This window comes from Bradyrhizobium sp. Rc2d (assembly GCF_900099855.1).
In the GTDB taxonomy this organism is placed as follows: Bacteria; Pseudomonadota; Alphaproteobacteria; order Rhizobiales; family Xanthobacteraceae; genus Bradyrhizobium.
Genome location: NZ_FNCU01000020.1, coordinates 1 through 57,671, shown reverse-complemented (window position 1 = coordinate 57,671; position 57,671 = coordinate 1). Strand labels below are relative to the sequence as shown.

Sequence of the window (57,671 nt, the reverse complement as noted above, 5' to 3'; positions counted from 1 at the left end):
GCATCGACGCCTATTCCGCCAAGGCATTGGCACGGGTCTGGAAAGCCGTGCGCTTCTCCTGGTGGATGACCTCGATGCTGCACAAATTCCCCGACACCGGCACCATCGGCGCCCGCATCCAGCTCGCCGAGCTCGATTACGTGACGCAGTCGCAGGCCGCGATGACCTCGCTGTCGGAGAATTACGTCGGGCTGCCGTTTTAGGAAGAAGACATCGGTGCCGTAGGGTGGGCAAAGCGCAGCGTGCCCACCGCATCGCCTTCGCTGCGAGATGGTGGGCACAGCGCTGCGCGCCTTTGCCCACCCTACGGCACTGAGTTTTGACCACAGGCGTCATGCCCCGCGCAGGCGGGGCATCCAGTACGCCGCGGCCTCTCGGTTTAATCACAACCGCCTCTGGAATACTGGATCACCCGCCATCGCGGGTGATGACAGTGTAGTTGGGGCGACGGCGAGGCCGTTTCAAACACCTCGGCAAATCCCGTTTAAAACTTTGTAGGCGGTGAAACTGTCATCCACATCGCGTTCAATGGCAACGATCAGCAACGCGAGAGAGCAATGACCGCCACCGACATCCCCGCCGGCTTCGAGCCGCATTTCCGCAAGGCCCCGCTCACCGATCCCTGGGAGCCGCTCTATTCGAAGAAGACCGAGAAGGGCGTCACGGTGGGACTGCGCCTGGCGCAGCCGCACACCAATGCACGCGGGCTGATCCATGGCGGGCTGATCGCGGCGCTGGCCGATGCCGCCATGGGCTATAGCTGCGCCCAGGCGACGGGCTGGACCACGTCGTTCGTCACGATCTCGCTGTCGGTCGACTATGTCGGCGCCGCCGAGATCGGCCAATGGCTCGCGGTCGAGGGCGAGGCGATCAAGACCGGCTCTACGATCTGCTTCGCGCAATGCCTGGTGAAGGCCGATGATGCCGTGATCGCGCGCGCCAGCGGCACGTTTCGCGTCGTGCCGAAGAAGTAGTTCTCGCGTGCCCCGGACGCAGCGCCCTCTTCGGCGATGCGCTGCTGAGCCGGGGCCCATCCATCTGCTGGGTCCCAGCTCTGCGCCGCTCCGCGGCGCGTCCGGGACACGCGCCTAGCCAAACCTCCATTCCGCCGTCTCCACCACGAGATCGACGAACGCGCGCACCTTGGCCGAGAGCAGGCGCGAGGTCGGGTAGACGATGTGGATCGGCAGCGCCGGCTGCTCGTATGCCGCGAGCACGATCTTCAAGCGCCCGCGCTTCAGCCCTTCGGCGGCCTGATAGGCCAGCACCCGCGTCACGCCGCCGCCGGCCTCGGCATATTGCAGCGCCGCGTCGGCGCTGTTGCTGATGAAGCGAGGCGCTGGCGTCACCTCGATGTCGCGGCCGTCGCGCAGGAAGCGCCATGCGGACGCCGGGCCGAACTGGATGGTCTGGTGTGCGGCGAGCGCTTCCGGCGTCTTCGGCTCGCCACGGCGCTTCAAATAGTCCGGTGCGGCCACCACGATCCGCCGCATCTCGCCGACCTGGCGCGCGACCAGCGAGGAATCGGCGAGATGGCCGATGCGGACGGCAGCGTCGACCGCGTCCTCCACGAGATTGACGAGATGGTCGGACAGCCGCAATTCGGCGGCGACCTCGGGATAGCGCTTGAGGTAAGCGGTCATGACCGGCCCGACATGGAGCCGGCCGAAACCGACCGGCGCCGACACCACGAGGCGACCGCTCGGCCGGTTGCGCTCCTGCCGCGCCGAGCCGTCAGCCTCCTCGACATCGGCGAGGATGCGGCGGGCGCGTTCGAGATAGCGCGTGCCGACATCGGTCAGCGTCACCTGTCGCGTGGTCCGCTGCAACAGTCGCGCGCCGAGATGCTCTTCCAGCGCCGCGATCAACCGCGTCACCGCCGAGGGCGACAGGCGCAGCTTGCGCGCCGCCGGCGCAAAGCCGCGCAAATCGGCGACGGTGACGAAGACGTTCATGGCTTCGAGCCGGTCCATGGCATTATTGCATATATTGCAATGATGAAGTGTCAAGCGGCCAGATTGTTCTGGCGGCGGGCAAGTCCATCTTAGCTGGCGAAAGACGCAAGCATGCGCCGGAATTCCAGGAGACGTTCCGATGACGAGAGCAGCCCACGCCTATGCCAGCGACGTCGCCTTCTCGCCGGCGGTGAAGGCGATCCAGGCGCGCAAGGGTTCGCGCGAGGCCTATGCGCGCAGCGAGCAGCGCGGCTGGCGCACCGAGGTCGACGACAACCTCGCGGCCTTCCTGACCGAAGCGAGCAGCTTCTATTTCGCCACCGCATCAGTGGACGGCCAGCCCTACATCCAGCACCGCGGCGGCCCGAAGGGATTTCTCAAGGTGCTGGACAAGCAGACGCTCGCCTTCGCCGACTATGCCGGCAACCAGCAGTTCATCACCCAGGGCAATCTCTCGGAGAATCCCAAGGCCTACATCTTCGTGATGGACTACGCCCATCGCCGCCGGGTGAAGATCTGGGGCGAGGCGCGCGTTGTCGAGGACGACGAGGCGCTGACCACGTCGCTGATGCCGAAGGGCTATCGCGCCCGGCCGGAGCAGGTGATCCTGTTCAAGATCGCAGCGTGGGACACCAACTGCCCGCAGCACATCCCGCAGAAGTTCGATGCGGGCGATGTTGCCGCGGCACTGGCGGCAAGGGATGCGAGGATCGCGGAGCTGGAAGCGGAGGTGGCGGGGTTGAAGGGGGAGAAGGCGGCAGGTTGAGCGGCTCTTCGCCTCTCCCCACATCCTCTAATGTCATGCCCCGCGAAGGCGGGGCATCCAGTACGCCGCGGCACTTCGGTTCAAGCAGAGCCGTCTCTGGAATACTGGATCGTCCGCCTTCGCGGACGATGACAGCTGAATCTAAGGAGACGTCTGAGAGCTAAATCGCACTCTCACCTTCATGCTGGAAGCCGAGATAGCTCGCCGCCACGCGCTCGTTCGCGGCGATGTCGCTGGCCTTGCCGCTGAGCATGAACTCGCCGAGCTCCATGACATAGGCATGGTCCGCGATCTTCAGCGCGGCCTGCGCGTTCTGCTCGACCAGTAGCACGGAGACGCCGCTGGCGCGCAGCTCGGTGACGATGCGGAAGATGTCGGCGACGATGATCGGCGCGAGGCCGAGGCTCGGCTCGTCCAGCATCAGCAGTTTCGGCTCGCCCATCAGCGCACGGCCCATCGCGAGCATCTGCTGCTCGCCGCCGGAGAGCGTGCCGGCGAGCTGCTTGCGCCGTTCCTTCAGCCGCGGAAACAGGGTATAGACCCGCTCGATCGAGGACTTCGCCCGGCTTCGCTCGATGCGGAAGGCGCCGAGTTCGAGATTGTCCTCGACATTCATGGTCACGAACAATTCGCGGTGCTCGGGAACGAGGCCGAGCCCCATCGCGACGCGATCCTCGATGTCGAGCCGGGCGAGATCCTGGCCGGCAAAGGCGACGCGGCCCTTCAGCGGCAAAATGCCCATGATGGCCGAGAGCAGCGTAGTCTTGCCGGCACCGTTGGCGCCGACGATGGTGACGATCTCATTGGTGCCGACCTCGAGCGAGACTGAACGGACGGCCTCGACCTTGCCGTAAGCAACGTGCGCGTCGGTGACGGACAACAGCGTGCTCATGCCGCCACTCCGAGATAGGCCTTGATCACTTCGGGATTGGTCTTGATCGTGGCGGGGGTGCCTTCCGCGATCTTGGTGCCGAAATCGAGCACCACGATGCGGTCGGCGAGGTTCATCACGAAGCCCATGTCGTGCTCGACCAGGAGCACGCTCATGCCGCCGTCGCGCAGCTCGCGCAGCAGCGTCGCGAGCCGCTGCTTCTCCATGTGGCGCAGGCCGGCGGCCGGCTCGTCGAGCAGCAGCAGCATCGGGTCCACGCAGAGCGCGCGCGCGATCTCGACGATGCGCTGCTGGCCGAGCGACAACGAGCCTGCGAGCTGATGCATCTGCTCGGCAAGGCCGACGCGCTCGATCTGGCGCGCGGCTTCCGCGAGCAGCTTGGCCTCATCGGCGCGGTCGAGCCGCAGCATCGAGGAGATCGGCCCGGAATGGCCGCGCAGATGGGCGCCGATCGCGACGTTCTCCAACACGGTCATGTCAGGCACCAGCTTGACGTGCTGGAAGGTGCGGGAGATGCCGAGCTTGACGATCTCTTGCGGCGGCGCCTTGTCGACCTTCTTGCCGAGCACCGAGATCGAGCCTGCGGTCGCCGACAGCACGCCGGTGATCAGGTTGAACGTCGTGCTCTTGCCGGCGCCGTTCGGTCCGATCAGCGCGACGATCTCGCGGGCCTGGACGTCGAAGGAGACGTTGTTGACCGCGACCACGCCGCCGAACTGCTTTCGCGCCTTATCGACCTGGAGCAGGATGCTGGACTCGCCGGGCGCGCGGGGGCGATGCTCCAGCTTCAGCGAGGTATCGGGCTTTCTGCCACTGGTGCGCTCGGGCAGGAACGACATCAGCCAGGGCCAGAGGCCGCCGGGCGCGAGTTGCAGCAGCGCGACCAGCATGATGCCGAAAACGATGGTCTCGACCTGGCCGGAGCCGGGCAGGATCAGCGGCAGATAGCTTTGCAGCACCTCTTTCAGCACCACCACGATCGCCGCGCCCAGCACGCCGCCCCAGACATAGCCGGCGCCGCCGACCACCGCGATGAAGAGATATTCGATGCCGGCCTGGGCGCCGAACGGCGTCGGGTTCACCGCGCGCTGGAGATGCGCGTAGAGCCAGCCGGAGAGGCCGGCGAGCACCGCGGCATGGATGAACACCAGCAGCTTGGCGCGCGGCGTGTGCACGCCGAAGGCTTCCGCCGCGACATGGCCGCGCCTGAGTGCGCGGATGGCGCGGCCGGTGCGGGAGTCCAGCAGGTTTATCGTCAGCAGGGCCGAGACGATGACGGCGACCCAGATCGCGTAATAGATCGAGCCGGGCGAGAGCATCTTGAACGCGCCGATCGACAGCGGCGGGATCGCCGAGATGCCGTCGTTGCGGCCCAGAAACTCCAGCTTGCTGAACAGATAGAACAGGCCCAGTCCCCAGGCGAGCGTGCCAAGCGGCAGATAATGGCCGGACAGGCGGACGGTGATCAGCCCGAGCAGCACCGCCAGCGATCCGCTGACGACGAGCGACAGCGGCAGGGTCAGCCAGGGCGACAGGCCATAGGCCGTCGACAGCACCGCGGTGGTGTAGGCGCCGAAGCCCACGAAAGCGGCTTGTCCGAAAGAAGTCAGGCCGCCGACGCCGGTGAGGAGCACGAGGCCCATCGCGACGAGGGCGGCAAGGCCGATATTGTCGAGCAGCACGATCCAGAACGGCGGCATCCCGGGAACGAACGGGATCGCCGCCATGACAAGCGCGAAGACGAGGATGGGAAGCCGGCTCTGCATCGCGCGTCAGTCCTTCTCTTCCTCGACCGCCGGCGCGGCGAGCGAGCGCAGCAGCAGCACGGGGATCAGCAGCATGAAAACGATCACCTCCTTGTAGTTGGAGGCATAGAAGGACGAGAACGCCTCGACGATGCCGACGACCAGCGCCGCGACGGCGGTGAGGGGGTAACTGATCAGGCCGCCGATGATCGCGGCGACAAAGCCCTTCAGGCCGATCAGGAAGCCGGAGTCATAATAGAGCGTCGTGATCGGCACGATCAGGATGCCCGATAGCGCGCCGATCACGGAGGCCAGCAGGAAGGCGGTCTGCCCCGACAGCGTGGTGCGGATGCCGGCGAGCCGCGCCCCTAGCCGGTTCACCGCGGTCGCGCGCAGCGCCTTGCCGTAGAGTGTCAGCCCGAAGAAAAGCCAGAGCCCGACGATGAAGGCAACGGTGATGGCGTAGACGGTGATGCTCTGGCCGGTGAAGCGCAGCGCGCCGGCGGTGAAGGCGCCGGACAGCACCGCCGGTCCGCGCTGGCCTTCGGCGCCGAAGAACAGCAAGCCCAGCCCCTGCAGCGCGAGATGCACGCCGACTGATGCGATCAGCAGCACCAGCACGGAGGTGTGCGCCAGCGGCTGGAATGCGATCCGGTAGAGGTACAGGCCGATCATCGCGACGATCACCAGCGACAGCGCGATGCAGATCGCGACCGGCAGCTTCTGGGCGGCGAAGTACAGGGTCAGCGCCAGCACGATGGCCGGCAGCACGATGTTGGTGAGGATGCTGCGCAGGACCAGCCGCCCGTGCAGCGCCTTGCGCGCGACGAAGAGATCGAAGGCGAAGGCGCCGATGCCCAGCGCCAGTGCGAGCTTTGCCGTGCCCGGCATCTGGCCCGCCGCCAGCGAGGCATAGGTCAGCGCGCCATAGGTGACGAATTCGCCCTGGGGAATGAGGATGACGCGGGTGACGGCGAACACCAGCACCAGCGCCAGGCCGAGCAGCGCATAGATCGCGCCATTGGTGATGCCGTCCTGCACCAGGAACAGCATGATGGTGGTATTCAAGACCGGACGCTCCCCCTAAAGATAAGGACCGGTCCTCCCGATTGCGGTGGACGGTCCGCTCACAGCCATTGAAAAACGTTGGCGATATTTGATATGGTCCATAACAATTATCAAATATAACATCAAGGGTGGGGAACGACCCGTCCCGAACTTAGCGGGATTACGAGCACGAGGCGATGACCGTTTCCAAAACCGCTGAAAAGTCCTCCGAAAAGCCTGCCGATACGGCCAAGGGTCGCAAGGATGCGTCCGAGCCGCAGGCCGAAGCGCTCCAGCTCGGCGAGCTCTCCGAGCAGCTCGGCTATGTGCTGAAGCGGGCCCAGCTCAAGGTGTTCGAGAACTTTTTGCGCTGCATGGCCTCGCTCCAGCTCACGCCGGCGCAATTCTCGGTGCTGCTGCTGGTCGAGAAGAATCCGGGCCGGAACCAGACCGAGATCGCCTCCACGCTCGGCATCCTCCGGCCGAACTTCGTGGCGATGCTCGACAATCTCGAAAGCCGCGACCTATGCGCGCGAATCCGCTCCACCAACGACCGCCGCTCGCACATCCTGGTGCTGACCGACAAGGGCAAGGCCGTGCTGACCCGCGCCAAGAAGCTCGTCGCCACCAAGCACGAGGCCCGGCTGAACGACCTGCTCGGGCAGAGCAACCGCGAGGCCTTGATCGGGATGCTCGCGAAGATCGCCAACGAGTTTTGAGGCGGACAGTCATTCCCGGATGCGCGCGAGCGCGCCCCGGAATCTCACGCCGCATTTATGCGGTCGTCGAGCGGAATGATGCGTTGCATCTAGAAAATGATGCTTGAAACGTCATTTTGTGCGTCCTAAACTTCGTAAATCAAGCGCTGTAACCGCCACGGACATTCTGCCCCGTGATCACCGCCGCGCAGCTTCGAGCCGCCCGTGCCTTGCTCAGGATCGACCAGCGCGAACTCGCGCAGCGCTGTTCGCTGTCGCTGCCGACGATCCAGCGCATGGAAGCCTCCGAAGGGGTGATCCGCGGCAATGTCGATTCCCTGGTGAAGCTGGTCGACGCGCTGTCGGTTGCCGGCATCGAGCTGATCGCCGAGGGGGCAACGTCGAGCGCCGGTGGGCGCGGTGTGCGGCTGAAGTCTCCACCCCCGAGCGCAGGTGGCCAATAGCGATGATTACGCGCGCGCAAATCACGATCCAGGAGCGGCTATGATCGCCGTGGCGCTATGGTCAGTGGCGGCCCTGCTGGCGCTGGCGCCTGCGGGAGTCGTGCTGTCGACGCGCCCGCGCGGCTCGATCATCCTCTACGGCGGATGTCTGATCGCCACGTCGACGCTATGTGTCACGGCGCTGTCAGATCTGCTCTATTTCCCTCATCTGACGCCGAGCGCGACACTGCCGATCGGCCTGCCCTGGCTCGGTGCCCATTTCCGGCTCGATGCGCTGTCCGCCTTCTTCCTCGTCGTCGTCAATCTCGGCGGCGCCGCCGCGAGCCTGTTCGCGCTGGGCTACGGCCGGCACGAGGACTCCCCCGGCCGCGTGCTGCCGTTCTATCCTGCCTATCTCGCAGGGATGAACGTCGTCGTGCTGGCAAACGATGCCTTCAGCTTTCTGGTCGCCTGGGAATTCATGTCGCTGACCTCCTGGGCGATGGTGGTGTCGCATCACCGGGAGGCCGAGAATGTCCGCGCTGGCTATGTCTATCTTTTGATGGCAAGTTTCGGCACGCTGGCGCTGCTGCTCGCTTTCGGCCTGCTCGCGAGCGGTGCTGGTTACGATTTCGATGCGATCCGAGCCTCGCATCCTTCCGCTACGCTGAGCGGCGTGGTGGTGATCCTCATGCTGCTGGGCGCCGGCTCCAAGGCTGGCCTGGTGCCGCTACATGCTTGGCTGCCGCTCGCCCATCCCGCCGCACCCAGCCACGTCTCTGGCCTCATGAGCGGCGTCATGACCAAGGTCGCCGTCTACGGCTTCGTGCGCATCGTCTTTGATCTTCTGCCCGAACCGGTGTGGTGGTGGAGCATGGTGGTGCTGCTGGTCGGCGGTCCGTCGGCGACGCTGGGCGTGCTCTATGCGCTGATGCAGCGCGATATCAAGCGCGTGCTCGCCTATTCAACGATTGAGAATATCGGCATCATCTTCACCGGCCTCGGGCTGGCGCTGGCTTTCAAGGCGGAAGGGCTCGACTGGGTGGCGGCGCTCGCTTTCACCGCGGCGATGCTGCATGTATTCAATCATGCGCTGTTCAAGAGCCTGTTGTTCTTCGGCGCCGGGGCGGTGCTGGGAGCAACCGGCGAGCGCGACATGGAGAAACTCGGCGGGCTGATCCATCGCATGCCGAAGACGGCGTTCGCGGCGCTGGTCGGCTGCGTCGCGATCTCGGCATTGCCGCCATTCAACGGCTTCGTTTCGGAATGGCTAACCTTCCAGGCGATCCTGCTCTCACCCCAGCTGCCCTCCTGGGGCCTCAAGCTGATCATTCCGGCGGTCGGCGGTTTGCTGGCGCTCGCGGCCGCCTTTGCCGCGGCCTGCTTCGTCAAGCTCTATGGCATCAGCTTCCTCGGCCGGCCACGTTCGGATGTCGCGGCGTCGGCACATGAGACCGACCGCTTCTCGCTGACCGCGATGCTCGTGCTTGCCGCTTTCTGCCTCGTTGCCGGCATCCTGCCCGGGTTGTTCATCGATGCGCTGGCGCCGGTGAGCAAGAAAATGGTCGGCAACATTATGCCGCATCAGGTCGGATTGCAGTGGCTCACCATCGTGCCGATCGCGGAAAGTCGCAGCTCCTATAACGGCCTTCTGGTGTTCCTGTTCGCGGCACTCTGCGGCACGACGGCGGCGACAGCCATTCACCGTTTCGCCTCCGACCGCTTACGCCGCGCGCCGGCCTGGGATTGCGGCTATCCCGATCCGAACCCAGCGATCCAGTACTCGGCCTCCAGCTTCTCGCAGCCGATCCGCCGCGTGTTCGGCAGCGTCATCTTTGCCGCACGCGAGATCGGCGAGATGCCGCCGCCGTCCTCGCCGGTTCCTGCGCGGCTCCGGGTCGAACTGCACGATCTGATCTGGGATGTGCTGTACGCGCCGATTGCGAAGCTCATCGGCTTTGCGACGGACCGCATCAATATCTTGCAGTTCCTCACCATCCGCCGCTACCTGACGCTGGTCTTCGTGGCGCTAATCGTGCTGCTACTGGTGGTGGCACTATGAACGCGCTGAGCGACATCCTCTCCCAGGGCGCCCAGATGTCGCTGGTGCTGGGGGGCGCGCCGCTACTGACGGGTTTCGTGCGGAAGGTGAAGGCTCGGCTGCTACGCCGGCGCGGGCCGCCGCTGCTCCAACCCTATCGCGACCTCATTCGCCTGATGCGCAAGGACGTCGTGCTCGCGGACAACGCATCCTGGCTGTTCCGCGTCATTCCCTATCTGATCTTCGCGGGCACCTGGGTCGCCGCCTCGCTGGTGCCGACTTTCGGCAATGGCCTGTTGTTCTCCTGGACCGCCGATCTCATCGCCATCATTGCGCTGCTCGGCAGCGCCCGTTTCTTCCAGGCGCTCGCCGGCATGGACGTCGGCACCGCCTTCGGCGGCATCGGCTCCAGCCGCGAGGTCATGATCGCCTCCCTCGCCGAGCCCGCGATGCTGATCACAGTGTTCTCGGTTGCGATGATCGCTGGCTCGACGCAGCTCCCCAACGTGGCAGAGTTCATGGGCTCGGACGCGGTCGGCCTGCGTGTGTCCCTGGGCATGGCGTTTGTGGCACTGACCATCGTAGCGCTGGCGGAGAATGCCCGTATCCCGGTCGATAACCCCGCCACCCATCTCGAGCTGACCATGGTGCACGAGGCCATGGTGCTGGAATATTCGGGGCGGCATCTCGCGCTGATCGATCTGTCGTCGCATCTCAAGCTTCTGCTCTATGTCTCGCTGATCGCCTGCGTGTTCCTGCCATGGGGCACGGCGACTGTGGACGCGGGCGTTGGGAGGCTCGTCTTTGGCGCGCTACTCTATTTCGGCAAGCTGGCGGTACTTGGCTTCTTGCTCGCCGTGTTCGAGACGTCGATCGCCAAGATGCGCGTGTTCCGGATTCCGGAGTTCTTGGGCGCGGCGCTGATGCTGGCATTGCTTGCCACCCTGTTGCGCTTCGTGTCGGGGAGCCTCTAAGAGATGAGCAGCCTGCAATTCGACATCGCCCATCTGCTCGCCGGCTGCCTCGTGCTGGCGAGCTTCATGATGCTCTATCAGGACCGGCTCTATGCGCTGCTCAATGTCTATGCGCTGCATGCCAGCGTGCTGGCGCTATCGGTAGCCTGGCAGGCCTATGTGCAGCAAGCGCCGCATCTCTATGTCACGGCGCTGATCGCGCTGGTCTTTAAGGCCATCATCATCCCGGTGGCGCTGCACCGGATCATCAAGCGGCTCGGTATCCACCGCGAGATCGAGAATGTGATCGGCATCGGGCTGACCATGATGGCTGGCATCGGCCTCGTCGCGCTGTCGATGGTGGTGATGCTGCGGGTGACGCCGAGCGCCGATGCGCTCGCGCGCGAGGACCTTGCCTTCGCGCTGTCGGTGGTGCTGTTGGGGCTCCTGATCATGGTTACGCGACGCAACGCCGTGAGCCAGGTCGTCGGATTCATGTCGCTGGAGAACGGCCTGGTGCTGGCGGCAACCGGCGCCAAGGGCATGCCGCTGGTGGTCGAGATCAGTGTCGCCTTCTCGGTGCTGATCGCCTTCATCGTGATCGGCGTCTTCCTGTTCCGCATCCGCGAGCGTTTTGACAGCGTGGACGTGCAGGAGCTTGATCGTTTTCGCGGAGAGCGGCGATGAGCATCGACGCCCTCAGCGCCATCCTCTTGATTCCGGCCCTCTCGGCGGCGGTGCTGGCAATTTTGCCCGGCTACCGACTGACGGCGAAGCTGAACGTAGTGGCAGCGCTCGCGACCTTCCTTACCTCGCTCTCGCTGTTCGTGGTCGAGCCAGTATCGGGGCAGTATCTGCTGATGGACGACCTCAACAAGGTCTTCATCGTGTTGACCACCTTCGTCAGCCTCACCACATCGGTGTTCAGCGCAAGCTACATCCAGCACGAGATCGAGATCGGGCGCCTGGCGCCGGCGTTCCTGCGCTTCTATCACGCGATGTATCAGACGCTGATGTTCGCGATGAACCTCGCGCTCGTCGCCAACAATATCGGCCTGATGTGGGTCGCGGTTGAGGTGGCGACGCTGACGACCGTCCTGATGGTCGGCATCTACCGCACCCATGAGGCGCTGGAGGCAGCTTGGAAATATTTCATCCTCGGTAGCGTCGGCATCGCGCTCGCGCTGTTCGGCACGATCCTGGTCTATATGGCGGCGCGCCCCGTGGTGGGCGAGGGGCTGGACGGCATGGTGTGGACGGTGCTGGTGAAGCACGCCGCACAGTTCGACCCGGCGTTGCTCAACGTCGCCTTCGCCTTCCTCCTGCTCGGCTACGGCACCAAGGTCGGTCTCGCACCGCTGCATGCTTGGCTGCCGGATGCGCATGCCGAGGGCCCGACGCCGATCTCGGCGGTGCTGTCCGGCCTGTTGCTCAATGTCGCGCTCTATGCGCTGCTGCGCTTCAAGATGATGCTCGCCGTCAACTCCGCGGCGATCGCGCCGGGTCCGTTGATGGTGACCATGGGCCTGATCTCGGTGATCTTCGCCGCGCTGATGCTGTACCGGCGCCGCGACATCAAGCGGATGTTCGCATATTCCTCGATCGAGCATATGGGCATCATCGTCTTTGCCTTCGGCATGGGCGGGCCGCTCGCGAATTTCGCAGGGCTGTTGCATATGACCATGCATTCGCTGACCAAGTCGGCGATCTTCTTCGCGGTCGGCCATATCGCACAGGTCAAGGGCACACAGAAGATCGCCGATATCGGCGGGCTCACGGTGACCAACCCCGCGCTCGGCTGGGGCCTGATGCTCGGTGTCATCGCCATCGTCGGGCTGCCGCCGCTCGGCATCTTCATGAGCGAGTTTCTAGTGGTGAGCTCGACTTTCGCCCGCGCGCCCTGGCTGACGGTAATCCTGGTGCTCGGCATCATCATCGCGCTCGGCGGGCTTTGGTTGCGGATCGGCGCGGTGATGTTCGGCGAGCCCAAAGGCAAGACCGCGCCCGCGGAAGCCTCCTACGTGCCGATGTTCACGCACCTCGGATTGGTGCTGATGGCCGGCATCTATCTGCCGCCGGTGCTGGTCACCGGCTTCCAGAACGTCGCGAAGCTCCTGGGGTAAGCCATGGGCATCCTCGACAGCATCTCCCATGTCCATACGGTGTCGTCGCATCGGCCCTGGCCGCGCGCGGTCGTGACGGAGGCGGGCTGGCAGGCGGCGATCGATCGACTGGTCGAGGGAAGCCTCACACTGCTTGGCTTCTGGGGCGAGCCGACCGCGGTGCATATGGCGATGCTCGATGGCGGCTCGGCCGAGATCGCGGTCGTGACCTACGAGTGTACGGCCGGCACATTTCCAAGCGTCGCCGGCCGTCATCCGCCGGCGCTTCGGCTGGAGCGCAGCATTCATGATCTGTTCGGGCTTATTCCAGGCGTCGCTGACGATCTGCGGCCATGGCTCGATCACTATGTCTGGGGAAAATCCTATCCGCTCTCAGGCCGCAACGCATCGCGCGACGTGCGGCCATACCAGTTCCTACCGGCCGAGGGCGAGGCGTTGCACCAGGTGGCGGTCGGCCCCGTCCATGCCGGGACCATCGAGCCCGGCCATTTCCGCTTCACCGCCAATGGCGAGCATGTGGTGCGGCTGGAGCAGTGGCTCGGCTACACCCACAAGGGTATCGAGTCGCTGATGCAGGGCGCGAGCCTCGAGGCCGCAGCAAAGCTCGCCAACCGCACCTCCGGCGACAGCGCCGTCGCCTATGCCTTCGCCTTTGCGTGTGCCGTGGAAGCGGCGCTGCAGATCGAGGCGCCTCGGCAAGCGACGCTTTTGCGGGCGCTGATGGCGGAACTGGAGCGCCTCGCCAATCATTTGGGCGACATCGGGGCCATCTGCAACGACGCTTCGTTCGCGCTGATGCATGCCCAGACCGGCATTTTGCGTGAGCGCTGCTTGCGCGCTGCGAATGTCGCGTTCGGCCATCGCCTGATGATGGACGTCATCGTGCCCGGTGGTGTGACGCGTGACATCGCGCCGGACGGCGTTGCCGCGCTGCGCGCGCTGCTCGCGGAGCTACGAAAGGTCTTTCCGCGCTTGATCGAGCTCTATGACAACACGGCGTCCTTGCAGGACCGCACCGTCACCACGGGTATCGTGAAGGCGGAATATGCGCGCCAGTTTGGCGCCGGCGGTCATGTCGGCCGCGCCTCGGGCCGCGATTTCGATGCGCGGCGGGCGATGGCCTACGCGCCTTACGACGCGTTATCGTTCGAGGTGCCGGTACTACAGGCCGGTGACGTGAACGCGCGGGTCTGGATCCGAATCCGCGAGGTCGAGCAGAGCATCGAGTTGATCGAGCAGATCCTCGACCGACTTGGGCCGGGAGAGCTCGCAACCGCGCTGCCTCCCAGGATCGGCCACGGTGCCTGTGAAGGCATGGCGCTCACCGAGGCCTTCCGCGGCGACGTTCTGGTGTGGCTGCGGCTCGATGACGAGTTGCGCGTCGAACGCTGCCACCTGCGCGACGCATCGTGGTTCCAGTGGCCGCTGCTGGAAACCGCGATCGAGGGCAACATCATTGCCGACTTTCCGCTCTGCAATAAGTCGTTCAACTGTTCCTATTCGGGCGCGGACCTCTAAGCCATGCGCAAGACCCTGCTCGAAAGCCTCACTCATGGTTCGCTGACGGAGCCCGCGCCGGCGCCGGACGAGTCGGCGCTGGCGGAGCTTGCAACGAAAGTTGACCGCGCCGCCCAGGCCAGGCTCGGCCGTTCTCTTGCCATTCGCGAGATCGATGCCGGGTCCTGCAACGGCTGCGAGCTGGAAATCCACGCGCTGTCCAACGCCTTCTACGACATCGAACGTTTCGGCCTGCGCTTCGTCGCCTCGCCGCGCCACGCCGACGTGCTGCTGGTCACGGGGCCGGTGACGAAGAACATGCGACAGGCGCTGGAGCGGACCTACAACGCGACGCCCGATCCGAAATGGGTCGTCGCGGTCGGCGGCTGCGCGATCGATGGCGGCATTTTCAGAGGCAGCTACGCCTGCATTGGCGGCGTGTCCGAGACCATTCCGGTGGATTTGCACATCAAGGGCTGCCCGCCGTCGCCGACGGACTTGTTGAAGGGCCTGCTCGCGCTGTTGGAGCACGTCAACCGCAAGCGCTAAGCCGCACCCACACACTCCTCAAGGCCGTCATGGTCAGGCCAAGCCGCGATGGTGTCGAACAGGGCGAGCCCTACTCCACCAAGATCACCCTGATATCGTTCACGTTGGTCAGCGTCGGTCCCGGCATGAGCAGATCGCCGGTCGCCTCGAAGAAGGTCGTCGCGTCGTTGTTGTCGAGATAGGCCTGCGGCTTAAGCCCCTGCGCCTTCATCTTGGCGAAGGTGGCCGCGTCGATCAGCGCGCCGGCGGGGTCGGTGGGATGACCGGCGCCGCCGTCGGCGCCGTCGGTGTCGCCGGCCAGCGCCGAGATGCCAGCCGTGTCCTTCAAGAGGCTGGCGAGCGCCAGCGCGTATTCCTGGTTCGGTCCGCCGCGCCCATTGCCGCGCACCGTGACCGTGAGCTCGCCGCCAGAGAGGATCGCGACGCGCTTGCCTTGCGCGCGCGCTTGCAGCGCGAGCTTGGCATGATCGGCAGCGACCTCGCGGGCCTCGCCTTCGAGATCGGCGCCGAGATCGATCGTCTCGTAGCCGGAGTCGCGCGCGAGCTGCACCGCAGCGTCGAGCGACTGCTTGGGCCGCGCGATCAATTCGAAACGCGCGCGCGCGAAGGCGGCATCGCCGGGCTTGCAGCTCTCGTTGCCGGGATCGTCGAGCGCGCGGCGGACGGCATCGTCAATGTCGAGCTTGTACTTCGCGACGATCGCGCGTGCGTCGGCCAGCGTGGTCGGGTCGGGCACGGTGGGGCCGGAGGCGATCGCGGAAGGATCGTCATGCGGCACGTCCGAGATCGCGAGCGTCACGATCTCGGCGGCATGCTTGCCGGCGCGCGCCAGCCGGCCGCCCTTGATCCGCGACAGATGCTTTCTGACCGTGTTCATCTCGCCGATCGGCGCGCCCGAATGCAGCAGCGCCTTATTGACCGCCTGCTTCTGCGCGAAGCTGATGCCGTCCACGGGCGCGATCCAGTTCGCCGAACCGCCGCCGGTGAGCAGCACCAGGAGGAGATCGTCAGGGCCGGCCTCGCCTGCGAGCGCGAGCGTGTCGGCCGCGCCCTTCAGGCCGGCTTCGTCAGGCACGGGGTGGCCGGCCTCGACCACGCGAATGCGGCGCGTCGGCACGCCGTAGCCGTGGCGCGTGGTGGCGATGCCGAGCAGCCGCTCCGGCGCGAGCTTCATGGTGTCGAGATAATGCCGCTCGGCGGCCGCGGCCATCGCGCCTGCGCCCTTGCCGGCGGCGAGGCAGATCACGCGTCCTTTGGGCGCGGGCCTTAAGTGCGGCGCCAGAATTGTGCTCGGATGGGCGGCGGCAACGGCGGCGTCGTAGAGCGCGCGGAGCAGGGGACGTCGGTCGATCATGACGAAGGCCTTGGGCAGACAGGGGAGATCGGCGGCATGCGCCGTCAGTCACATGCCTACCGCATCGGGCGCAAAAGCGTAAGCAGGCTTTGCCATCATTCGATTATGCAATCGCGTGATCATAATCGGCGCACAAGCAAAAGCCCCCTGCGATGGTTCGCGCAGGGGGTTTCTCGACACCTGTTTCAGACGGCTAACCGCCGGCTTCCGCGTTGATCACGTCGCCGAACAGCTCCCAGCGCTCGCCCTTGAAGCGCTGCAGCTGCAGCGAACTGATCGGCGCGAAATCGGTCGGCGACGTGTTGATCTTGATCCCGGGCAGCAGCACCTCGGTGCGGAAGTCCTTCAGGCTGGCCGCCTGTTTCATGACGTTCGCGCGCGTAAGGTCGTCGCCGCAGTTCTTCAGCACCTGGACCAGCGTCTGCGCGACGCCGTAGCCGACGATGGTGCCGCCGTCGGTCTTGTCGCCTTCGGGGAAGTATTTCGCCATGAAATCGAGGAATGCCTTCATGCCGGCGTCGTTGGCCCATTGCGTGTCGGTGGTGTCCTTCAGATAGGCCGCTGAGATGATACCCTGCGCGTTTTCGAAGCCTGCCGGTTTGATCACGCTGCCGACTGAGGCCGAGACGTTGTTCAGAAAGTGGGTCGGTTTCCAGCCGATCTCGGCATTCTTCTTGATGGCCTGCGCCGCAAATTTCGGCGTGGTGATGTTGACAAAGATATCGGCGCCCGTCGCTTTCAACTTGACGATGTGATTGTCAATGGTCGGCTCCGACGTTTCGTAGCTTTCCTCGGCCACGATCATGCTCGCGGCCTTCGAACCAAGGCCGTCCTTCAGGCCTTTGAGATAGTCCTTGCCGTAATCGTCGTTCTGAAACAGAACGGCAATCTTCGCGTTCGGCATCTCCTTCAGGATGTATTTCGCGTAGATCTGCGTCTCGCTCTGGTAATTGGGCTGCCAGCCCATCGTCCAGGGGAAGTCCTTCGGATCGTTCCATTTGGTGGCGCCGGTGGCGACGAACAGCTGCGGTACCTTCTTCGAGTTCATGTATTTCTGAATCGCAGTGTTCGGCGGCGTGCCGAGCGAGTTGAAGATGAACAGCACCTCGTCGCTCTCGACCAGCTTGCGCGCCTGCTCAACCGTCTTCGGCGGCGAATATGCGTCATCGTAAGAAACGAAATTGATCTTGCGGCCGTTGATGCCGCCCTCCTCGTTGATCTTCTTGAAATAGGCGGCTTCGGTCCGCCCGATGATGCCGTAGGCGGAGGCCGGTCCGCTGTAGGGCATGATGTTGCCGATCTTGATCTCGGTGTCGGTCGCGCCGGTATCGTACTTTTTCTGGGCCGATGCAGTGGAGGCCGAGGCCGCAATGAGCGCGAGCGCCAGTGACGCGGCCGCAAGTTTGCCGGTGACAGCAGGCATTCCAATCTCCCTAATTTTCTTGGTGTGTGCGTCCTTCTTCTTGGCTTGATCGTTTTTGGTGACGCAGCCCGCAATTCAATACGATTTGCCCAAGAGCTTCAAGGAAAAGCCCCTGCGGCAAGGCCGCAGGGGCTTCGTCTTTAGTCGATCGGGGTACGTCTTTAGCGATTGGTTAAGGTCAGCCGCCGACGTCGCCGCTCAAGATGTCACCAAATCGCTCCCAATGCTCGCCCTTGAAGCGGATCAGTTGCAGCTGCGAGAGGGGCGCGAAATCGGTGGCCGAGGTGTTGACCTTGATGCCCGGCAACAGGCCGGCCGGCTCGTAGTCCTTGATATTGGCGGCCTGCTTCATGATGTTTTCGCGGGTCAGATTGTCGCCGCAGGATTTCAACACGTGCACCAGGCCTTGCGCGACGATGTAGCCGTACATCACCGAGGCGTCGGCGCGGTTGGCTTCCGGATAGTACTTATCCAGGAATTCGTTCCAGGCGATCATCGCCGGATCGCTCTTCCATTGCGCGTCGGTCGGGTCCTTGAAATATTGCGAGGAGATGATGTCCTGGGCGTTCTCGAAGCCGGCCGGCTTGATCACGCTGCCGATCGAACCCGATACGTTGTTGAGGAAGTGCAGCGGCTTCCAGCCAATCTCGGCATTCTTCTTGATCGCCTGTGCCGCGAATTTCGGCGTCGTGATGTTGAAAAACACGTCGGCGCCGGTCGCCTTCATCTTGACGATGTGGGAGTCGATGGTCGGCTCCGATACCTCGTAGCTTTCCTCCATCACGATCATCGAGGCCTTGGCGCCGAGCCCGTCCTTGAAGCCCTTCAGATAGTCCTTGCCGTAATCGTCGTTCTGGTAGAGCACGGCGATCTTGGCGTTCGGATGGTTCTTCAGGATGTACTTGGCGTAGATGATCGACTCGCTCTGGTAGTTGGGCTGCCAGCCCATGGTCCAGGGGAAGTCCTTCGGATCGTTCCATTTGGTGGCGCCGGTTGCGACGAACAGCTGCGGCACCTTCTTCTGGTTCATGTATTTCTGGATCGCGGTGTTCGGCGGTGTGCCGAGCGAGTTGAAGATCAGCAGCACCTCGTCGCTCTCGACGAGCTTGCGTGCCTGCTCCACCGTCTTCGGCGGCGAGTAGGCGTCGTCATAGGTGACGAAATTGATCTTGCGGCCGTTGATGCCGCCCTCGGCGTTGATCTTGCGGAAATAGGCCTCCTCGGTCTTGCCGATCACGCCGTAAGCGGAGGCTGGTCCGCTATAGGGCATGATGTTGCCGATCTTGATTTCGGTGTCGGATGCGCCGGTGTCGTATTTCTTCTGCGCCAGGGCTGTCGTGGACAGGGTGGCAGCCAGCACGAGGGCAGCCGAGAAGGCCCCCAATCGCACATGCATTGCAGGCATCTTGATCTCCCTAGGTAGGTTTGAATGTGCCGTGTTCTTGATCGGAAGCGATCGTTGCGCGTCGCTCTGGTAAGCATTCAATACCCTTCCTGGGCGGCCAGCAAGGAGAACGCCCCGCCGGGGCTGCCGCCGCGAGGCGATCTTTTTTGAGAGGATGTGGAATATTCCGGCGCTTGAGATGGGATGCGCCGTTAACCAGCTGCGCGGAAGTTGTCTTGTTAAATGTAGGCTATTTTGAATTGCGCGCTTGCGACGCTCAGTGTCCGATCTCGCTGGAGATGATGTCGCCGAACAGCTCCCACTTCTTGCCCTTGAAGCGCATCATCTGGAGCTGCTCGATCGGGGCGAAATTGTCCGGCGCGGTGTTGATCTTGATCCCGGGCAGCAGCGTATCGGGTTCGAAATCCTTCAGGCTTGCGGCCTGCTTCATGACGTTCTCGCGGGTGAGGTCGTCGCCGCACATTTGCAGCACCTTCACCATGGTCTGCGCGGCGGCATAGCCGAACACCACGCCGGCATCGAGCTTGTTCGCCTTGGGCTCGTATTGGGCGAGGAAGTTATAGAACTTCTTCATGCCGTCATCGGCGTTCCACTGCGGGTCGGAGCCGTCCTTGGTATAGCTCGCCGATAGAATGCCTTGCGAGATCTCCAAGCCCGCCGGCTCGATCACGCCGCCGACCGAGGCCGAGACGTTGGAGATGATGTGCATCGGATGCCAATTGATCTCCGCCGCCTTCTTGATGCCCTGCGCGGCAAATTTCGGGCTGGTGATGCTGATGAAGATGTCGGCGCCAGCCGCCTTCAGCTTTACGACGTGCTCGTCGATCGCCGGCTCGGAGGTGTCGTAGGGTTCTTCCAGCACGATCATCGAGGCCTTGGACCCCAAGCCGTCCCTCAATCCGTTCAGATAGTCCTTGCCGAAATCGTCGTTCTGATAGAGCACGCCGATCTTTCCGTCCGGCTTCTCCTTCATGATGTATTTGGCGTAGATCCGCGCCTCGCTGACGTAGCTCGGCTGCCAGCCCATGGTCCAGGGATATTGCTTGGGATCGTTCCACTTGGAGGCGCCGCTCGCCACGAACAATTGCGGTACCTTCTTCTCGTTCATGTACTTGCGGATGGCGCTGTTGGTCGAGGTGCCGAGCGAGCCGAAGATCAGCAGCACCCCGTCGTTCTCGACCAGCTTGCGTGCCTGCTCCACCGTCTTCGGCGGCGAATAGGCGTCGTCATAGGAGATGAACTTGATCTTGCGGCCGTTGATGCCGCCCTCGGCATTGATCTTGTTGAAATAGGCCTCCTCGGTCTTGCCGATCGCGGCATAGGCGGAGGCGGGGCCGCTATAGGGCATGATGTTGCCGATCTTGATCTCGGTATCGGACGCGCCGGTGTCGTATTTCTTTTGCGCCAGCGCCTCGCTGCTCATTGCAGTGCACAACGCGAGTGCGGCAAAGAAGGCCGCAACCTGAAAACGAACGGCAGTCATTGTTCTCCTACCCCGAGCTGGATCGGCGCCGCATTGAACAAGATTGACGCTCGGCGTCAACAAAAAGCCCCCGCGGTCGCCCGCGGGGGCTTATCGACTTGAATTGTTGCGTCAGCGTGTCATTCGGAGGCGACGTCGCCGCTGATGATCTCGCCGAAAAGTTCCCACTTCTCGCCCTTGAAGCGCTGCATCTGGAGCTGCGCAATCGGGGCAAAGTCGGTGGCGCCGGTGTTGATCTTGACGCCGGGCAGTAACGTGTCCGGAGCAAAGTCCTTCAACGACGCCGCCTGCTTCATGAGGTTGGCGCGGGTCAGATCGTCACCGCACAGTTCCAGGACCTTGGCCAGGGTCGACGCTGCGCCATAGCCGTAGACCATGGCGGTGTCGGTCTTGTCGGCACCCGGCATGTACTTGTCGACGAACTCGTTCCACTTCTTCATGCCGGGGTCGTTGTTCCACTGCGGATCCGTCGAGTCCTTGGCATAGGCTGCCGACAGCACGCCCTGAGCGTTCTCGAAGCCAGCCGGCTTCATCACGCTGCCGACCGAGATCGACACGTTGGTGAGGATCTGGAGCGGTTTCCAGCTGAGTTCGGCGGTCTTCTTGATGGTCTGGGCCGCGAACTTCGGCGTCGCATAGATCAGCAGCACGTCGGGATTGGCGGCCTTGATCTTGACGATATGGCCGTCGATCGACGGCTCGGACACCTCATAGCTCTCTTCCATGATGATCATCGATGAGGCCTTGGCGCCGAGGCCGTCCTTGGTGCCTTTGAGGTAGTCTTTGCCGAAATCGTCGTTCTGGTAGAGGATCGCGACCTTGGCGTCCGGCTTCTCCTTCATCAGCCATTTCGCGTAGATCTGCGCTTCGCTCTGGTAGGAGGGCTGCCAGCCCATGGTCCAGGGGAAGTTCTTCGGGTCGTTCCACTTGGTGGCGCCGGTGGCGACGAAGAGCTGCGGGATCTTCTTGGCGTTCAGGTATTTCTGGATCGCGCTGTTCGACGGCGTACCGAGCGGGTTGAACACGGCCAGCACCTCGTCGCTCTCGACGAGCTTACGGACCTGCTCGACCGCCTTCGGCGGCGAATAGGCGTCGTCATAGGTGACGAAGTTGATCTTGCGGCCGTTGATGCCGCCCTTGTCGTTGATCATCTTGAAATAGGCTTCTTCGGTCTTGCCGATGATGCCATAGGCCGACGCCGGACCGCTGTACGGCATGATGTTGCCGATCTTGATCTCGGTATCGGACGCGCCGGTGTCGTATTTCTTTTGGGCGAGTGCAGCGCCGGAGGTGAGGGCAATGGCCGCCGTTGCCGTGACCAGCGCGGCGGCTCGCAGTGTTCTTCCAAAAAGCAATTCGGTCTCCTTCGTTAAACGACTGTCGTGATGAGAGGTATTCAGGTCTTTCTGAGCTTGCCGGAAAGCTGCTGGCCCAGGATCGCGAGCTGCCTTGCGCCATGCGGTACGAGGTAGATGACGAGGAACAGGAGCACGCCGAACACAGCGCCGGAGAGGCCCTTGGAGATGCCCTCCGCGATGTTCGGCACGAAGATGATGAAGGCCGCGCCGACGAACGAGCCGGGCAGCCAGCCCACGCCGCCGACGACCATGCCGAGGAACAGCGAGATCGCGAGGTTGATCGTGAAGCTGTCCGGCGCCACAAACTGCACCGCGATCGCACCCAAAGCGCCGGCGATGCCGGTGATGCCGGCGGACACGCCAAACGCCAGCGTCTTGTAGAGCGCGACGTTGACGCCCATCGAGGACGCCGCGATCTCGTTGTCGCGGATCGCCATGAAGGCGCGTCCCGAGCGGGAGCGCAGCAGGTTCACCGAGAAGACGTAGATCGCGAGCGTGACCGCAAGCGTGAAGTAATAGAGCCACATGTCCTGCGACATCGGCAGCCCGAACGGCGCGTCCGGCTTGGTGACGACGAGACCCTGCACGCCGCCGGTCCAGTGCTCGAGGAAGTTAAGCTTGAGCAGTTGCGGCATAGCTGTGGCGAGCGCGAAGGTCGCGAGCGCGAGGTAAACGCCGGAAAGCCGCAGCGCCGGCTGCCCGAACAGGAAGCCGAAGCCGAAGCAGACTACTCCGGCGATCGGCAGCGTCAGCGCGTAGTTGACGTTGAAGTACTCCATCAACACCGCGGTCGTATAGGCGCCGACGGCATAGAAGGCGCTCTGGCCGAGCGAGAACTGGCCGGAGCCGCCGGTCAGGATGTTCAGCGCCAGCACCGCAAGCCCGTAGATCAGCAGCATCGTCATCTGGAAGATGATGAAGTTCTTGACGAAGACGGGCGCGATTAGCAGTGCAGCCAGCACGACCAGCGAGGTGGTCGTGCTCAGCGTCATGGCCCGCTTCGGAACGGCTTCGACCGTCTCGTGGCCTTCCGCGACGACTTCTTCTGCTGCGCTCATGATCAAACTCGCTTGACGATGTGCCGGCCGAACAGGCCAGCGGGTTTGACGACCAGGACGGAAATGATCAGCGCAAGCGCGATCGGAAGTTTCAATTCATTGCCGACGCCGGGAATGTAGGTGCCGACGAGGTTTTCGAAGATGCCCATCAGGAAGCCGCCGACCACAGCGCCGAACGGGCTCGACAGACCGCCCAGCACCGCCGCAGCAAAGCCATAAAGCAGGACGCCGACCATCATGTTGGGCTCCAGGAACACGACCGGCGCGATCAGCATGCCGGCAATCGCGCCGATGGCAGAAGCCATGCCCCAGCCGAGCGCGATCATCCAGCTCGTGTTGATGCCGACGAGCCGCGCCGATTCAGGTAACGAGGCGGCCGCCCGCATTGCGAGCCCGATCCGCGTGTACTGAAAGAAGAAATAGAGCGCGACCAGGAGCAGCAGGGTGACACCGATCATGCCGGCCTGGTGGGTCGAGATCAGCTGACTACCCAGGAACGGCGAGGAGCCGAACGGGGTCGGATACTGCTTGATGGTAAAATCCCAGATCAGGCCGGCCGAGGAGTTGATGATGGCGAACAGCGCGATGAAGCCGGCGACATTGGTCAGGATCGGCGCCTTGGCGAGCGGCTTGAACAGGATGCGCTCGATGGCGATGCCGCCTGCGAACGCGAAAGCCAACGTGAGGACGAAGGCGACCCAATAGGGCACGCCCCATTGCATCAACTGCCAGGAGATGAAGGTCGAGAACATCGCCATCTCGCCTTGCGCGAAGTTGAGGTGATCGATCGCCTGGTAGATCATGACCACGGCGAGCGCCATGCAGGCATAGATCGCGCCGGTGGCAATCCCGGCCAGGACCTGATTGGTGAACAGCTCCATTGTCCCGGCTCCCTAAAACTTGCCCGATGTGGGTTGAGATGCTGCGGCATCAAAGGTCCACCTCTCCCTAAGGGAGAGGTCGCGCCGAAGGCGCGGGTGAGGGGTCTTGGTCTCACGGTGAAGCTGCGGCCCCTCACCCGATTTGCTGCGCAAATCGACCTCTCCCCTGCGGGGAGAGGTATGCGGAGAGCGCCGATAATTCATTGCCATCATCCGCTCCCTCAGTAACCCAGATAGGATTTGCGGATTTCTTCGTTGTTCGCGATGTCCTTGGCTTTGCCCGACATCACGATGCGGCCGGTCTCGATCACATAGGCATGGTCGGCGAGTTCGAGCGCGAGCTGGGCGTTCTGCTCGACCACCAGGATCGTGACCTTGTCCTCGCGGTTGATCTTGCCGAGGATGCCGAAGAGGTCGCGGACCACCAGCGGCGCGAGGCCGAAGGAGGGCTCATCGAGCAGCATCAGCCGTGGCCTCAGCATCAGCGCGCGGGCCACCGCGAGCATCTGCTGCTCGCCGCCGGACAGCGTCCCGGCCTGCTGGGTGTGCCGCTGCTTCAACACAGGGAAATGCGCATACATGCGCTCGATGTCGGAGACGATGCCGGCGCTGTCCTTGCGGGTAATGGCCCCGAGCTGGAGGTTCTCCTCCACCGTCATGTTGGTGAAGGTGCCGCGGCCCTGCGGCACATGGGCGATGCCGAACCGCACGATGTTCTCGGTCGAGCGGTTGTTCAGCGGCTTGCCGTCGAACTCGATGCCGCCGGTCGAGCGCACCATGTTGCAGATCGCGCGCAGCGTCGTGGTCTTACCGGCGCCGTTGGCACCCAGCAGCGTTGTCAGCGAGCCCTCGTTGAGCGAGAAGGACAGGCCATGGAGCGCCTGGACCTGGCCGTAATAGGCGCGCAGGTCCTTGACGTTGAGCAGCGTCGTCATTGGTCCTTGCTCCCGAGATAGGCCTTGATGACGTCCGGGTCCGCCTGCACCTGGGCAGGCGTGCCTTCCGCGAGCTTCTTGCCGAAATTGAGCGCGACGACGTGGTCGGCGATCGACATCACGAGGCCCATGTGGTGCTCGACCAGCAGCACGGTCATGTGGCGATCGTCGCGGATGCGGCGAATGAGGTCGCCGAGCACATAGACCTCTTCGTGGTTGAGGCCGCCGGCCGGCTCGTCGAGCAGCAGGATCTTCGGGTCGGCCGCCAGCGCACGGGCCAGCTCGACGCGCTTCTGTGTGCCGAAGGGCAGGCCGGAGACGACAGTATGGGCGACATTCTCGAGGTCTAGATAGGCGAGGATCTCGTGCACCTTCTTGTTGACGCTGGTTTCGCTGCGCCGGACCCAGGCCAATTTCAGGGAATCGCTGACGATGTCGCTGGAGGTCTTCGAATGGGCGCCGACACGGACATTGTCCATCACCGACAAATTCGGAAACAGCGCCACGTTCTGGAAGGTGCGGCCGATGCCGATCTCGGCGATCCGGTGCGGCGGCCGCGACAGGATGCTCACGCCCTCCATCAGGATGTCGCCGGACGACGGCTGGTAGAGCCGCGAAAGGCAGTTGAAGAGCGTGGTCTTGCCGGCGCCGTTGGGGCCGATCAATCCGAGGATCTGTCCCTTGTGCATGTCGAAGGACACGCCGTTGAGCGCGATGATGCCGCCGAACACGACGCTGACGTCGCGAACCGCGAGCAGGGGCGATGTCCCCCGCGCGAGCTGTGCCTGCGTCATCTCGTCTCGCCCACACTGAGCAGTGGGCGAAGGGGCGATGCGGACCGCTCCCGATGATGACAAAGGCTATCTGAATCCCTCGGCCACACGCGCAACTTTTCCTCCTGATTTCAGCTTTTTGCTGACGTCTTTTTTTGAATGCGGCATCAGACCCCCGAGTGCCGCTTCGATGTTCCTTACCATCGCAAGCAGACGCGGTCCAATGTCGTTGATCAAACGCTCTTCCGTGAAACGGAATGCGGGCGCGCCGCAATTGAATGCGTAGGGTCCGGTTCCGTCGTTGAGCTTGAGCGCGACACCGGCGGCGCCGATGTCGTCGTGCCAGTCGCCGACGGAAATCGCAAAGCCGTATTTCGCCACGGTCTCGCCGGAGCGTTCCAATCCATCGCGCATCTTTGGCCAGCGGCTGCCGTAATGCTCGCGCAGCAGACGCGAGAGCTCTGCGCGATCATCGGCGTCGAGCGCCCAGAAATAGGCGCGACCCATCGCACTGGTTGCAATCGGCACGCGCGAGCCGACGTCAAGTTGAACCCCGACCGTCTCGGTGCCGCGGCTCTGCCCGAAATAGATCATGCTGTGACGGTCGCGGCCGCCGACGGCAACCGCTCCGCCGGTCGCGCGCATCACTTCCTCGCGGAACGGCTCGGACAAATGCCGAACGCCGAGATTGGCGAGCGCGGCGTAACCGAGCGACATCGCCGCGGGTGCGAGCTGGTACTTCTCGAAACGGGGAACCGGCGTCAGATAACCGAGCTTCGTCAGCGTATAAGTCAGCCGCGACACGGTCGGCTTGGGCAGATTTGTCCGCGCCGCGATCTCCTGATTGCCGAGAAGGCCGTCATTGGGTTGGAATGCGCGCAATACGTCCAGTCCGCGGGAAAGCGCGACGACGAAATTCCGATCAGTCGCGGTCTTCTTTCCTGTACGCTTCATCCCTAATCTGCTTCTTGCGCGGAGTCGTTGACAACGTCCGTGCTTCAAAATAACCCTGCCGTCAAGATGCGGAATTAAATTCCGCACCGCGAAATCGAACAAAATTAAATCCCCACCAAGGAGGGACACCGTGAGCGAAGTGGTCAAGCTTGAGCGTCATGATGAAGTCGGGATCGTTACGGTCGACAGCCCTCCGGTCAATGCGCTGAGTGCCGCGGTCCGCGGCGGCATCTTGGAGTGCATCAAGGCCGCGGTCGCGGATCCCGCGATCAAGGGCATCGTTCTGACCTGCGCCGGCCGCACCTTCATTGCGGGCGCCGACATCACCGAATTCGGCAAGCCGCCGAAGCCGCCCGCCCTCAACGACGTGCTGTCCGAGATCGAGAATTCGCCGAAGCCGGTGGTCGCCGCGATCCACGGCACCGCGCTCGGCGGCGGCCTCGAGGTCGCGCTCGCCTGTCATTACCGCGTCGCCGTCAAGGAAGCCAAGCTCGGCCTGCCCGAGGTGAAGCTCGGCCTGCTGCCAGGCGCCGGCGGCACCCAGCGCCTGCCGCGCGCGGTCGGCCCCGAGCTCGCGGTCAAGATGATCGTCGGTGGTGATCCCATTGGTGCTGCGGAAGCGCTGAAGAACGGACTGATCGAGGAGATCATCGAGGGGCCGGCCTCGGGCGGCGAGGCCTTCGTGCGCAAGCTGCTGGCCGAGAAACGCCCGCTGCGGCGCCTGCGCGACGACGATTCCAAGCTCGCGGCGGCCAAGGCCGACCGTTCGATCTTCACCAATGCCGTTGCGGCCATGACCAAGAAGTCGCGCGGCCTGGAAGCGCCGTTCGCGGCGGCCGACGCCGTCGGCTACGCCATTGACCTACCGTTCGACGAAGGTCTGAAGAAGGAGCGCGAGGGCTTCCTCAAGCTCGTCGCCAGTGACCAGTCCAAGGCGCAGCGTTATGCCTTCTTCGCCGAGCGCGAGGCTGCCAAGATCGCGGGTGTCCCTGATGGGACCAAGTCGCGCTCGGTCAACCGTGTTGCCATTCTCGGCGCCGGCACCATGGGCGGCGGCATTGCGATGTCGTTTGCCAATGCCGGCATCCCCGTCACCCTGATCGAGACCGGCGAGGAGCAGCTCAAGCGTGGCATGGGCGTCATGCAGAAGAACTGGGAAGCGACCGCGGCGCGCGGCGGCATCCCGGCCGATGCGCCCGCCAAGCGCATGGCTTTGATCAACGGCGTCGTCGGCATCGAGAATGTCGGCGATGCCGACCTCGTCATCGAGGCCGTGTTCGAGACCATGGCGGTGAAGAAGGAAGTGTTCGGCAAGCTCGACCAGTACGCCAAGCCGGGCGCCGTGCTTGCCTCCAACACCTCGTACCTCAACATCGACGAGATCGCGAAATCGACCAAGCGTCCGCAGGACGTTTTGGGCATGCACTTCTTCTCGCCGGCCAACGTCATGAAGCTCTGCGAGATCGTGCGCGCCGACAAGACCGCGCCGGACGCGCTGGTGACCGCCGTCACCATCGCGCGCAAGATCGCCAAGGTGCCGGCCGTGGTCGGCGTCTGCGACGGTTTTGTGGGTAACCGCATGCTCGCCCAGCGCGGCAAGCAGTCCGAGAAGCTGCTGTTCGAAGGCGCGCTGCCGCAGCAGGTCGATGCCGTCGTCACCAAGTTCGGCATGCCGATGGGGCCGTTCGCGATGGGCGACCTCGCCGGCCTCGACATCGGCTGGCGCTCGCGGAAAGATCGCGGCATCAAGTCGGAGATCGCGGACGCGTTGTGCGAAGCCGGCCGCTTCGGCCAGAAGACCGGCAAGGGCTACTACAAATACGAAGCAGGCTCGCGCGCGCCACTGCCGGATCCCGAGGTCGAGAAGCTGATCGACGAGACGCTTGCCCGGCTCGGTCGCAAGAAGCGCGCCGTCAGCGACGAGGAGATCCTCGAGCGCATGATGTATCCGATGATCAACGAGGGCGCGAAGATCCTCGAAGAGGGCATCGCGGCACGTCCCTCCGACATCGACGTGGTCTGGCTCTACGGCTATGGCTGGCCGATCTACCGCGGCGGCCCGATGTTCTGGGCCGACAGCGTCGGCCTCAAGCACATCGCCGATCGCCTGTCGTTCTACGCCAAGGAGACCAACGACCCCAGCCTCGAGCCCGCGCCGCTGCTGAAGAAGCTCGCGGCGGAGGGCAAGACCTTCGCGTCACTGGCGGCGGCGTCGAAGGCGGCGTGATGGCCGCTGCCTCTCTGGGCGTCATTCTCCGTTGCGCAATTGCGCAACGGAGATGGCCCGAAGGGCCAGGCCCCCATCTCGCCGCTGAGTGCGCTGCCAAATGGATTCCGGGCTCGCCCTTCGGGCGTCCCGGAATGACGGTTCATGTGGTTTCAAGGAAGCAATGACCCATCCCGGCGAACAGTTTTATCCCGAGGGCGTGCGGTGGGACGATACCATCGTCCAGGGCACGCTTCCGGACTTGCTCGCAAAGGCCGCCGCCGATTACGGTCCGCGCACCGCGCTGGAATTCCGGGACCGTCCGATCAGCTACACCGAGCTCGCCGCGATGGCCGAGCGCGCCGCCGCGGCGTTCCTGCGCGCCGGCTGTGGCAAGAACAGCTCCGTCGCGCTGTTCCTCGGCAACACGCCGGATCACCCCGTCAATTTCTTCGGCGCGCTGAAGGCCGGCGCGCGCATTGCGCATCTGTCGCCGCTTGATGGCGAGATCGCGTTGACGCACAAGGTGTCAGACTCAGGCTCGCGCCTGCTGGTCACCTCCAACCTCGCAGCGCTGCTGCCGACGGCGCTGAAATTTCTGGAGAAGGGGCTGATCGATCGCCTGATCGTCTGCGAGGACGATGATTGGGGCAAGGTCGGTACGCCGCAGGCGGCGATCCCCAGGGATCCTCGCATCGTCACGTTCAGAGCCTTCGTCGAGGGCGCGGCCGCACCGGCAGAGTGGCCATCCGTCGCGGCCGACGACGTCGCGCTGCTGCAATATACCGGCGGCACCACCGGCCTGCCCAAGGGTGCCATGCTCACCCACGGCAATCTCACCTCCGCAGTGTCGATCTACGACGTCTGGGGCAAGCCGGCGCGCGCCGCGCGCGGCAATGTCGTCGAGCGCGTGATCTGCGTATTGCCGCTGTTCCACATCTATGCGCTGACCGTCGTGCTCTTGTCCTCGCTCCGCCGCGGCAATCTGATCTCGCTGCATCAGCGCTTCGACGTCGAAGCCGTGATGCGCGACATCGAGGTCAAGCGCGCGACATATTTTCCGGGCGTACCGACGATGTGGATCGCGATCGCCGCGCTGCCCGATCTCGACAAGCGCGATTTCTCCTCGCTCGCCAGCATCGGCTCCGGCGGCGCGCCGCTGCCGGTGGAGATCGCGAGCTTCTTCGAGCGCAAGGTCGGCAAGAAGCTGCGCAGCGGCTGGGGCATGACCGAGACCTGCTCGCCCGGCACCGGCCATCCGCCTGTTGGCCCCGACAAGCCCGGCTCGATCGGCCTGATGCTGCCGGGCATCGAGCTCGACGTCGTCGCGCTGGACGATCCGAGACGCGTGCTGCCGCCGGGCGAGGTCGGCGAGATCCGCATCAAGGGCCCGAACGTCACCAAGGGCTACTGGAACAAGCCGGAGGGATCGACTGATGCCTTCGTCGACGGCCGCTTCCTCACCGGCGACATCGGCTACATGGATGCCGACGGCTATTTCTTCCTGGTCGATCGCAAGAAGGATATGATCATCTCCGGCGGCTTCAACGTCTATCCGCAGATGATCGAGCAGGCGATCTACACCATCCCTGGCGTGCACGAGGTGATCGTGCTCGGCATTCCCGACCAGTATCGCGGCGAGGCCGCAAAAGCCTTCATCAAGCTGAAGCCGAACGCCAAGCCGTTCTCGCTCGACGAGTTGCGCACCCAGCTCACTGGGAAGCTCGGCAAGCACGAATTGCCGGCCGAGGTCGCCTTTGTCGACGATCTGCCGCGCACGCCGGTCGGAAAGCTGTCGCGCCACGAATTGCGTCAGCAGCAGAAATCGTCACAATCCACCAAAACCGCATCAGGAGGTCGCTCTTGACCGACGCCGTCATCGTTTCCACCGCCCGCACCCCGATCGGCAAGGCCTATCGCGGCGCGCTCAACGCCACCGAGGGTGCGACCCTGCTCGGTCACGCCATCGGCGAGGCCGTCGCCCGCGCCAAGGTCGATCCCAAGGAGATCGAGGACGTCGTGATGGGCGCAGCCCTCCAGCAGGGCGCGACCGGCGGCAACATCGCGCGCAAGGCGCTGCTGCGCGCCGGCCTGCCCGTCACCGTCGCCGGCACCACGATCGATCGGCAATGCGCCTCAGGCCTGCAGGCGATCGCGCTCGCCGCACGCTCGGTGATCTTCGACGGCGTTGAGATCGCGGTCGGCGGCGGCGGCGAGTCGATCAGCCTCGTGCAGAACGACAAGATGAACGGCTTCCACGCGCAAGATCCGGCGCTGCTCAAGATCAAGGGCGAGGTCTACATGCCCATGATCGACACGGCCGAGGTCGTCGCCAAGCGCTACGGCATCTCGCGCGAGAAGCAGGACGAGTATTCGCTGGAGAGCCAGCGCCGCACCGTCGCCGCGCAGCAGGGCGGCAAGTTCAAGGACGAGCTCGCGCCGATCACCACGCAGATGGCGGTGACCGACAAGGCCACCGGTGCGGTGTCGATGAAAGAGGTCACGCTGTCGCAAGACGAAGGTCCGCGTCCCGAAACCACGGCCGAAGGCCTTGCCGGCCTCAAGCCCGTGCGCGGCGAAGGTTTCACCATCACCGCCGGCAATGCCAGCCAGCTCTCCGACGGCGCCAGCGCCTCCGTCATCATGAGCGACAAGGAAGCCGCCAAGCGCGGCCTCAAGCCGCTCGGCATCTTCCGCGGCTTCGTCTCCGCCGGCTGCGAGCCGGACGAGATGGGCATCGGCCCGGTCTTCGCCGTGCCGCGCCTGCTCAAGCGTCACGGCCTTACCGTCGACGACATCGGCCTCTGGGAGCTCAACGAAGCCTTCGCGGTGCAGGTGCTGTATTGCCGCGACAAGCTCGGCATCGACCCCGACAAGATCAACGTCGACGGCGGCGCGATCGCGGTCGGCCATCCCTACGGCATGTCGGGCGCGCGCCTCACCGGCCACGCCCTGATCGAAGGCCGCCGCCGCAAGGCGAAGTACGCCGTCGTCACCATGTGCGTCGGCGGCGGCATGGGCGCGGCCGGGTTGTTCGAGGTGTTGCAGTAAGCGTCGTCCTGGCGAAAGCCAGGACCCATTACCCCGTGTCTTGATGTGAGGCACAGACGGCAGCCACCGACCGACACAATGACGGCCGGTGGTAATGGATCCTGGCTTTCGCCAGGATGACGAAGACATAATACGACGACATACGACGACGAGAGCACAGGAGGATCCGATGGATCTCGCATTCACGAAAGAAGAGCAGGCGTTTCGCGAGGAAGTGCGGCAGTTCTTCCGCGACAACGTGCCGCCGGATACGCGGCGCAAGCTGGTCGAGGGCCGTCACCTCAGCAAGGACGAGATGGTGACGTGGTGGCGCATCCTCAACAAGAAGGGTTGGGGCGTCAGCCACTGGCCCAAGCAATATGGCGGCACCGGCTGGACATCCGTGCAGCACTACATCTTCAACGAGGAGCTGCAGTCCTATCCGGCGCCGCAGCCGCTCGCCTTCGGCGTCAGCATGGTCGGCCCGGTCATCTACACCTTCGGCAACGAGGAGCAGAAGAAGAAGTATTTGCCGCGCATCGCCAATGTCGACGATTGGTGGTGCCAGGGCTTCTCCGAGCCCGGCTCCGGCTCCGACCTCGCCTCGCTCAAGACCAAGGCCGAGCGCAAGGGCGACAAATGGATCATCAACGGCCAGAAGACCTGGACCACGCTCGCCCAGCACGCCGACATGATCTTCTGCCTCTGCCGCACCGACAACAATGCCAAGAAGCAGATGGGCATCTCCTTCATCGTGTTCTCGATGAAGTCGAAAGGCGTCACCGTGCGCCCGATCCAGACCATCGACGGCGGCCATGAGGTCAACGAGGTCTTCTTCGACGACGTCGAGGTGCCCGTCGAGAATTTGATCGGCGAGGAGAACAAGGGCTGGGATTACGCAAAATTCCTGCTCGGCAATGAGCGCACCGGCATCGCCCGCGTCGGCGTCTCCAAGGAGCGCATCCGCCGCATCAGGGATCTCGCCTCCAAGGTGGAATCCGCTGGCAAGCCGATCATCCAGGATCCCGCCTTCCGCGAGAAGCTCGCCGCCTGCGAGATCGAGCTCAAGGCGCTCGAGCTGACGCAGCTCCGGGTCGTCGCGGATGAAGGCAAGCACGGCAAGGGCAAGCCAAATCCGGCTTCGTCCGTGCTGAAGATCAAGGGTTCCGAGATCCAGCAGACCACCACCGAGCTGCTCATGGAAGTGATCGGCCCGTTCGCCGCGCCCTACGACGTGCACGGCGACGACGGCTCGAACGAAGCCATGGACTGGACCGCCCAGGTCGCGCCGAGCTACTTCAACAACCGCAAGGTCTCGATCTACGGCGGCTCCAACGAGATCCAGCGCAACATCATCGCCAAGGCGGTGCTGGGGCTGTGATCTCCCTTCTCCCTCGCCCCGCTCTTGCGGGGAGAGGGTCGGGGTGAGGGGCCTCTCTCCGAGCTTGAGATCGTCGAGAGAGCGGTACCCCCTCACCCGGATCGCACCGGACGATGCTTCGCATCGCCGAGGCGATCCGACCTCTCCCCGCAAGCGGGGGAGAGGTGAAGAAGGGCCCCACGCAACGCACACACTCGTTACTTGAGGAAACAGAAATGGATTTTGATCTGTCCGAGGAGCAGCGGCTTCTCAAGGAAAGCATCGACGGCCTCTTGACCGATTCCTACGATTTCGAGAGCCGCAAGAAGTACATGAAGGAGAAGGGCGGCTGGAGCAAAGCCGTCTGGCTCAAGCTTGCCGAGCAGGGCCTGCTCGGCCTGCCCTTCAGCGAGGCCGATGGCGGCTTCGGCGGCGGCGGCGTCGAGACCATGATCGTGATGGAGGCGCTCGGTAAGGCGCTGGTGCTCGAGCCCTATCTCGCAACGGTGGTGATCGGCGGCGGCTTCCTGCGCCATGCCGGCACCGACGCGCAGAAGGCCGCGCACGTGCCTTCGCTTATCGACGGCAGCAAGACGCTCGCGTTTGCCCAGCTCGAGAAGAACTCGCGCTACGATCTGTTCGATGTCACCACGACCGCGAAGAAGAAGGGCGACGGCTATGTGATCGACGGCGAGAAATTCGTCGTGCTCAACGGCGAGAATGCCGACACCCTCATCGTCACCGCACGCACCAAGGGCGAGCGCCGCGATCATGGCGGCATCGGCGTGTTCCTGGTTCCCGCCAATGCAAAGGGCGTAGCTAAGAAGGGCTATCCGACCCAGGACGGCCTGCATGCTGCCGACATCACCTTCACCGGCGTCGAAATCGGCCCCGAGGCCGTGCTCGGCAATCCCGAGGATTCGCTCGCGCTGATCGAGCGCGTCGTCGACGAGGCCCGCGTCGCGCTTTGCGCCGAGGCGGTCGGGCTGATGGACGAGACGCTCAAGACCACCGTCGAGTACATCAAAACGCGAAAGCAGTTCGGCGTCGCGATCGGCTCGTTCCAATCGCTGCAGCACCGCGCCTCCGACATGTTCGTCGCGGCTGAGCAGGCGAGATCGATGTCGATGTTTGCGACCATGGCGAGCGATTTCGAGAACGCTAGGGAGCGCAGCAACGCGATCGCCGCCGCCAAGGTGCAGATCGGCAAGTCGCTGAAATTCGTCGGCCAGCAGTCGATCCAGCTCCACGGCGGCATCGGCATGACCATGGAGGCGAAGATCGGCCACTACTTCAAGCGCCTCACCATGATCGAGAACAGCTTTGGCGACACCGACTACCATCAGCGCCGCGTCGCCGATGCGGGCGGGTTGATCTGAGCTGATCTAGACCACACGAAGACTGTCATGCCCCGGCTTGACCGGGGCATCCAGTACTTCGCGGCGGCAATTCGTTTACGCAACTTCAGCCGCAGAGTACTGGATCGCCCGATCAAGTCGGGCGATGACACCGAGTGTGCGGCCATAGCGGAGCCCAACAATGAAAAACACCCCGTTCGATCTCACCGGCAAGGTCGCCGTCGTCACCGGCTCCAGCCGCGGCATCGGCCGCTCCTCCGCTGAACTGCTGGCAAAGCTCGGAGCAAAAGTCGTGGTCTCCTCGCGTAAGGCCGACGCCTGCAAGGAGGTCGCCGACGGCATCATTACGGCCGGCGGCGATGCCATCGTCATTCCCTGCAACATCGCACGCAAGAACGAGGTCGAGGCGCTGATCGCGGGGGCGACCAAGCATTACGGCAAGATCGACATCCTCGTCTGCAACGCCGCGGTGAACCCGTATTACGGCCCGTTGCTCGACATCACGGACGAAGCCTTCGACAAGATCATGGGAAGCAACGTCAAGAGCAACATCTGGCTCTCCGCGCTCGCGATCCCGCAAATGGCCGAACGCGGAGGCGGCTCCGTCATCATCATCTCCTCGATCGGCGGCTTGCGCGGCTCCACCGTGATCGGCGCCTACGGCATCTCGAAAGCCGCCGACTTCGCGCTGTGCCGCTCGCTCGCCGGCGAATGGGGCCCGAAAGGCGTCCGCGTCAACTGCATCGCCCCCGGCCTCGTCAAGACCGATTTCGCCCGCGCGCTGTGGGAAGACGAAGCCATGCTCAAGCGCCGCACCGCCACCACGCCGCTCCGCCGCATCGGCGAACCCGACGAAATCGCCGGCGCCGTCGCCTACCTCGCCTCGGACGCATCGAGCTTCATGACCGGCCAGACCATCGTCATCGACGGCGGCGTGACCACTGCGGCGGTGTAGGCTTTTACTACTTACAATTGTGCCGCGAGCGCGCTTCCCTTACCCTCCCCTGGAGGGGGAGGGTCGCTCGCGCAAAGCGCGAGCGGGGTGGGGTGAAGCCACACAAATGGTCTCAACATCGATCCGACGCGCCGCCGCGAAGAAGCTGAGAGCGAACACAACCCCGCACGAACGGCTACTTTGGCGTGCCCTCAAGGAAGTCCCGCTCGAAGGCTCGCACTTCCGCCGCCAAGCTCCAATCGGTCCCTACGTCGTCGACTTCTTCTTGCCAGCCAGGCGCCTCATCATCGAACTCGACGGAGGTCACCACAACGAAGACGATAGGGCTGCACGCGATCTCGAACGCCAACGCTGGCTCGAACGCGAAGGCTATCGCGTCATCCGATTCTGGAATTCTGAGATCGCAAGCGATCTGACTGCTGTACTCGAACGCATCTATGTCGAACTGTATGGGTCGCGCGAGGCAGAGACTACACCACTGAAGCACCGCCGAACCTAGCGCTCAACGCGCCCCTTCTCTTACCCTCCCCTGGAGGGGGAGGGTCGCGGCGCATGCAATGCGCAGCGGGGTGGGGTGACAGACTATCCACGAATCCAGTGCGTCCGTATGCGCGGTTGAGCATGTCGGAAAGAGAGCGAGACCGCCTTTGTGGCTTCACCCCACCCCGCCCGCGCTCTGCGCGGTCGACCCTCCCCCTCCAGGGGAGGGTAAGCGAGAGCGAGTCTTGACCTTCTGCCTCCAATCCGCTCCCTTTGGCGCGACACAATGATCCCTTTCGGGGAAACGCCAAGAAAACGCCAGGGTAAGCCGCCATGTCTTTCGTCCTCGCCATCGACCAGGGCACCACCTCATCGCGCGCGATCGTGTTTCGCAGCGACATTTCCATCGCGGCGAAGGCGCAAGCCGAATTCCCGCAGCATTTTCCGGCTTCGGGCTGGGTCGAGCACGAGCCCGAGGACATCTGGACCTCGACCGTGATGGTCTGCCGCGAGGCGATCGAGCAGGCCGGCATCACCGCAAAGGACATCGCCGCGATCGGCATCACCAATCAGCGCGAGACCATCGTGGTGTGGGACCGTGCAACAGGTCAGGCCGTGCACCGCGCCATCGTCTGGCAGGACCGCCGCACCGCCGACATCTGCGCCAAGCTGAAAGCCGACGGCCACGAGCCCGTGATCTCGCAGAAGACCGGCCTGATCATCGATCCCTATTTCTCCGGCACGAAAGTCGCCTGGATCCTCGACCACGTCCCCGGCGCGCGGGCGCGCGCCGCCCGCGGCGAATTGATGTTCGGCACCGTCGATTGCTATCTGCTCTGGCGCCTCACCGGCGGCAAGGTGCATGCCACCGATGCCACCAACGCCTCGCGCACGCTGCTGTTCAACATCCACACCGGGCAGTGGGACGACCAGCTTTTGGAGATCATCGGCGTGCCGCGCTCGATGCTGCCCGAGGTAAAGGATTCCTCCGCCCGCTTCGGCGAGAGCACGCCGGACCTGTTCGGCGGTGCCATCGCAATCTCCGGCATCGCCGGCGACCAGCAGGCCGCGACCATCGGCCAGGCCTGCTTCCGCCCGGGCATGATGAAGTCCACCTACGGCACCGGCTGCTTCGCGCTGCTCAACACCGGCACCACGCCTGTGGTGTCGAAGAACAAGCTGCTCACCACCGTCGCCTATCAGCTCGGGGGAAAACGCACCTACGCGCTGGAAGGCTCGATCTTCGTCGCAGGCTCGGCGGTGCAGTGGCTGCGCGACGGCCTCGGCATCATCAAGCACGCCGCCGAGACCGGCCCGCTCGCGGATCAATCCGATTCCATGCAGAGCGTCTATCTCGTCCCCGCCTTCGTCGGCATGGGCGCGCCCTATTGGAATCCGCGCGTGCGCGGCGCGCTGTTCGGCCTCACCCGCAACACCGGCCCCGCCGAGCTCGCCCACGCCGCGCTGGAAAGCGTCTGCTACCAGACGTTCGACCTCTGGGCCGCGATGCGCGCGGACTGGCCGAGCTCGGAAACTGCAAGTGTCGTGCTCCGCGTCGACGGCGGCATGACGGCGTCGGACTGGACCATGCAGCGCCTCGCCGATCTGCTCGACGTTCCGGTCGATCGCCCCGCGATCCAGGAGACCACGGCGCTCGGTGCCGCCTATCTCGCCGGCCTCCAGGCGAGCGTCTATCCCGAGCCGACAAAATTCGCCGACAACTGGCGCCTCGAGCACCGCTTCAAGCCGAACATGAGCCAGGCGACGCGCGAGCGGAAGCTCGCGGGATGGGCAAGGGCGGTGAAGGGCGTGCTGGCGAGCGACGACGGGGAGGGGTAGCGGTAGACTTCGTAGCCCGGATGGAGCGGAGCGCAATCCGGGTTTTTCTCACGCGCTGACCCCGGATTTCGCTGCGCATGACCGCCTTGACACCGTCATTGCGAGGAGCCCTTGCGACGAAGCAATCCAGACTGTCTCCGCAGAAAGATCCTGGATTGCTTCGCTGCGCTCGCAATGACGGAGTATAGGCGTCGCCGTCGTTTTTCCAATTGGCTGATCACGCGCGATGGCGTCGTACGTACGCCGGATGGAGCGGTTATCGTGATCAATGCGCGTCGCCCGATCATCTCACCCTGAAGCTAGCCGTCGAAATTCACCGCCGTGGTGTTGGCGCCGCAGACCAGGACCGCGACGCGCTCACCGGGCGAGGGACGGTAGCGGCCGGAGAGCAGCGCGGCAAAGGCGGCTGCGCCGCCGGGTTCGGCCACCAGGCGCAGGTGCGACCACAGGGCGGCCTGTGCTTGCCGGATCGCATCATCGCTGACGAGGACGACGCGCTCGACATGAGCGCGTGCGATCGGAAACATCAATTCGCCGACGCGCCGCGGCGCAAGGCTGTCGGCGGCGAGACCGCCCGCCGGTGCATCGACCGGGGCTCCCGCATCGAACGCGGCGTGCAGGGTCGGCGATTGCTCCGGTTCGACAGCGACGATGCGCGTCCGGCCGGCGAACCACGCGGCAATGCCGCCGATTAGTCCGCCGCCGCCGACCGCCACCAGCAGTGTGTCTATGCCGGGCGCGTCCTGCTCCAGCTCCAGGCCGACGCTGCCCTGACCGAGCAGGGTCTCGGCCTGATCGTAGGCGTGGACGGCCAGCGCGCCGCCGTCGCCTTGCGCGCCCTCGCCAACGAGCGTCGCCTGCAGATCCTGGAATGGCTGCGCGATCCCAGGAAGCATTTTCGCGAGCAGGCCGATGGCGACCTGGTCGAGGACGGCGTCTGCGGATTGCTGATCGCCGAGAAGCTCGGCGTCAGCGCGCCGACGGTGAGCGAGCACATGCGGGTGCTGACGGCCGCAAAGCTGGTGCGCGCCAAGCGCATCAAGCAGTGGACGATGTACAAGCGCAACGAGACCGCGATCGCCGCCATCAAGCGCTCGATCCAGGAGGGCCTTTGAGCGCGCGGCGCGTGCCCCTTCGAGTGATGCTGCCGCGGCCGCTGTTGCAGCCGGCGCAATGCTCCATTTCCAAGATCTTCCTTGCGTGGCAGCGGTCTTGTCGTCGACACTGATCGGCCCTGCCGTGTCCAACCACTGGGAAGAGCGAGAACGATGTTCCTGATCGGCCAATATGACTCCCCCTTCGTCCGCCGCGTCGCCATCGCGCTGAAGCTTTATGGCCTCGGCTTCGAGCACAAGCCGTGGTCGACCTTCGGCGATGCCGACAGAATCGCGCCGTACAATCCGCTGCGCCGCGTGCCGACGCTGGTGCTCGACGACGGCGAGGCGCTGATCGAGAGTATGATCATCCTGGATCATCTCGACGAGCTCGTTGGCGAAGCGAAGGCGATGCTGCCCCGCACCGGCACTGAGCGGCGAAAGCATTTGCGTATCTGCGCGCTCGCCTCCGGCCTCGGCGACAAGGCGGTGAGCCTGCTCTATGAGCGCGTGCTGCGAAAGGAGCAGCTCGCGCTGTGGGTCGAGCGCTGCCAGGCGCAGATCGCGGACGTGCTCGCCGTGCTGGAGGCCGAGCGCGCCAAGGTGACGACGCCGTACTGGCTGGGTGATCGCATCGGCCATGCCGACGTCGTGGTCGCCTGCGTCGTCCGCTTCACCCGCGAGGCGCATCCGCAGCTGTTCGACGCGTCACGCTATCCGGCGCTGAGCGCGCATGCCGAGCGCTGCGAGGCACTGGCGCCGTTCAAGGAGATCGTGCAGCCTCTGGCGCCGCCGAAGGGGTGAGGCGCGCTGCAGCGCCATACGCGCGATCACGCGGAATGCCTCCCCAACGTCGTCCTGGCGAAAGCCAGGACCCATTACCCCAGCGAGGCGTTTGGCGAAGACTCGTCGTTCGGTACTGATAACGACCGCAATCGATGCATCACGCGGTATGGGTCCTGGCTTTCGCCAGGACGACACCGAAGGTGTAGCGCGCGCTCCGGAATCATCGCGATGGGGTGAGGTGGAGAACGCCAGACGCTGTTGGCGATCATGCAAAGATACAGGTGTTTTGCCCGACGGAGCAAGTGGTTTCGGCAAGACCGAAATTCGTCAGACTTTTCAACTCCATCCTACTGTGCATGGGGTTGTTTTTTCATTTTTGAGTGGCTGGCGCATCCGCTCCCTCCACACGGTCGTCCTGGCGAAAGCCAGGACCCATTACCCCAGGGAGGAGTTTGGCGAAGATTCGTCGTTCGGTACTGCGACCGGTCACCACCGAGAGACCTCGCGGTATCGGTCCTGGCGTTCGCCAGGACGACAGCGCAGATGTGGCGCGCCTACCCCGTCCCCGCACGCTTCTTCTGCCAGACCAGGTGCACCGCGCAGGTGCAGCCCGGCGGATGCGAGGCGAGGTCTTTCGGCATCTCGTCATTCGCCGGTGTTGCCGCGAAGGTTTTGTCGGTGCCCTCTCGCGCCGGAATGTAGTTCAGCACCGGCGCGAGCCAACGCTCGGCTTCCGCGATGCTCATGCCCTTGCGTGCGGCGTAGTCCTCGACCTGGTCGCGCTCGATCTTGCCGACGCCGAAATAATAGCTCGCAGGGTTTGCGAAATAGAGCCCGGACACGGATGAGCCCGGCCACATCGCAAAGCTCTCGGTCAGCTTCACGCCGGCGGTCGCTTCTGCATCGAGCAGCGCGAACAGCGTCGCCTTCTCGGTGTGATCGGGCTGCGCGGGATAGCCGGGCGCGGGGCGGATGCCCTGATACTTCTCGAGGATCAGCTCCTCGTTGGTGAGCGCCTCGCTAGGTGCATAAGCCCAGAACTCGCGGCGCACGCGGGCATGCATGCGCTCGGCGAAAGCTTCGGCGAGGCGGTCGGCCAGCGCCTTGCACAGGATCGAAGAGTAGTCGTCATTGGCTTTTCTGAAACGGTCGGCGACCGCATCCTCGCCGATGCCGGCGGTGACCACGAAGCCGCCGACATAGTCGGCTACGCCCGTGCCGACAGGCGCGACGAAGTCGGCGAGCGCGGCGTTGAAGCGGCCCTCGCGCTTCTCGAGCTGCTGGCGCAGCGTGTGCAGCGTCGCGATGCCCTTGGTCCGGCTTTCATCGGCATAGAGCACGATGTCGTCACCTTGCGCATTCGCCGGCCAGAAGCCGATCGTCGCGCGCGCCCGGAACCACTTCTCCTTCACGATGGTGTCGAGCATTTTGCGCGCATCGTCATAGAGCGAGCGCGCGACCTCGCCGACCTTGGCGTCGTCGAGGATGGCGGGGAAGCGTCCGGCGAGCTCCCAGGTCTGGAAGAACGGCGTCCAGTCGATGTAAGGCACGAGCTCGGCGATGTCGTAGTCGTCGAAGCTCCTAAAGCCGAGGAAAGTCGGCTTCACCGGCTTGTTCGCGGCGAAATCGACCGGCACGCGGTTGGCGCGGGCATCGGCCAGCTTCAGGCGCTTCTTGTCGGCCTGCGCGCGCAGATGCGCCTCTGAAATCTTCGCGTATTCGGCGCGCACTTCGGCGGCATAGGCCTCGCGCTTCTCGGGCGAGAGCAGCGCCGAGGCGACGCCGACGGCGCGGCTGGCGTCGTTGACATGCACGACCGGGCCGGCGCGATAGCTCGGATCGATCTTCACCGCGGTATGCACGCGGCTGGTCGTGGCGCCGCCGATCAAGAGCGGCAGCTTGAGGCCTTCGCGCTGCAATTCGCCGGCGAAGAACGCCATCTCGTCGAGCGAAGGCGTGATCAGGCCTGATAGCCCGACGATGTCGGCCTTCTCCGCCTTCACGGTCTCGACGATCTTGGCCGCCGGCACCATCACGCCGAGATCGATGACCTCGAAATTGTTGCACTGGAGTACGATGCCGACGATGTTCTTGCCGATGTCGTGGACGTCGCCCTTGACGGTCGCGAGCACGATCTTGCCGGCGGACGAGGAGCCTTCGGTGCCGATGCCGCTGGCGAGGTTGCGCGCCTTCTCTTCCTCCATGAACGGCATGAGGTAAGCAACGGCCTGCTTCATCACGCGCGCGGACTTCACCACCTGCGGCAAGAACATCTTGCCGTCACCGAAGAGATCGCCGACGACGTTCATGCCGGCCATCAGCGGCCCCTCGATCACGTCGAGCGGACGCGAGGAATTCTTGCGGGCCTCTTCGGTGTCCTGTTCGATGAATTCGGTGATGCCATGGACGAGCGCGTGGCTCAGCCGCTTCTCCACCGACCATTCGCGCCAGGCGAGATCGGCTTCCTTGGCTTCCGTCTTCTTGCCGCGGAATTTTTCCGCGAGCGCCAGCAGGCGTTCGGATGCGCCGGCATCGCGATTGAGGACGACGTCCTCGCAGGTCTGGCGCAGCTCGGGGTCGATGTCGTCATAGACGATCATCTGCCCGGCATTGACGATGCCCATGTCCATGCCCGCCTTGATGGCGTGATACAGGAACACCGAGTGCATGGCCTCGCGCACCGGCTCGTTGCCGCGGAACGAGAACGACAGGTTGGAGACGCCGCCCGAGACATGCGCGCCCGGCAGGTTCTGGCGGATCCAGCGCGTCGCCTCGATGAAGTCGACGCCGTAATTGTTGTGCTCCTCGATGCCGGTCGCGATCGCGAAAATGTTGGGATCGAAGATGATGTCCTCAGGCGGGAAGCCGACGCGGTTGACCAGGATGTCATAGGCGCGCTTGCAGATCTCGGTCTTGCGCGCGAACGTGTCGGCCTGGCCGACCTCGTCGAACGCCATCACCACGACGGCGGCGCCATGGCGGCGCGCGATCTTCGCCTCGTGAATGAACTTGTCCTCGCCTTCCTTCATCGAGATCGAATTGACCACCGGCTTGCCCTGCACGCATTTCAGGCCGGCCTCGATCACAGAGAATTTCGAGGAATCGACCATCACGGGAACGCGGGCGATGTCGGGCTCGGCGGCGACGAGGTTGAGGAAGGTCACCATCGCCGCCTCGGAGTCGAGCAGGCCCTCGTCCATGTTGACGTCGATGATTTGCGCGCCGTTCTCGACTTGGTCGCGCGCGACCTGCAGCGCGGCGGTGTAGTCGCCGGCGGTGATCAGCTTGCGGAAGCGGGCCGATCCCGTGACGTTGGTGCGCTCGCCGACATTGACGAAGGGAATCGCATCCGTCAGCACGAATGGCTCGAGGCCGGAGAGCCGCAAGCGCGGCGCGATCTCCGGTACGATGCGCGGCTTGTGCGGGGCCACCGCGGCGGCAATCGCCGCGATGTGATCCGGCGTGGTACCGCAGCAGCCGCCGACGATGTTGACGAGGCCGTCGCGCGCGAACTCGCCGATCAGGCGCGCCATGTATTCCGGGCTCTCGTCATACTGGCCGAACTCGTTCGGCAGGCCGGCATTGGGATAGGCACACACGAGCGTGTCGGCGACGCGGCCGATATCGGCGATATGCGCGCGCAGGTCCTCGGCGCCGAGCGCGCAGTTGAAGCCGATGGTGATGGGCTTTGCGTGCCGCACCGAATTCCAGAACGCTTCCGGCATCTGGCCGGAGAGCAGGCGGCCGGATTTGTCGGTGATGGTGCCCGACACCATCACCGGCATGTCGATGCCGCGTTCTTCGGTGATCTCGGCGATCGCATAGAGCGCCGCCTTGGCGTTGAGCGTATCGAAGATGGTCTCCACCAGCAGCAGATCGACGCCACCGTCGATCAGGCCGCGGATCTGTTCGCCATAGGATTTGCGCAAATCGTCGAAGGTGACGGCGCGGTAGCCGGGATTGGAAACATCGGGCGAGATCGAGGCGGTGCGGTTGGTCGGGCCGATGGCACCCGCAACGAAGCGCGGCTTGCCGTCCTCGGTCTCGACACGGCGTGCCGCGTTGCCGGCGAGGCGGGCGCCTTCGCGCGCCATCTCGTAGACGATATCGGTGAGGTCGTAGTCGGCCTGCGCGATCGACGTCGTCGAGAAGGTGTTGGTGGCGACGATGTCGGCGCCGGCCCGCAAATAGGCGGCGTGGATGTCCTCGATCGCCTGCGGCTGGGTCAGGATCAACAAATCGTTGTTGCCGCGCAGGTCGCGATGAAAACTCTTGAAGCGCTCGCCGCGGAAGGCGGCCTCGTCGAGCTGGAGATTCTGGATCATCGTGCCCATGGCGCCGTCGAGCACGAGGATGCGTTCGCGCGCGGCGTTCAGCAGGGCAGTTCGCTTGGGAGAGGTGGCTACGGTCATCGGATCTTACGCAGCTTTCTGTGCGCTCTTGGCGCGAATGCCGAGCAAATGGCTGATCGCGAACACGAGATCGGCGCGGTTCATGGTGTAGAAGTGGAAGGTGTCGACGCCGTGCTTGGCGAGCTTCTGCACTTGACCGGCCGCAACGGTTGCGGCCACCAGCTTGCGGGTCTCGGCGTCGTCGTCGAGGCCTTCGAATTTCGCGGCGAACCAGTCCGGCACGGTGGTACCAGCGCGGGTGACGAAGGCTCTCGCCTGCTTGAAATTGTGCATGGGCATGATGCCCGGCACGATCGGGATGTCGATGCCGCGGGCGCGGACGCGGTCGAGGTAGCGGAAGTAGAGGTCGTTATCGAAGAACACCTGGGTGATCGCGCGCGTCGCACCCGCATCGACCTTGGCCTGCAGCGTGTCGATGTCGGCGTCGAAGTCGCGCGCCTCGGGGTGCTTCTCGGGATAGGCCGACACGCTCACTTCGATATCGCCATGCCGCTTCTTGATCCCCGCGACGAGCTCGGCCGAGCTCTGGTAGCCGTCGGGATGGCTGAAGTAGGGCGTGCCGATGCCGCCAACGGGATCACCGCGCAAGGCCACGATGTGGCGCACGCCGACCTCGTGATAGCGGTCGACGATCTCGTCGATCTCGCCGCGCGAGGCGCCGACGCAGGTCAGATGCGCCGCCGGCAGCAGCGCGGTCTCTTTCAGGATGCGGGCGATGGTGGAATGGGTGCGCTCGCGGGTCGAGCCGCCGGCGCCGTAGGTCACCGAGACGAATTTCGGGTCGAGCGGGGCCAGCCGGTTGATGGTGTCCCAAAGATTCCGCTCCATCTCCTCGGTCTTGGGCGGAAAGAACTCGAACGAGATCGCAGGCCGCTTCAGGTGCCCGTCTTGCCCGTTGGCCTTACCAGGCGTCGTCACGTCAGTCATGGCACCACTCACTCCAATTTCAGGCGGCGATCCGTCTACTTGGGAGACCTAAAATACGGCAAAGGCCGTTTGATCGACAGCCCATCGATGATGGGAAATTGCCCACTACGGGTTGAACAGAAGGAATTTCGTTGCTATTTGCGATCTTGGTGGGAAAGAGGTGGGAAGACCATAATACGTTGATATAAAACGAATATTTTCGATAGCTACTCTTCAGCGATCCGATTTTGCCGGTGGGCAAATCGAAATTAGTTATACAGAACTAACATTTGTCCCAACTAGAAGTCTCAGCGTGCCCGCCGGTCCGTACACGTCAGGCTGCGCAGCCCCATTGCCGCTGCCCGGCACTCCATTACGTTAACGCGCCATGATCCCGCTCTCAGTCCTCGACCTCTCGGTCGTCACCACCGGCACTAAGCCTGCCGCGGCGCTGCGCAACAGCATCGATCTGGCGCGCCATGTCGATGGGCTCGGCTATGTCCGCTACTGGCTCGCCGAGCATCACAACCTCGCCTCCGTCGCGAGCCCCGCGCCCGACGTGATGATCGGGCAGATCGCGGCGGTGACGAAACATATCCGTGTCGGCTCCGGCGGCGTGATGCTGCCCAACCACGCGCCGCTGGTGGTGGCCGAGCGCTTCAAGATGCTGGAAGCGCTGTTTCCTGGTCGTATCGACCTCGGTCTCGGCCGCGCCCCCGGCACCGACGGCGCCACCGCCTACGCACTGCGCAGCCGGCTTGACCGCCGCGAGGGCGACGATTTCCTGGAGCGGCTGCACGAGCTGATCTTGTGGGAGACCCGCGAATTCCCCTCGGGCCACCCCTACAACAATGTCGTCGCCATGCCCGATGACACCAGGCTGCCGCCGATCTGGCTGCTCGGCTCGAGCGATTATTCCTCCGAGCTCGCCGCAGAGGTCGGCATGGGCTTCGCCTTCGCCCATCACTTCGCCTCACACGATGCGATCGATGCGATGGTGCATTACCGCAACCGCTTCCAGCCCTCGGCCTGGCGCGCCCGCCCGCACGCAATCCTCGCAGTCGCGGCCATCGCGGCCGACACCGATGAGGAGGCCGAAAGGCTCGCCAGCTCCTTCGACCTCAACCGCCTTCGCCGCGACCGGGGCCAATATCTTCCGCTGCCGAGCGTCGAGGAGGCGCTGGCCTATCCCTATACGGATGCCGAGCGCATCTCGATCCTCCGCAACCGCTCGCGCCTGTTCGTCGGCAGCCCGGCAACCGTGCAGAAGAAGCTTCAGCCGCTGATCTATGCGAGCAAGCCGGACGAGCTGATGGTGATCACCGCCGTGTATGACCACGAGGCACGGAAGAAGTCGTATTCACTGCTGGCGGAGGCGTTCGGGCTGGCGAAAAGTGCGGCTTAAGCGTCGTCCCGGCCTAGTGCGCAATTGCGCACGGGGCGCGGGACCCATACCGCGGAATCTTTCCGCGGAAACTCGATTTCAGAGACCTTCCGCAACAACGCGCAGCCGTGGTTATGGGCCCCGGCCTTCGCCGGGGCGACCTCTAATCCTGCGCCTCGCTGAACGTCGCGCGGAACGGGTGTCCCGGATACACGCCGACGATGCGGAATTCGCGCGAGAAGAATTTCAGCTCCTCGATCGCGAAGGCGAGGCCCTTGTCGTCGGGATGTCCATCGACGTCGGCGTAGAACTGCGTGGCGAAGAAATTGCCGTCGACCATGTAGCTTTCGAGCTTGGTCATGTTGACGCCGTTGGTGGCAAAGCCGCCGAGCGCCTTGTAGAGCGCGGCCGGCAAATTGCGCACCCGGAAGACGAACGTCGTGACCAGCGGGCCCGAGCCTTGCGCGGCCCATTTCGGCTCGCGCGCCAGCACCACAAAGCGCGTGGTGTTGTGGGCCTCGTCCTCGACGTCCTCGGCGAGGATGTCGAGCCCATAGATCTTCGCGGCGAGGCGCGAGGCGATCGCCGCGACGGTCTTGTCCTTGCGCTCGGAAATGTCGCGGGCGCTGCCGGCGGTGTCGGCGTGCACGATCGGCTTGATGCCGAGCTTGCGGATGATGCGCCGGCACTGGCCGAGCGCATGGACATGGCTCTCCACGCTCTTGATGTCTTCTAGCTTGGTGCCCTTCACCGCCATCAGCTGATGCCGGACCGGCAGGAACCATTCGCCGATGATGAAGAGGCCGGAGGCCGGCAGAAGGTGATGGATGTCGGCGACGCGGCCGGCGACCGAATTCTCGATCGGGATCATGCCGAGATCGGCATCGCCCGACGAGATCGCCGACAGCGCGTCCTCGAAGGTGGCGCAGGGCATCGGCTCGGCGTCGGGATACGCTTCGACGATGGCGATGTGGGAATTGGCCCCAGGCTCGCCCTGGAATGCGATTTTCAACTTGCTCATGATCGGCCTTGTAACAGCGGCTCAGGATTTGGAAAGGATGCTACGCGCGGTTTCGAGATCGGGCGGCGTATCCACGCCACGCGGCACGCTGTCGACGATCATGATGTCGATGCGCATGCCGGCTTCCACCGCCCGGAGCTGTTCAAGGCTCTCCTGGCGCTCCAGAGGCGATGGCGGCAGCGACACGAACCTTTCCAGCGCGGCGCGACGGTAGGCGTAAAGGCCGATGTGGTGGTAACGCGGTCCGTTGCCGTATGGGGCTGTGGCGCGGGTGAAATAGAGTGCCCGTAGCCGCCTCGGCCCGATCGGCGAGCCCACAGCCTTCACGACGCTCGGGGCGAGATCCTCCTCCTCGGTGTGGATCTGCGAGGCCAAGGTCACGATATCGACCGCAGGCTCGGCAAAGGGTGGCAGCACCTCGCGGATAGTCTGAGGCGTGATGGTCGGGAAGTCGCCCTGGAGATTGATCACGATCTCGGCCTTGCCGTCCGGATCGAGCTTTTGCATGGCCTCGTGGATGCGGTCCGAGCCCGAGGGGTGGTCCGGGCGGGTCATCACCGCCTCGCCGCCATGGGCGGTGACGACCGAAGCAATCTCCGGCGTGTCGGTTGCGACCGCGACCCGGCCGATTGCAGCGGCTTCTGCGCGGCGCAGCACATGTACGATCATCGGCAATCCCGCGATATCGGCGAGCGGCTTGCCGGGCAGGCGGGTGGCGGCCATGCGGGCCGGGATCAGCACCAGGATGCGGGGATCGATCATTGGGTCAAGGGCCTGGAAACGGGGCGTTTTCCGCGCCGAGAAATGGAGTGGGGACGGGCTGAAAGCCGGGTCGCTTATACGGGTTGCCAGACCCCGGGCAAACCGATATCTCAATGGCAAAACTCGGGGAAACAATAAGGAACGTTTTGATTCTCCCGAGGCTCGTCCTGGCGGCCGCTTGGGCCGCTGTTTCCTTGTTGCGGTGGGGCCTGGCCGGAAATGGACTCTTTCGAACTCAATAAGATTCTCGGTGCCGTGCTCGGCACCTGTCTTGTTCTGCTGGTGACGAGCTTCACCGCCCAGGCGCTATTCTCCGCCAAGATGCCGGAAAAGCCGGGCTTCGAGATCGCGGTCAAGGAAGATGCCAGCCACGGCAAGGAAGGCGCCGCCGCCGCTGCAGCCTCCTCGGAGCCGATCGAAAAGCTGCTCCAGACCGCCTCCGTCGAAAAGGGCGCGGCGGCTGCCAAGAAGTGCGGCGCCTGCCACACCTTCGAGAAGGGCGGCCCGAATCGCGTCGGTCCGAACCTCTATGGCGTCATTGGCGAGCCGAAGGGCGAAGGCCGCGGCTTCAACTTCTCGGCTGCCATGAAGGCCAAGGGCGGGACCTGGACGTTCGACGACCTCAACAAGTTCATTGCCAATCCGAAGGGCTTCGTCCCTGGCACCGCGATGGGCTTCGCCGGTATCCCGAAGGATTCCGAACGCGCCGACGTCATTGCCTATCTGAATTCGCTGTCGGAGCATCCGCAGCCGCTGCCGACAGCATCGAAGTAAGGCGTCAAGACTCCCTCTTGAAATCTGCGGCCAGGCTGAAAAGCCTGGCCGTTTCCATATTCGGCCCACGGAGCCTCGCCGTCGGGGCGTTTGGCCGCACCGGAGCGCCTGCCGAGGCTCCCGAAGATGAGGAAAAAGCAACGTATTCGGTCGAAACCTCGCCTATATTGGGCACTTAAAGGGGTACCTCCTTCAAGACAGGGATGTTGATTTGGCCATTACCCGACGCGATCTTTTGCTCACCGGCGCCGCTGCCGCCGTGCTTCCCGCCCTCGGTTCCACTGCGGGGGTTCCCGTTGTCAGGGCGGGCGAGGCCCGGTCTGCAGGTGAGCTGCCCTGGCGTCATGCACTGTCGCTGTTCGGCGACATCAAGTATCCCGCCGACTTCAAGCGCTTCGATTACGTCAATCCGGATGCGCCCAAGGGCGGTGTCGCCCGCCTGATCTCGATCGGCACCTTCGACAATTTCAACCTCGCGGTCGCCGGCATCAAGGGCTCCCTCGCTCCAGCCGCGGCGATGATCTACGAAACGCTGATGACCCGGGCGCAGGACGAGGTCGCGACCGAGTACGGCGAACTTGCCGAGGCCGCACAACATCCGGACGATTTTTCCTGGGTGATCTATCGTTTGCGCAAGGAAGCCCGCTGGCATGACGGCAAGCCGGTGACGCCGGACGACGTCATCTTCTCGCTGGAGACGTTCAAGCAACAGAGCCCGATGTACGCGTCCTACTATCGCCACGTGACCAAGGCGGAGAAGGTCGGCGAGCGCGACGTCAAGTTCAGCTTCGACGGGCCGGGCAACCGCGAATTGCCGACCATCGTCGGCGAATTGACCGTGCTGCCGAAGCATTGGTGGGAAGGCACCGACGCGCAGGGCCGCAAGCGCGACGTCGGCGCGACCACGCTGGAGATTCCGCTGGGCTCCGGCCCATACCGGATCAAGGAATTCGTGGCGGGACGCTCGATCAAGCTGGAGCGGGTGAAAGATCATTGGGGTGCCAATCTCCCCAGCCAGATCGGCACCAACAATTTCGACGAGCTGCGCTTCGAGTTTTTCCGCGACAACATCGTGGCGCTGGAAGCCTTCAAGGCCGACCAAGCCGACTGGATCGCGGAAAACTCCGCCAAGCAGTGGGCGACGGCCTATGACTTCCCCGCGGTCGCGGAGAAGCGGGTGATCAAGGAAGAATTTCCGATCAACGATTCCGGCCGCATGCAGGCCTTCGTCGTCAATATCAGGCGCCCCCAGTTCAAGGACGCGCGGGTGCGGCGCGCCTTCAACTATGCCTTCGACTTCGAGGAGATGAACAAGCAGCTCTTCTTCGGTCAGTACAAGCGCATCAACAGCTATTTCGAAGGTACGGAACTCGCCGCGACGGGTCTGCCCCAGGGAGAGGAATTGCAGATCCTCGAAACCGTAAAGGACAAGGTGCCGCCGGAAGTTTTCACCACGCCCTACCAGAGTCCGGTCGGCGGCACCCCGGAGGCCGTGCGCGCCAATCTGCGCGAAGCGGCAAAGCTGCTGAAAGAGGCCGGTTTCGAAGTGCGCGACCACAAGCTGGTGGACGCCTCGGGCAAGGTCCTGACGGTCGAAATCCTGGTGCAAGATCCCTCATCTGAGCGGATCGCATTGTTCTACAAGCCGTCACTGGAGCGGATCGGCGTCAATGCGTCGGTTCGTACGGTCGATGATGCGCAGTACCAGAACCGGTTGCGCAGCTTCGACTTCGACATGATCATCGACCAGTGGGGCGAGTCGCTCTCGCCGGGCAACGAGCAGCGCGAGTTCTGGGGCTCGCAGGCCGCCGACATGCCTGGTGCGCGCAACACCATCGGCATCAAGAACCCTGCCGTGGATGCCTTGATCGAGAAGGTGATCTTCGCCAAGGATCGCGCTGGTCTCGTCGCCGCTACCCATGCGCTCGATCGCGTGCTGCTCTGGAATTTCTACGTGGTGCCTCAGTTCACCTATCCGTTCGCGCGCTATGCCCGTTGGGATCGCTTCAGCCACGCCGAGCCAATGCCGAAATATGGACGGTCCGGCCTGCCGACGCTGTGGTGGTTTGACGCCGAAAAAGCGGCGCGGAACGGAAAACGCTCTTGAGGGAGCCTTTGCGCATGGCGCAGCTTTCACGTCGGCATGTGCTTGCCCTGGGTGTCGCCGGCGCTCTCGGCGCCGCCTGGCAGCGCGGCGCGACGGCGTCGGAAAGGCCAGCCGAGGCCCACGGCATCTCGGCCTTCGGCGATCTCAAATATCCCGCCGATTTCCACCATTTCGATTATGTCAATCTGGGTGCGCCGAAGGGCGGCACGTTCTCGCTCATCCCGTCGGTGAAATCGTATAATCAGTCCTACCAGACCTTCAACTCGCTCAACGCCTTCATCCTCAAGGGTGACGGCGCGCAAGGCATGGACATGACGTTTGCGCCGCTGATGGTGCGGGCAAATGACGAGCCGGACGCAATGTACGGGCTCGCCGCCAAATCCGTGCAGATATCGCCCGACAAGCTTGTCTATCGCTTCACCATGCGGCCCGAGGCGAAATTCCATGACGGCAGCAAGCTCACCGCGCACGACGCAGCGTTTTCGCTGACGGCGCTGAAGACCAAGGGGCATCCGCTGATCATCGTGCAGATGCGCGACGTGGTGAGCGCGGAAGCGATCGACGATGCGACGCTCGTCGTCACCTTCGCCAAGGGGCGCGCACGCGACGTCCCGCTCTATGTCGCGGGCCTGCCGATCTTCTCGAAGACGTATTATGTGTCCCGCCCCTTTGACGAGTCGTCGCTGGAGGTTCCGCTCGGCTCCGGTCCGTACAAGGTCGGGAGATTCGAGGTCAATCGCTACATCGAGTTCGAGCGGGTCAAGGACTGGTGGGCTGCCGATCTGCCGGTTTGCCGCGGCAGCTATAATTTCGACGTCGTGCGCTATGAATTCTATCGCGACCGCGATGTCGCCTTCGAAGGTTTCACCGGCAAGAACTATCTCTACCGTGAGGAATTCACCTCGCGCATCTGGGCGACGCGCTACGACTTTCCGGCCGTGAAGGATGGTCGGGTCAAAATGGAGGTCGTGCCCGACGATACACCGTCCGGTGCGCAGGGCTGGTTCATCAACACGCGGCGCGATAAATTCAAGGACCCTCGCGTGCGCGAGGCGTTGATCAACGCCTTCGATTTCGAGTGGACCAACAAGACCATCATGTACGGCGCCTATGCCCGTACGGTGTCGCCATTCCAGAACTCGGACCTCATGGCCGGCAACGGGCCTCCGTCGCCGGAAGAGCTGAAGCTGTTGGAGCCGTTCCGCGGCCAGGTTCCCGACGACGTGTTTGCGGCGCCCTTCACGCCGCCGGTCTCGGATGGCTCCGGGCAAGACCGCAGCCTGCTGCGCAGGGCGCAGCAATTGCTGAACGACGCTGGCGTACCGATCAAGGACGGCAAGCGGGTGCTGCCGAATGGCGAGGTGTTCAGGATCGAGTTCCTGCTGGACGAGTCTTCGTTCCAGCCGCACCACGCACCCTACGTCAAGAATCTCGCGACGCTCGGCATTGAGGCAAGCGTGCGCGTCGTCGATGCCGTGCAGCACAAGGCGCGCCAGGAAGATTTCGACTTCGACATGACGATCCAGCGTTTCAGCATGTCGGCGACGCCGGGCGATGCCATGCGCGCGTTCTTCTCGTCGCAGGTTGCCAACACCAAAGGTTCGTACAATCTCGCGGGCGTCGCCAGCCCGGCGATCGATGCCATGATCGAGAAGATCATGGCGGCCGACAGCCGCGAGGAATTGACGATCGCGTGTCGGGCCTTCGATCGCCTGTTCCGCGTCGGCCGCTATTGGGTGCCGCAATGGTATAACAAGACGCACCGGCTGGCGTATTGGGATCAGTTCAGCCATCCCCAGAAGCTGCCGCGTTACGCCAACGGCGTCGGTGCTCCCGACATCTGGTGGCATGATGGCGCCAAGGCGGCCAAGCTCGAGCAGGCGAAATAATCATGAGCGCCTATATTGCCCGCCGCATCCTCTTGATGATCCCGACGCTGCTGGGGATCCTCTTCGTGTCCTTCATCGTCGTGCAGTTCGCGCCGGGCGGCCCGGTCGAGCGCGTGATCGCGCAGCTCTCGGGCGCCGACACCGGCGGCAGCTCGCGCATTTCGGGCGGCGGCGATTTCGCGCAACGCGCGCCGGGGCAGTTGGGTGCCGGCGGCGATGCCATCAACTCGAAATATCGCGGTGCGCAGGGCCTCGATCCTGATTTCATCAAGAAGCTGGAGGCGCAGTTCGGCTTCGACAAGCCGGCGCCGGAACGCTTTCTCCTGATGGTGTGGAACTTCGCGCGCTTCGATTTCGGCAAGAGCTATTTCCGCGACGTCAGCGTGATCCAGCTGATCAAGGAGAAGCTGCCGGTCTCGATCTCGCTCGGGATCTGGCTGACGTTGATCACCTATCTGATCTCGATCCCGCTCGGCATCCGCAAGGCGGTCAAGGACGGCACGCGCTTCGACACCTGGACGTCGACCGTTCTCGTGCTTGGCTATGCCATTCCCGGCTTCCTGTTCGCTGTCCTTCTCATCATCCTGTTTGCCGGCGGCTCCTTCTTCAACTGGTTCCCGCTGCGCGGACTGACCTCCGACGGCTGGTCGCAGTTTCCCTGGTACTGGAAGATCATCGATTATTTCTGGCATCTGACGCTGCCGCTGATCGCCATGGGGCTCGGCGCGTTCACCACCATGACGTTCCTGACCAAGAACTCGTTCCTGGACGAGATTCGCAAGCAATATGTCATGACCGCGCGTGCCAAGGGGTGCGGCGAGGGCCGGGTGCTTTACGGCCATGTCTTCCGCAATGCGATGCTGATCGTGATCGCCGGTTTTCCCGGGACCTTCATCCATGCCTTCTTCTCGGGCTCGCTGCTGATCGAGACCATCTTCTCGCTGGACGGGCTGGGGCTGCTCAGCTTCGAGAGCGTGCTCAACCGCGACTATCCCGTGGTGTTCGGCACGCTCTACATCTTTTCGCTGGTCGGCCTCGTGATCAACCTGATCTCCGACCTGACCTATATGTGGATCGACCCCCGGATCGATTTCGAGGCGCGGGAGGTCTGATGACGATTACCGCGCCGACGCCCATCGAGACTACGACTCAATCCCCAATGGGGGAGGTCGTTCCGATCACGCGCAAGTCGTTCGCCCCTTCGCCGCTCAACAAGCGGCGCTGGCAGAATTTCAGGGCGAACCGCCGCGGCTACTGGTCGTTCTGGATCTTCATTATTTTGTTCGTGGTCTCGCTGTTCGCCGAGCTGATCGCCAACGACCGGCCTTTCCTGATCAAGTTCGACGGGCGGCTCTATTGGCCCGCCTTCGTGACTTATTCGGAAACCACATTTGGCGGCGACTTCGAGACGGCGGCCGACTACCGCGACCCCTATTTGCAGAAGCTGATCAAGGACAAGGGCGGCAGCATCGTCTGGCCGCTGATCCGCTATTCCTACGACACCCACAATCTCGATCTGCCGACGCCGGCGCCGTCGCCGCCGACCTGGATGCTGACCGAGAAGCAATGCAAGCCGGTGGTGGAGAAGAAGGGGCTGAAGAGCTGCCGCGACCTCGAATATAACTGGCTCGGCACCGACGATCAGGGGCGCGACGTGGTCGCGCGGCTGATCTATGGCTTCCGCATCTCGGTGCTGTTCGGTCTGTGCCTCACCATCGTCTCATCCATCATCGGCATCGCGGCGGGGGCGGTGCAGGGCTATTTCGGCGGACGGGTCGATCTCATCTTCCAGCGTTTCATCGAGATCTGGACAGCCATTCCCTCGCTCTACCTTCTCCTGATCCTGTCCTCGGTCCTCGTGCCCGGCTTCTTCGTGCTGCTGGGCATCCTGTTGCTGTTCTCCTGGGTCTCGCTGGTCGGTCTCGTGCGGGCCGAGTTCCTGCGTGGGCGCAACTTCGAATACATTCAGGCGGCGCGGGCGCTCGGCGTCTCCAATCCGGTCATCATGTTCCGCCACCTGCTGCCGAACGCCATGGTCGCGACCATGACGTTCCTGCCCTTCATCGTGTCGAGCTCGGTGATGACGCTGACGGCGCTCGATTTCCTGGGCTTCGGCCTGCCGCCGGGATCGCCCTCGCTGGGCGAATTGCTGTCCCAGGCGAAAGCCAATGTGCAGGCACCTTGGCTCGGCTTCTCCGGTTTCTTTTCGGTCGCAATCATGCTGTCGCTCTTGATCTTCATCGGCGAAGCCGTGCGCGACGCTTTCGATCCGCGCAAGACGTTCAGGTAAATCAATGGACGCGATCAACCAGCCCCTGCTCAGCGTGCGCGATCTCTCGGTGGCTTTCCACCAGGGCGGCGCCACCACGCTCGCGGTCGACAAGATCTCGTTCCAGATCAAGCGCGGCGAATGCGTCGCGCTGGTTGGCGAATCCGGCTCCGGAAAATCGGTCAGCGCGCTCTCGATCCTGAAGCTGCTGCCCTATCCGAACGCCTCGCATCCCTCGGGCAGCATCCGTTTCAAAGGCCAGGAGGTGATCGACCAGTCGGAGCAGCAGATGCGGGAGATTCGCGGCAGCGACATCTCCATCATCTTCCAGGAGCCGATGACCTCGCTCAATCCGCTGCACACGATCGAGGCGCAGATCGGTGAGATCATCCAGCTGCACAATCCGACCAGCAATGCCGAGGCGCGCAGGCGGACGCTCGAATTGCTGACGCAAGTCGGCATTCCCGAGCCCGAGACGCGGCTGAAGAGCTATCCGCACCAGCTCTCCGGCGGCCAGCGCCAGCGCGTGATGATCGCGATGGCGCTCGCCAACGAGCCGGATCTGTTGATCGCGGACGAGCCGACCACGGCGCTCGACGTCACCGTGCAGGCGCAGATCCTGGCGCTGCTCGCCGAGATCCGTTCGCGGCTCGGCATGAGCCTGCTCTTCATCACCCACGATCTCGGCATCGTGCGCCGCATCGCCGACACCGTCTGCGTCATGAAGGGCGGCGTGATCGTCGAGCAGGGGCCGGTCGAGCAGGTCTTCAAGAGCCCGAAACATCCCTATACGCGCGACCTGCTCGCTGCGGAGCCTAAACCCGATCCGGCGCCGCCGCAGCCGGGGGCGCCGGTGGTGATGTCGGCCAATGAGCTGAAGGTCTGGTTCCCGATCAAGCGCGGCTTGATGCGCAAGACGGTCGGCCACATCAAGGCGGTCGACGGCGTCAGCGTCGCCGTGCGCAAGGGCGAGACCCTCGGAGTCGTCGGCGAATCCGGCTCGGGCAAGACCACGCTGGGACTCGCGCTGCTCCGGCTGATCTCCTCGAACGGGCGTATCGTGTTCCTGGGCAAGGACATTCAGGGTCTGCGCTTCAAGGAGATGCGGCCGTTCCGGCGCGACATGCAGATCGTGTTCCAGGATCCGTTCGGCTCGCTCTCACCGCGCATGTCGGTCGCCGACATCATCGCCGAAGGCCTCTCCGTGCATCAGCCGAATCTCTCGCGCGAGGAGCGCGAGGCGCGCGTGGTCAAGGCGCTCGAGGATGTCGGGCTGAAGCCGGATACCCGCTACCGCTATCCGCATGAATTCTCCGGCGGCCAGCGCCAGCGCATCAGCATCGCGCGAGCGGTCGTGCTGGAGCCGGATTTCGTCGTGCTGGACGAGCCGACCAGCGCGCTCGACATGCTGTTCCAGGCGCAGATGGTCGATCTGTTGCGCGAGCTCCAGCGCAAGCGCGACCTCACCTACATGTTCATCTCGCACGATCTGCGCGTCGTCGCCTCGCTCGCCAGCCATCTCATCGTGATGCGCGGCGGCAAGGTGGTCGAGGAGGGACAGGCGGCCGAGCTCTTCAAGAATCCGAAGACGGATTACACCCGCGCGCTGTTCGCCGCTGCGTTCCGGCTGGAGACGGCCGGGAACGGGGCGGTCGCGACCTAGAGCGAGTTGCGATCAAAGCGGATTATACCCGCAATGACGGATGTAGTTGGCGCATTCGACAGGGGTAAAGAGGCTGAGAGTGCGGCCGATGAGGTCCCAGAGGGCATCGACGGTTCGAGCTTGGGCTTGTCGCAACAGTTCCTTGAGTTTGGCGAAGGCCATCTCGATCGGATTGAGATCGGGGCTGTAGGGCGGCAGGAACAGAAGCCGCGCACCGGCACCGGCGATGAGACGCGCGGCCGCTTCATTCTTATGGCTCGACAAATTGTCGAGGATCACCGTGTCGCCTTCGCGCAGGGTGGGGACGAGGATTTGCTCGACATAGGCGAAGAAGCACTCGGCGTTGATCGGCCCGTCGAGCACAAACGGCGCTATCAGCCCCTCGCAGGTCAGGCCGGCAAGGAACGTCGTCGTCTTCCAATGTCCGTGCGGCGCATGGCCCAAGGCGCGTGTGCCGACATTGGCCCAGGCGTAACGACGCGTCATCGCCGTCGTCGTCCAGGTCTCGTCGAGGAAGATGAGCCGACCGCCAAGGCTGGTTTGCGCGCACCGCCACGCTTGTCGGCGCTCAACGACGTCGGGACGATCCTGTTCGCTGGCGTGCACGGTTTTTTTTGAAGCTAATGCCCTCACCGGCAAAGAAGCGCGACAGCATCGACTTGTCGGCTTCGACGCCATGCCTGCGAAGCAGTCGCTCGGCGATCGCATCGAGCGTCAGATCGTTCTCTTTGCGCCGAAGTTCCAAGAGCCAGTCCCGATGCGGCTTCAGCACAGAACGCCGATCACCGCCGGTCGGCAAAGCCGCCGTGCGCTGCGTTTCCTCGAACGCCTTCACCCAGCGGATCGCGCTCGCGATCCCGACCCGGAATATCCGGGCCGCCTCGTTCCGCGAAAGGCCATCCTCAACGACGGCCTTGATCACCCGAATGCGAAGAGCCTCTCCATGCGCCATCCCTGCCGGCCTCCTCCCGGCCTCAAGGATGAATCACGGTTCGCTCCCTTTGGGAATCCCTGCGATTCAATTCGAGCCCAACATGCTCTAG

At 63.9% G+C, this 57,671-nt stretch carries 47 protein-coding genes and 1 pseudogene (1 of these 48 running past the window's edge); 28 read left to right on the top strand and 20 right to left on the bottom strand.

Translation table 11 applies throughout. The features are described from left to right. On the top strand, window positions 1–203 hold the 3' end of the coding sequence (pobA, locus tag BLV07_RS24115) for a 4-hydroxybenzoate 3-monooxygenase (protein WP_091890454.1). The gene continues 967 nt to the left of window position 1, outside the view; only the last 203 of its 1,170 coding nucleotides appear in the window; the start codon falls outside the window, past its left edge; its stop codon occupies window positions 201–203. Between the two features lie 354 nt (window positions 204–557). Next, window positions 558–974: a PaaI family thioesterase gene (locus tag BLV07_RS24110; RefSeq protein WP_091890450.1), complete on the top strand. Its 417-nt coding sequence runs from the start codon at window positions 558–560 to the stop codon at window positions 972–974. A gap of 114 nt (window positions 975–1,088) precedes the next feature. Here BLV07_RS24110 and BLV07_RS24105 read toward each other — a convergent pair whose 3' ends face one another. Then, window positions 1,089–1,973, bottom strand: coding sequence for a LysR family transcriptional regulator (locus tag BLV07_RS24105; RefSeq protein ID WP_091890448.1), 885 nt, complete (start codon window positions 1,971–1,973; stop codon window positions 1,089–1,091). Between the two features lie 121 nt (window positions 1,974–2,094). On the opposite strand from BLV07_RS24105, the gene BLV07_RS24100 reads away from it, so the two are divergent. Beyond that, window positions 2,095–2,721 (top strand): pyridoxamine 5'-phosphate oxidase family protein, encoded by a 627-nt coding sequence (locus BLV07_RS24100; protein ID WP_091890445.1) that lies wholly within the window; start codon window positions 2,095–2,097, stop codon window positions 2,719–2,721. A 160-nt stretch (window positions 2,722–2,881) separates the two neighbouring features. On the opposite strand, the gene BLV07_RS24095 is transcribed toward BLV07_RS24100, so the two are convergent. The 3 genes from BLV07_RS24095 to BLV07_RS24085 are packed head-to-tail and all read right to left on the bottom strand — an operon-like array spanning window position 2,882 to window position 6,426. Beyond that, the gene (locus BLV07_RS24095; protein ID WP_091890442.1) at window positions 2,882–3,613 is read right to left on the bottom strand and encodes an ABC transporter ATP-binding protein; all 732 of its coding nucleotides are present in this window, start codon (window positions 3,611–3,613) and stop codon (window positions 2,882–2,884) included. Further along, entirely contained in the window at window positions 3,610–5,379 is a 1,770-nt protein-coding gene (locus BLV07_RS24090; RefSeq protein WP_091890439.1) for a branched-chain amino acid ABC transporter ATP-binding protein/permease, read from the bottom strand. Before BLV07_RS24090 ends, BLV07_RS24095 begins: the two co-directional genes overlap by 4 nt. A gap of 6 nt (window positions 5,380–5,385) precedes the next feature. After that, entirely contained in the window at window positions 5,386–6,426 is a 1,041-nt protein-coding gene (locus BLV07_RS24085) for a branched-chain amino acid ABC transporter permease (RefSeq protein WP_176945722.1), read from the bottom strand. A gap of 176 nt (window positions 6,427–6,602) precedes the next feature. Between BLV07_RS24085 and BLV07_RS24080 the strand changes: the two genes are divergently transcribed. The 8 genes from BLV07_RS24080 (at window position 6,603) to BLV07_RS24045 (ending at window position 14,709) form a co-directional block, all read left to right on the top strand. Then, on the top strand, window positions 6,603–7,124 hold the full coding sequence (locus BLV07_RS24080) for a MarR family winged helix-turn-helix transcriptional regulator (protein ID WP_091890436.1): 522 nt from the start codon (window positions 6,603–6,605) through the stop codon (window positions 7,122–7,124). A 173-nt stretch (window positions 7,125–7,297) separates the two neighbouring features. Continuing rightward, window positions 7,298–7,567: a helix-turn-helix domain-containing protein gene (locus BLV07_RS24075; RefSeq protein WP_091890433.1), complete on the top strand. Its 270-nt coding sequence runs from the start codon at window positions 7,298–7,300 to the stop codon at window positions 7,565–7,567. Between the two features lie 40 nt (window positions 7,568–7,607). Next, window positions 7,608–9,608 (top strand): hydrogenase 4 subunit B, encoded by a 2,001-nt coding sequence (gene hyfB / locus BLV07_RS24070; protein WP_091890430.1) that lies wholly within the window; start codon window positions 7,608–7,610, stop codon window positions 9,606–9,608. After that, a complete protein-coding gene (locus tag BLV07_RS24065; RefSeq protein WP_091890427.1) occupies window positions 9,605–10,561 on the top strand; it encodes a respiratory chain complex I subunit 1 family protein in 957 nt (318 codons plus the stop codon). Before hyfB ends, BLV07_RS24065 begins: the two co-directional genes overlap by 4 nt. Before the next feature lie 3 nt (window positions 10,562–10,564). Beyond that, on the top strand, window positions 10,565–11,227 hold the full coding sequence (locus BLV07_RS24060) for a hydrogenase-4 component E (RefSeq protein ID WP_091890424.1): 663 nt from the start codon (window positions 10,565–10,567) through the stop codon (window positions 11,225–11,227). Then, window positions 11,224–12,663 (top strand): hydrogenase 4 subunit F, encoded by a 1,440-nt coding sequence (locus BLV07_RS24055; protein WP_091890421.1) that lies wholly within the window; start codon window positions 11,224–11,226, stop codon window positions 12,661–12,663. Before BLV07_RS24060 ends, BLV07_RS24055 begins: the two co-directional genes overlap by 4 nt. A 3-nt stretch (window positions 12,664–12,666) precedes the next feature. Next, window positions 12,667–14,181, top strand: coding sequence for a hydrogenase large subunit (locus BLV07_RS24050; RefSeq protein WP_091890418.1), 1,515 nt, complete (start codon window positions 12,667–12,669; stop codon window positions 14,179–14,181). Window positions 14,182–14,184: 3 nt separating this feature from the next. Continuing rightward, window positions 14,185–14,709, top strand: a complete 525-nt coding sequence (locus BLV07_RS24045; protein WP_091890415.1) for an NADH-quinone oxidoreductase subunit B family protein — start codon at window positions 14,185–14,187, stop codon at window positions 14,707–14,709. Window positions 14,710–14,779: 70 nt separating this feature from the next. Here BLV07_RS24045 and BLV07_RS24040 read toward each other — a convergent pair whose 3' ends face one another. From BLV07_RS24040 to BLV07_RS23995, 10 genes are all read right to left on the bottom strand, one after another. Further along, a complete protein-coding gene (locus tag BLV07_RS24040) occupies window positions 14,780–16,063 on the bottom strand; it encodes a glycerate kinase type-2 family protein (protein ID WP_091890411.1) in 1,284 nt (427 codons plus the stop codon). Between the two features lie 193 nt (window positions 16,064–16,256). Then, a complete protein-coding gene (locus BLV07_RS24035) occupies window positions 16,257–17,486 on the bottom strand; it encodes an ABC transporter substrate-binding protein (protein ID WP_091890408.1) in 1,230 nt (409 codons plus the stop codon). A gap of 178 nt (window positions 17,487–17,664) precedes the next feature. After that, on the bottom strand, window positions 17,665–18,891 hold the full coding sequence (locus BLV07_RS24030; protein WP_091890405.1) for an ABC transporter substrate-binding protein: 1,227 nt from the start codon (window positions 18,889–18,891) through the stop codon (window positions 17,665–17,667). Between the two features lie 256 nt (window positions 18,892–19,147). Next, window positions 19,148–20,374 (bottom strand): ABC transporter substrate-binding protein, encoded by a 1,227-nt coding sequence (locus tag BLV07_RS24025; RefSeq protein ID WP_091890402.1) that lies wholly within the window; start codon window positions 20,372–20,374, stop codon window positions 19,148–19,150. 119 nt (window positions 20,375–20,493) lie between these two features. After that, a complete protein-coding gene (locus BLV07_RS24020; RefSeq protein ID WP_091890399.1) occupies window positions 20,494–21,729 on the bottom strand; it encodes an ABC transporter substrate-binding protein in 1,236 nt (411 codons plus the stop codon). A gap of 41 nt (window positions 21,730–21,770) precedes the next feature. Next, a complete protein-coding gene (locus tag BLV07_RS24015; protein WP_091890396.1) occupies window positions 21,771–22,790 on the bottom strand; it encodes a branched-chain amino acid ABC transporter permease in 1,020 nt (339 codons plus the stop codon). 2 nt (window positions 22,791–22,792) lie between these two features. Further along, complete coding sequence (locus BLV07_RS24010; protein WP_091890393.1) at window positions 22,793–23,671, bottom strand: branched-chain amino acid ABC transporter permease; 879 nt, start codon at window positions 23,669–23,671, stop codon at window positions 22,793–22,795. A gap of 221 nt (window positions 23,672–23,892) precedes the next feature. Beyond that, a complete protein-coding gene (locus BLV07_RS24005) occupies window positions 23,893–24,606 on the bottom strand; it encodes an ABC transporter ATP-binding protein (RefSeq protein WP_091890390.1) in 714 nt (237 codons plus the stop codon). After that, window positions 24,603–25,400 (bottom strand): ABC transporter ATP-binding protein, encoded by a 798-nt coding sequence (locus tag BLV07_RS24000; RefSeq protein WP_091890387.1) that lies wholly within the window; start codon window positions 25,398–25,400, stop codon window positions 24,603–24,605. Before BLV07_RS24000 ends, BLV07_RS24005 begins: the two co-directional genes overlap by 4 nt. Window positions 25,401–25,466: 66 nt before the next feature. Beyond that, window positions 25,467–26,333 carry an IclR family transcriptional regulator gene (locus BLV07_RS23995; RefSeq protein ID WP_176945721.1) on the bottom strand — a complete coding sequence of 289 codons (867 nt, stop codon included), beginning with the start codon at window positions 26,331–26,333 and terminating at the stop codon, window positions 25,467–25,469. Window positions 26,334–26,463: 130 nt separating this feature from the next. Between BLV07_RS23995 and BLV07_RS23990 the strand changes: the two genes are divergently transcribed. The 8 genes from BLV07_RS23990 (at window position 26,464) to glpK (ending at window position 37,561) form a co-directional block, all read left to right on the top strand. Beyond that, the gene (locus BLV07_RS23990; protein ID WP_091890384.1) at window positions 26,464–28,560 is read left to right on the top strand and encodes a 3-hydroxyacyl-CoA dehydrogenase NAD-binding domain-containing protein; all 2,097 of its coding nucleotides are present in this window, start codon (window positions 26,464–26,466) and stop codon (window positions 28,558–28,560) included. Between the two features lie 163 nt (window positions 28,561–28,723). Then, on the top strand, window positions 28,724–30,406 hold the full coding sequence (gene pimA / locus BLV07_RS23985) for a dicarboxylate--CoA ligase PimA (RefSeq protein ID WP_091890381.1): 1,683 nt from the start codon (window positions 28,724–28,726) through the stop codon (window positions 30,404–30,406). Then, window positions 30,403–31,590 (top strand): acetyl-CoA C-acyltransferase, encoded by a 1,188-nt coding sequence (locus BLV07_RS23980; RefSeq protein WP_091890378.1) that lies wholly within the window; start codon window positions 30,403–30,405, stop codon window positions 31,588–31,590. Before pimA ends, BLV07_RS23980 begins: the two co-directional genes overlap by 4 nt. A gap of 169 nt (window positions 31,591–31,759) precedes the next feature. After that, window positions 31,760–32,950, top strand: coding sequence for a pimeloyl-CoA dehydrogenase large subunit (pimC, locus tag BLV07_RS23975; RefSeq protein ID WP_091890375.1), 1,191 nt, complete (start codon window positions 31,760–31,762; stop codon window positions 32,948–32,950). Between the two features lie 215 nt (window positions 32,951–33,165). Then, entirely contained in the window at window positions 33,166–34,308 is a 1,143-nt protein-coding gene (pimD, locus tag BLV07_RS23970) for a pimeloyl-CoA dehydrogenase small subunit (RefSeq protein WP_091890373.1), read from the top strand. 160 nt (window positions 34,309–34,468) lie between these two features. Continuing rightward, on the top strand, window positions 34,469–35,242 hold the full coding sequence (locus BLV07_RS23965; RefSeq protein ID WP_091890370.1) for an SDR family NAD(P)-dependent oxidoreductase: 774 nt from the start codon (window positions 34,469–34,471) through the stop codon (window positions 35,240–35,242). A gap of 106 nt (window positions 35,243–35,348) precedes the next feature. Further along, window positions 35,349–35,741, top strand: a complete 393-nt coding sequence (locus BLV07_RS23960) for an endonuclease domain-containing protein (protein WP_091890366.1) — start codon at window positions 35,349–35,351, stop codon at window positions 35,739–35,741. Between the two features lie 314 nt (window positions 35,742–36,055). Then, the gene (gene glpK / locus BLV07_RS23955; protein WP_091890363.1) at window positions 36,056–37,561 is read left to right on the top strand and encodes a glycerol kinase GlpK; all 1,506 of its coding nucleotides are present in this window, start codon (window positions 36,056–36,058) and stop codon (window positions 37,559–37,561) included. A gap of 299 nt (window positions 37,562–37,860) precedes the next feature. On the opposite strand, the pseudogene BLV07_RS23950 reads toward glpK, so the two are convergent. Then, window positions 37,861–38,385: pseudogene (locus BLV07_RS23950) on the bottom strand (pyridoxal-phosphate dependent enzyme); the annotation flags it as partial. On the opposite strand from BLV07_RS23950, the gene BLV07_RS23945 reads away from it, so the two are divergent. Together BLV07_RS23945 and BLV07_RS23940 are read left to right on the top strand one after the other, a co-directional pair. Next, window positions 38,365–38,676 carry an ArsR/SmtB family transcription factor gene (locus tag BLV07_RS23945; protein ID WP_091890692.1) on the top strand — a complete coding sequence of 104 codons (312 nt, stop codon included), beginning with the start codon at window positions 38,365–38,367 and terminating at the stop codon, window positions 38,674–38,676. The pseudogene BLV07_RS23950 and the gene BLV07_RS23945 overlap by 21 nt on opposite strands. 153 nt (window positions 38,677–38,829) lie before the next feature. Further along, window positions 38,830–39,459 (top strand): glutathione S-transferase family protein, encoded by a 630-nt coding sequence (locus BLV07_RS23940; protein WP_091890360.1) that lies wholly within the window; start codon window positions 38,830–38,832, stop codon window positions 39,457–39,459. Window positions 39,460–39,995: 536 nt separating this feature from the next. Here BLV07_RS23940 and metH read toward each other — a convergent pair. Further along, a complete protein-coding gene (gene metH, locus BLV07_RS23925) occupies window positions 39,996–43,853 on the bottom strand; it encodes a methionine synthase (RefSeq protein ID WP_091890354.1) in 3,858 nt (1,285 codons plus the stop codon). A gap of 6 nt (window positions 43,854–43,859) precedes the next feature. Next, the gene (metF, locus tag BLV07_RS23920; protein ID WP_176945719.1) at window positions 43,860–44,780 is read right to left on the bottom strand and encodes a methylenetetrahydrofolate reductase [NAD(P)H]; all 921 of its coding nucleotides are present in this window, start codon (window positions 44,778–44,780) and stop codon (window positions 43,860–43,862) included. A 367-nt stretch (window positions 44,781–45,147) separates the two neighbouring features. Between metF and BLV07_RS23915 the strand changes: the two genes are divergently transcribed. Continuing rightward, entirely contained in the window at window positions 45,148–46,164 is a 1,017-nt protein-coding gene (locus BLV07_RS23915; RefSeq protein ID WP_091890348.1) for an LLM class flavin-dependent oxidoreductase, read from the top strand. 142 nt (window positions 46,165–46,306) lie between these two features. On the opposite strand, the gene BLV07_RS23910 is transcribed toward BLV07_RS23915, so the two are convergent. Then, on the bottom strand, window positions 46,307–47,164 hold the full coding sequence (locus BLV07_RS23910; protein WP_091890345.1) for a prephenate dehydratase: 858 nt from the start codon (window positions 47,162–47,164) through the stop codon (window positions 46,307–46,309). 21 nt (window positions 47,165–47,185) lie between these two features. Continuing rightward, complete coding sequence (locus BLV07_RS23905) at window positions 47,186–47,926, bottom strand: 3-deoxy-manno-octulosonate cytidylyltransferase (RefSeq protein WP_091890342.1); 741 nt, start codon at window positions 47,924–47,926, stop codon at window positions 47,186–47,188. A gap of 219 nt (window positions 47,927–48,145) precedes the next feature. On the opposite strand from BLV07_RS23905, the gene BLV07_RS23900 reads away from it, so the two are divergent. The 6 genes from BLV07_RS23900 to BLV07_RS23875 all read left to right on the top strand — a co-directional run bounded on the left by BLV07_RS23900 (window position 48,146) and on the right by BLV07_RS23875 (window position 56,628). Next, on the top strand, window positions 48,146–48,700 hold the full coding sequence (locus BLV07_RS23900) for a c-type cytochrome (protein ID WP_091890339.1): 555 nt from the start codon (window positions 48,146–48,148) through the stop codon (window positions 48,698–48,700). A 211-nt stretch (window positions 48,701–48,911) separates the two neighbouring features. Continuing rightward, window positions 48,912–50,807, top strand: coding sequence for an extracellular solute-binding protein (locus BLV07_RS23895; RefSeq protein WP_176945718.1), 1,896 nt, complete (start codon window positions 48,912–48,914; stop codon window positions 50,805–50,807). 14 nt (window positions 50,808–50,821) lie between these two features. After that, window positions 50,822–52,696 (top strand): extracellular solute-binding protein, encoded by a 1,875-nt coding sequence (locus BLV07_RS23890; protein WP_091890336.1) that lies wholly within the window; start codon window positions 50,822–50,824, stop codon window positions 52,694–52,696. Window positions 52,697–52,698: 2 nt separating this feature from the next. Next, window positions 52,699–53,808, top strand: a complete 1,110-nt coding sequence (locus tag BLV07_RS23885; protein ID WP_091890333.1) for a microcin C ABC transporter permease YejB — start codon at window positions 52,699–52,701, stop codon at window positions 53,806–53,808. After that, entirely contained in the window at window positions 53,808–54,986 is a 1,179-nt protein-coding gene (locus BLV07_RS23880) for an ABC transporter permease (RefSeq protein WP_091890331.1), read from the top strand. The genes BLV07_RS23885 and BLV07_RS23880 overlap by 1 nt, the downstream gene beginning before the upstream one ends. A gap of 4 nt (window positions 54,987–54,990) precedes the next feature. Then, complete coding sequence (locus BLV07_RS23875) at window positions 54,991–56,628, top strand: ABC transporter ATP-binding protein (RefSeq protein ID WP_091890328.1); 1,638 nt, start codon at window positions 54,991–54,993, stop codon at window positions 56,626–56,628. Between the two features lie 12 nt (window positions 56,629–56,640). Here BLV07_RS23875 and BLV07_RS23870 read toward each other — a convergent pair. Next, window positions 56,641–57,580, bottom strand: a protein-coding gene (locus BLV07_RS23870; protein WP_502690207.1) for an IS630 family transposase whose coding sequence is annotated in 2 segments (ribosomal slippage) — window positions 56,641–57,244 and window positions 57,243–57,580 — 942 coding nt in all. Because the reading frame shifts where the segments join, the coding sequence is not laid out codon by codon here. Between the last annotated feature and the right edge of the window lie 91 nt (window positions 57,581–57,671).

Bases quoted from the DNA above. Each gene is read 5' to 3' on its own strand.
- BLV07_RS24110 (WP_091890450.1), top strand. From the start codon at position 558: ATGACCGCCACCGACATCCCCGCCGGCTTCGAGCCGCATTTCCGCAAG.
- BLV07_RS24105 (WP_091890448.1), bottom strand. From the start codon at position 1,973: ATGGACCGGCTCGAAGCCATGAACGTCTTCGTCACCGTCGCCGATTTG.
- BLV07_RS24100 (WP_091890445.1), top strand. From the start codon at position 2,095: ATGACGAGAGCAGCCCACGCCTATGCCAGCGACGTCGCCTTCTCGCCG.
- BLV07_RS24095 (WP_091890442.1), bottom strand. From the start codon at position 3,613: ATGAGCACGCTGTTGTCCGTCACCGACGCGCACGTTGCTTACGGCAAG.
- BLV07_RS24090 (WP_091890439.1), bottom strand. From the start codon at position 5,379: ATGCAGAGCCGGCTTCCCATCCTCGTCTTCGCGCTTGTCATGGCGGCG.
- BLV07_RS24080 (WP_091890436.1), top strand. From the start codon at position 6,603: ATGACCGTTTCCAAAACCGCTGAAAAGTCCTCCGAAAAGCCTGCCGAT.
- hyfB (WP_091890430.1), top strand. From the start codon at position 7,608: ATGATCGCCGTGGCGCTATGGTCAGTGGCGGCCCTGCTGGCGCTGGCG.
- BLV07_RS24065 (WP_091890427.1), top strand. From the start codon at position 9,605: ATGAACGCGCTGAGCGACATCCTCTCCCAGGGCGCCCAGATGTCGCTG.
- BLV07_RS24060 (WP_091890424.1), top strand. From the start codon at position 10,565: ATGAGCAGCCTGCAATTCGACATCGCCCATCTGCTCGCCGGCTGCCTC.
- BLV07_RS24055 (WP_091890421.1), top strand. From the start codon at position 11,224: ATGAGCATCGACGCCCTCAGCGCCATCCTCTTGATTCCGGCCCTCTCG.
- BLV07_RS24050 (WP_091890418.1), top strand. From the start codon at position 12,667: ATGGGCATCCTCGACAGCATCTCCCATGTCCATACGGTGTCGTCGCAT.
- BLV07_RS24045 (WP_091890415.1), top strand. From the start codon at position 14,185: ATGCGCAAGACCCTGCTCGAAAGCCTCACTCATGGTTCGCTGACGGAG.
- BLV07_RS24040 (WP_091890411.1), bottom strand. From the start codon at position 16,063: ATGATCGACCGACGTCCCCTGCTCCGCGCGCTCTACGACGCCGCCGTT.
- BLV07_RS24035 (WP_091890408.1), bottom strand. From the start codon at position 17,486: ATGCCTGCTGTCACCGGCAAACTTGCGGCCGCGTCACTGGCGCTCGCG.
- BLV07_RS24030 (WP_091890405.1), bottom strand. From the start codon at position 18,891: ATGCCTGCAATGCATGTGCGATTGGGGGCCTTCTCGGCTGCCCTCGTG.
- BLV07_RS24025 (WP_091890402.1), bottom strand. From the start codon at position 20,374: ATGACTGCCGTTCGTTTTCAGGTTGCGGCCTTCTTTGCCGCACTCGCG.
- BLV07_RS24015 (WP_091890396.1), bottom strand. From the start codon at position 22,790: ATGAGCGCAGCAGAAGAAGTCGTCGCGGAAGGCCACGAGACGGTCGAA.
- BLV07_RS24010 (WP_091890393.1), bottom strand. From the start codon at position 23,671: ATGGAGCTGTTCACCAATCAGGTCCTGGCCGGGATTGCCACCGGCGCG.
- BLV07_RS24005 (WP_091890390.1), bottom strand. From the start codon at position 24,606: ATGACGACGCTGCTCAACGTCAAGGACCTGCGCGCCTATTACGGCCAG.
- BLV07_RS24000 (WP_091890387.1), bottom strand. From the start codon at position 25,400: ATGACGCAGGCACAGCTCGCGCGGGGGACATCGCCCCTGCTCGCGGTT.
- BLV07_RS23995 (WP_176945721.1), bottom strand. From the start codon at position 26,333: ATGAAGCGTACAGGAAAGAAGACCGCGACTGATCGGAATTTCGTCGTC.
- pimA (WP_091890381.1), top strand. From the start codon at position 28,724: ATGACCCATCCCGGCGAACAGTTTTATCCCGAGGGCGTGCGGTGGGAC.
- pimC (WP_091890375.1), top strand. From the start codon at position 31,760: ATGGATCTCGCATTCACGAAAGAAGAGCAGGCGTTTCGCGAGGAAGTG.
- pimD (WP_091890373.1), top strand. From the start codon at position 33,166: ATGGATTTTGATCTGTCCGAGGAGCAGCGGCTTCTCAAGGAAAGCATC.
- BLV07_RS23965 (WP_091890370.1), top strand. From the start codon at position 34,469: ATGAAAAACACCCCGTTCGATCTCACCGGCAAGGTCGCCGTCGTCACC.
- BLV07_RS23960 (WP_091890366.1), top strand. From the start codon at position 35,349: ATGGTCTCAACATCGATCCGACGCGCCGCCGCGAAGAAGCTGAGAGCG.
- glpK (WP_091890363.1), top strand. From the start codon at position 36,056: ATGTCTTTCGTCCTCGCCATCGACCAGGGCACCACCTCATCGCGCGCG.
- BLV07_RS23940 (WP_091890360.1), top strand. From the start codon at position 38,830: ATGTTCCTGATCGGCCAATATGACTCCCCCTTCGTCCGCCGCGTCGCC.
- metH (WP_091890354.1), bottom strand. From the start codon at position 43,853: ATGACCGTAGCCACCTCTCCCAAGCGAACTGCCCTGCTGAACGCCGCG.
- metF (WP_176945719.1), bottom strand. From the start codon at position 44,780: ATGACTGACGTGACGACGCCTGGTAAGGCCAACGGGCAAGACGGGCAC.
- BLV07_RS23915 (WP_091890348.1), top strand. From the start codon at position 45,148: ATGATCCCGCTCTCAGTCCTCGACCTCTCGGTCGTCACCACCGGCACT.
- BLV07_RS23910 (WP_091890345.1), bottom strand. From the start codon at position 47,164: ATGAGCAAGTTGAAAATCGCATTCCAGGGCGAGCCTGGGGCCAATTCC.
- BLV07_RS23905 (WP_091890342.1), bottom strand. From the start codon at position 47,926: ATGATCGATCCCCGCATCCTGGTGCTGATCCCGGCCCGCATGGCCGCC.
- BLV07_RS23900 (WP_091890339.1), top strand. From the start codon at position 48,146: ATGGACTCTTTCGAACTCAATAAGATTCTCGGTGCCGTGCTCGGCACC.
- BLV07_RS23890 (WP_091890336.1), top strand. From the start codon at position 50,822: ATGGCGCAGCTTTCACGTCGGCATGTGCTTGCCCTGGGTGTCGCCGGC.
- BLV07_RS23885 (WP_091890333.1), top strand. From the start codon at position 52,699: ATGAGCGCCTATATTGCCCGCCGCATCCTCTTGATGATCCCGACGCTG.
- BLV07_RS23880 (WP_091890331.1), top strand. From the start codon at position 53,808: ATGACGATTACCGCGCCGACGCCCATCGAGACTACGACTCAATCCCCA.
- BLV07_RS23875 (WP_091890328.1), top strand. From the start codon at position 54,991: ATGGACGCGATCAACCAGCCCCTGCTCAGCGTGCGCGATCTCTCGGTG.